A 55,443-nucleotide genomic window follows, 5' to 3' on the forward strand; every position below is an offset into this window, starting at 1 on the left:
CCACCGTGGTGCTTGCCCTACTCACGCTGGCCTTCGCATCGGCACCGTCGAACCGCAGCCTCGGCGTGCAGGCCGCGGCGGGCCTCGTGGTGGCGGCGGTCTTCGTGCTGTTGGTGCTGCCGCCGTTCCTCGGACTGTTCGGCAAGAAGCTGTTCTGGCCGTTCATCCCACGGGTGGGCGACGAGGCCCTCACCGATAGCGGTGTCTGGCACCGGATCGCCTCCTGGGTCGCCGACCGGCCCGGCTGGGTCGCCACCGGTGCCCTCGGCGTACTGGTCGCGTTGTGCTTCGGGCTGGTCGGCACGCCGGTGGGCCTGTCGCAAACCGAACAGTTCCGGGTGCAGGCCGAATCGGTCAGCGGCTACAACACGCTCGCCGAACACTTCCCGAGCGGGTTGACCGATCCCGCCGTCGTCATCGCGCCCACCGCCGACGCTGCCGCGGTCTCGTCCGCCATCACCGCTGTGCCCGGCGTGGTTTCGGCCCGGCCCGCCGGTGAGTCGGATGCCGGACTGAGCCAGTGGTCGGTGGTGCTACAGGCCGAACCGGCGTCCGACGAAGCGTTCGAAACCGTTGACGCGTTGCGCAACTCGGTACACGCCATCTCCCCGGACGCCCTGGTCGGCGGTTCCGACGCCAAGGCACGCGATGCGGCGTCGGCCGCCCAACGCGATCGCATGGTGGTCATCCCGGCGATCCTGGCCGTGGTGCTCGCGGTGCTGTTCATCCTGCTGCGCTCCGCGCTGGCGCCGGTGCTGCTGGTGGCCGTCACCGTCCTGAGCGCGCTGGCCGCGTTGGGTCTCGGCGGGTGGGCCAGCGTGCACCTGTTCGGCTTCCCGGCCCTGGACAACAGCACCCCGCTGTTCGCGTTCCTGTTCCTGGTCGCCCTCGGCGTCGACTACACCATCTTCCTGGTCACCCGGGCTCGTGAGGAGACGCCGGAATTCGGCAACCGCCAGGGCATCGTGCGCGCCGTGTCGGCCACCGGAGCCGTCATCACCAGCGCCGGCATCGTGCTGGCCGCGGTGTTCTGCGTGCTGGGCGTGCTGCCGCTGATCGTGCTGACACAACTCGGGATCATCGTGGGCCTCGGCATCCTGCTGGACACCTTCCTGGTGCGCACCGTGATCATCCCGGCCCTGTTCACGCTGATCGGTCCGCGGATCTGGTCGCCGGGGTTGCACGCCACGCGCTAGCGTGAGGGCCGTGGACTCACGGACCATCGCCACCCGATTGGGCCGGATCCGCGTGCAGACCGGCGGCGTCGGCGCCGCGATCGTGTTCTGGCCCAGCCTGCTGATGACAGGCGATATGTGGGCCGGGCAGGCCGCGGAGTTCGGCACCGGAAACCGGATCGTCCTGGTGGACCCGCCGGGCCACGGCGGCAGCGAAAAGCTGAGTAGCACTTTCTCTTTCGACGACTGCGCCCAGTGCGTGGTGGATGTGCTCGACGGGCTGGGGATCGAGCGGGCGCATTTCGTGGGCAACTCCTGGGGCGGCATGATCGGCGGAACCTTCGCCGCCCGGTATCCGGACCGGATCGGCCGCGCGGTGCTGATGAACTGCACCGCGTCACCGGCGGGGCGGCGGCAGCGCCTCGAGTACGGACTGCTGTTACGCACGGCGGCGCTGCTCGGCGGGATCCGCGGGCCCCTGACACGTGAAGTGCTGAAGGCCTTCCTGGGGCCGACGACGTTTCGCGACCGACCCGAGGTGGTGTCCTTCGTCCGCGCCGCGCTCCGGCGGGTCGACATCCGGTCCAGCGCCTGGGCCGTCACCAGCGTCGTGCCGCGTCGACCGGATCAGCGGGCACTGCTCGGCGCCGTGCGCACCCCGGTGCTCGTGGTGGCGGGCGCCGAGGATGCGACCTTCCCGGTGCCCGAGACGCTGGAGATGGCCGCCGCCATTCCCGGCGCGGCCACCGCGGTGCTCGACGGCGTCGCCCACCTGGCCGCACTCGAGAATCCGCACCTCGTCAACGCGCTGATCAAGGACTTTGTGCTCGACGCGTAGCGTGTGTGCATGACCCACACGCTGCCGCCGGTCCATATGCGGCGCAACGGCTTCGACCCGGTGCCCGAACTCGCGGCCATCCGGGACCATGCGGGGGTGCAATCGGTCGTCGGTGCTCTCGGCAACACCGTGTACCTGGTGACGCGGCACGAGGACGTCAAGGCGGTGCTCGCCGACCACGAGCACTTCTCCAACTCGCGCCCACCGGGTTTCACCCTGCCCGGTGCGCCGGAGATGTCCTCCGAAGAGCTGGCCAAGGCACGCGCGGGCAATCTGCTGGGCCTCGATCCCCCTGAACATCAGCGGTTACGGCGCCTGCTCACTCCGGAGTTCACCATCCGGCGGATGAAGCGGCTGGAGCCGCGCATCGCCGAGATCGTCGAGGCGCATCTGGATGCCATGGCGGCCGGCGGTGCCCCGGCCGATCTGGTCTCCGAATTCGCTTTGCCGGTACCGTCATTGGTGATCTGTGAGCTGCTCGGCGTGCCCTATGACGACCGTGACGACTTCCAGCACCGTTCGGCACGTCAACTCGATCTCTCGCTGCCGATCGCCGAGCGGATGGAGCTGCAACAGCAGAGCCGCAGCTATATGCACAGCCTGGTGCGACAGGCACGCCGGACGCCCGGCGAGGACATCCTCGGCATGCTCATCCGCGAGCACGGCGATTCGCTCAGCGATGACGAACTGGTCGGCATCGCCGGGCTGCTGCTGCTGGCCGGGCATGAGACGACGTCGAACATGCTGGGGCTCGGGACACTTGCCCTGCTGCGCCGGCCCGACCAGCTGGCCCTGGTGCGCGATGACCCGGATGCCATCGGTCCCGCGATCGAGGAACTGCTGCGCTGGCTGTCGGTGGTGCACCACGCCATTCCGCGGTTCACCACCGCCGACGTGGAAGTGTCCGGCGTGGTCATCCCGGCCGGTGCGCTGGTCTTCGCGTCGCTGCCCGCGGGTAACCGCGACCCGGCCTTCATCGACCGGCCCGACGAGCTCGACTTGCGGCGGGGCGCACCCGGGCACCTCGCCTTCGGACACGGTGTGCACCACTGCCTCGGGGCGCCGTTGGCCCGGATGGAGATGCGGATCGCGTTCCCCGCACTGCTGAACCGCTTCCCCACGCTGGCGCTGGCCGAACCGTTCGAAGATGTCGAGTTCCGGGACTTCCACTTCATCTACGGGCTACGGTCACTTCCGGTGAGGTGGTGACGATGAGAGTTGAAGCTGACCAGGACTCCTGCATCACCGCGGGCAACTGTGTGATGGTGGCCGACGCGGTGTTCGATCAGGATGACGACGGCCTGGTGGTGGTGCTCACCGAGCAGGTCCCCGAAAGCGAGATCGAGCGTGTCCGCGAGGCCGTGAAGCTGTGCCCCGCGTCGGCGTTGAGGCTGCTGGACTGAGCTATCCGCGGCGGCCGGACCCCGAGTCGGATCGGGTGCGGCAACGAAGCGCGCGGGTCGGGCTCGCTAACCGTGATACCGGCCCCGAACAGGACCTTCGGGGTTATCCACAGGCGTCCAGAATGTGCTACCCACGTCGGCATGCGCGAGTAGAATCGCACACATGTTCGAAGAACTGGATCGGGTGGATCTCGCCGGAATGAGCGACGACACACTCATCTCGGCGGTGACGGCGGCGACACGCTCCGAGGCCGCCGCGGCGGCCCGGCGGTTGGCACTGGTCGCCGAGGTCACCGCCCGCCAGTGCGATGACGAGGACGACATCTGCGCTCATCAACTCATCGACGGCTGGGCCTACGCGAAGGCTCAGGTCGGTGCGGCCTGCAACCTGAGCCCGTGGGCCGCCTCCAAACAGATGCGGATCGCCCAAGCCCTGCGTGACCGGTTGCCCCGCACCGCGGGCATGTTCGCCAAGGGGTTGGTCTCGGCCGCGGTGGTCGATTCGATCACCTGGCGTACCCGGCTGGTCACCGATGCCGACGCCCTGGCGTTGATCGATGCCGGTATCGCCGGCAGCGCCACCGAGTTCGGGACTCTGTCCGAGAAGGGTCTGATCGAAGCCGTCGATTATTGGGTGCACAAGTTCGATCCGTGCGCGGTGATCCGCTCCCAGACGGCCGCCAGGGACCGGTGCATCGAGTTCGGTGATCGCGATGACGCCGACGGTGTGGTGTCATTCTGGGGACGGATGCGTGTCACCGATGCCCAGATCAGCGACACCCGCCTCGATGAGTTGGCCGACGGTGTGTGTGACAACGATCCCCGTACCAAGCGGGAACGCCGCGCCGATGCGGTCGCGGCGGTCCTCGCCGGGGCGCAACGGCTTACCTGCCTGTGCGGGAACCCTGACTGCGCCGGCTCGGGCAAGGATCCGCGGGCGGGCGGGGTCACCATCTACGTGTTTCCCGAGCAGGCACCCGATACCGGGCACGGCGCGCCACCGGTGCCGGACCCACAGCCCGCAGCACCCTCTCCCGCACCGACCGGCCCTACCCCGGTCTCGCCCGCAACTGACAGCACCTCGAGCCACGAGCAGCCGGCCGCCGAATCGGGCGCCCCCGACCAGCCCACACCCGCCGCACCCGCGGCGCGGTTCGGGTCGGGTGCCGGGATCTCACTGGACGGAGCGATCATCCCCGCCCGCCTGCTCGCCGAACTCGCCGCCGGCGGCGCCACCGTCCGTACCCTGGCGCACGCCGGCAACTTGGGCACAGAACCGCGCTACCGACCCTCCGCCAAGCTCGCCGCGTTCGTCCGGATGCGCTCGATGACCTGCTGCTTCCCCGGCTGCGGGCGACCCGCCCACAAGACCGACCTCGACCACGTGACCCCGTGGCCTGCCGGGGCCACCCATCCCGGCAACCTGCGACCACTGTGCCGCGAACACCACCTGCTCAAAACCATGCGTAGCGGGTGGACACCGTCCGCCCACGCCGACGGCTCCACCACCTGGACCGCACCGACCGGGCATCGGTACACCACCACACCCGGCGCGGCGATCCTGTTCCCGCACTTCAACATTGACACCCCGGTACCGCGGGTTCGCCGCATCAGCCTGATCGGCGACCCCGCGGGCCGTGGCTCCGCCATACCGAGACGGCAACGCACCCGCGCCCAGACCCGGGAACAACGCGTCAACGCCGAACGCACCCGCAACGCCGCCGAACTCTCATTGCAATTGATGCGCGAGCAGATCGCCCGAGAAGACTCGGCCCGCACAGAGAAGGCCGGCATGGCAAAGCCTGGCGGTGCCCAAGGACGAGCCGCAGGCTACTTCGATACCGGACCGACGTTTCCCGGCGTCGATCCATTCACCGACGCCGACCCACCGCCCTTTTAGCGCGGGTCGCTGTCCGGCGAATCATGACGCAGGTCGATGACGCCGGCCCGCACCAGTAGCACGATGCTGACCACGAGAACCCACAGCGGGAACGCCAGCGTGAGCCACATGCTGATATCGGCGGCAAGCAGGAGACCCAGCGCCACAAGGTAAGTCATGATGACCAGCCAGCGCGGCATCAAGCCGGTGCGCAGCCAGATGGTGGCCAACGACATCATGAAGACGGCCGCCATGCGAATGCCATAGGTCGTCGCCAGGGTGTGCAGCATCCCCTGCCCCAACAGCGCCACCTCGTCCATCACGGTGACGTCGGGTATGCCGGCCCGACTGGCTGCGAGACCGGAACCCACTGCCGAGGCGACGAACACCATTGCCAGGAAAAGCAGTCCGCTACCGACGAAGACCGTCGAGAAGAACTTGTCCTCGTACGTGCCGAACCCGTCGCGAACCACTCCGATGAACCAAAGGAACGTGATGCCGGCGAACGGCATCAGGATCGCCGACACCCGCAACTGCGCGCTGGCGCCTTCAATCCACTGCGAGCCGGGTTCGGCACCCTCGGGTAGGGCGGTGCGGATCAGCACTAGCGACGTGCCGAACAGGACCGCGAACAACACTCCGGCCAGGGCGGCGGCGCGCGGGGTCGTCAGCCTGCGGAGGTGCCGGTTGGGATCCATGACTACGGCTGGCCTGGCAGCAGTCTGATCATGAGTCCGTTGCTCTCGGCCAGCACGTTGCCGTCGGCGTCGCGCAGTTCGGCATTCACAAAGGCTTTGCGGCCCTCGGCTTCTCGTAACCAGCCGCGGACCGTGAGCGGAGTGTCGATCGGCGTCACCCGGCGATAGTCGACGTGCAGGAATGCGGTGCGGCTGATCGGCCGCCCGGTCGCGTGGATGATCATGCCGAACACCGAATCGAACAGCAGCGGCAGCACGCCACCGTGCACGGCCTGGTTGCCGCCCACGTGGAAGCGGCTGAACTGCACGGTCAGCTCCACGCCGTCGGCCTCGAATGTGGAGACGTGCCACGGCGGCATCAACAGGCTGCCCGCACCGGGCAACGAAGGCACCCGGTTCGCCGGGCCGACACCCTCGGCGGCCTGATGCGGTTCAAGCAGTGCCACCAGTTCCTCGACGCGGTCCGCGGCGGCAGACCAGGTGTCGCTGTCCGGGTTCACCGACACCGCCAGATCCTGAGCTCGGCGCATGGCGGTCAGGAAACGCGCGAAACCCGGCCCCGGATCGGCCGCCTCGAAGACCGGAAACCCGCCGTGCCGGTCGTACTGCGGGTCGACGCGGCGCGGATCCAGTCCGAAATCGGTCACGCCAGGATGTCCCGGCGCACGATGGTCTGCTCCCGCCCCGGCCCCACGCCGATGCACGAAACATGGGCTCCGGCAAGCTCTTCGAGGCGCAATACGTAATCGCGGGCCTTGGCCGGCAGGTCATCGAACTCGCGCGCGCCGGAGATGTCCTCCCACCAGCCAGGCAGCTCTTCGTAGATGGGTTCGGCACGCGCGATATCGGACTGCGTCATCGGCATCTCGTCGGTGCGCTTGCCGTCGACGGTGTAGCCCACACACACCGGGACGGTTTCCAGGCTGGAGAGCACGTCGAGCTTGGTCAGGAAGTAGTCGGTGATGCCGTTGACGCGGGTGGCGTAGCGGGCGATGACAGCGTCGAACCAGCCGCAGCGGCGCGGCCGGCCGGTGGTCACACCGACCTCACCACCGGTCTTGGCCAGGTACGCGCCGTGCTCGTCGAACAGCTCCGTCGGGAACGGGCCCGACCCCACCCGGGTGGTGTAGGCCTTCAGGATGCCCAGCACCGTGGTGATGCGGGTCGGCCCGATGCCGGAACCCACGGCCGCGCCACCCGCGGTCGGGTTCGACGAGGTCACGAACGGATAGGTGCCGTGATCGACGTCGAGCAGCGTGCCCTGCGAACCCTCCAGCAGCACCGTCTCGCCGTTCTCCAGTGCTTCGTTGAGCAGCAGCCGGGCATCGGCGATGCGGTGCTTGAAACCGTCGGCCTGCTCCAGCAGCGTGCTCACCACCTCGTCGGCGTCGAGTGCCTTGCGGTTGTAGATCTTGACCAGGATCTGGTTCTTGAGCTCGAGTGCCGCCTCGATCTTCTGGGCGAGCAGGGCGGGATCGAGAACATCGGCGGCCCGGATGCCCAGCCGCGCGACCTTGTCCTGGTAACAGGGCCCGATCCCGCGACCGGTGGTGCCGATCTTCTTGTTGCCCATATAGCGCTCGGTCACCTTGTCGATGGCGACGTGATACGGCATGAGCAGGTGGGCGTCGGCGGAGATCAGCAGCCTCGACGTATCCACGCCCCGGTCCTCGAGCCCGGAAAGCTCGGTGAGCAACACGCCGGGGTCGACCACGACACCGTTGCCGATGACGTTGGTGACACCCGGGGTGAGGATGCCCGAGGGGATGAGGTGCAACGCGAAATTCTCCCCGGTCGGCAGCACCACGGTGTGACCCGCGTTGTTACCGCCCTGGTAGCGAACTACCCATTGCACACGTCCACCGAGTAGATCGGTGGCCTTACCTTTGCCCTCGTCGCCCCACTGGGCACCGATGAGCACGATTGCCGGCATGGCATTTCTCCCGCTTAAAGTGATGCAGCCGGTGACCCACCCTATCCGAGCGGAGCCATAGGAGAGGCCTTGACCACCACAAACGGCCGGCCCGATTGCGCAGTGTTGCTGTTCGGCGGGCACCGCGCGCCCCGCGGTTTAGCCCATCTACCTGCGCTGACGGTACAGGAAGCCACTCAGGTCGACGCGGTGACAAACTGTCGGCGCATCGTCGTGGTCGGCGCCGACAAGGATCTGGCCACGGTGCTCACCCGGCTGATGAAGACCGAAAAACTGGCCGTCGAGGTGGCATTCGTGCCCCGCAGGCGCACCGCCGCCACCCGCGCCCACGGACTGCCGGCGGGTCGGCGGGCGGTCCGCGCCGCCCTCACCCACGACGCCACCCGGGTACCGCTGATCCGCGATGATTCCGGGCGTGTGCTCGTCGGCGCCGGCTTGTGGGTGGGTGAGACCGAACTGGAGAAGGGCACGCCGCCGGCCACGTTGCACGGCGAGGCCGTCGTGGATGACACCGTGCTGTTCGACGGCGAGGCTGTGGCCGTGCGGATCGAGCCGATCGCAGCGATGCCCGGCCTGCGGGCCTCGGTGCTGTCCTCGCGGATGCGGCCGAAACGTTGGGTGGCCGGGCGCGCGGCGCAGCTCGGGACCACCGGCGCGTTCGTGGTCCGCGACGGCGAGCTGGGCCCCCGCGCGGTGAAGCGGTCGACGTTCTACCGACACACGGAAGGCTGGCTGGCCGTCCGGTGACGAGCGCAGCGAGGAGGCCGGCGCATCGAGCACCGTCCGGTGACGAGCGCAGCGAGCCGGTAGCGTCGACACGTGAACATCCGTCCGCTGCGTCAGTCGGTACGTCCCAGCCCGATCTTCCTGGGGATCGTGGCCCTCACGCTCGCGGCGGGCGCGCTGGCCTGGTTTTGCGGGGACGCCATCGAGCCGCTGTCCTATGCCGCGGTGTTTGTCCTGGTGGTCGCGGGGTGGCTCGTCTCGCTGTGCCTGCACGAATTCGGCCACGCGTATACCGCGTGGAAGTTCGGTGACCACGACATCGCGGTGCGCGGCTACCTGGCGCTGAATCCGCTCAAGTACTCCAACCCGATGCTGTCGCTGGGTCTGCCGCTGCTGTTCATCGCTCTCGGCGGTATCGGCCTGCCCGGCGGGGCCGTCTATGTCCGCACGGGCTGGATGACGCCGCGGCAACGCACCCAGGTCAGCCTGGCCGGCCCGCTGGCCAATGTGGTGTTGGCGGTGCTCCTGCTGACGGCGGTGGGCCTGTTCTTCGACCCGGCGCACCTGGTGTTCTGGGGCGGGCTCGCCTTCCTGGGGTTCCTGCAAGTGACGGCGGTCCTGTTGAACCTGCTTCCCATTCCCGGTCTCGACGGATACGGCGCGCTGGAGCCGCACCTCAAACCGGAGACCCAACGAGCGCTGGAACCGGCCAAGGGCTGGGGTTTCCTGATTCTGCTGGTCGTGCTGCTGGTGCCGCAGCTCAACCAGGTGTTCTTCGCGGTGGTGTTCTGGTTCGTGGACCTGTCCGGGATCAACGGTTCGCTGGTGTCGATCGGCGGCGGCCTGACCCGGTTCTGGTCCGCCTGGCTCTGAGGCCTTGCAACATATGCGACTTTACGCATATATTCGGCGGCATGGGAGCTGGACACGACCACAGCCACGGCGGCGGTGACACGCGCGTCGGCCGGATGATCATCGGCGCGGCGATCCTCGGCGCGTTCTTCGTCGTCGAACTCGTCACCGCGCTGATGATCAACTCGATCGCGCTGCTCGCCGACGCCGGACACATGCTCACCGACCTGGTCGCGATGTTCATGGGCCTGACGGCGGTGCTGCTGGCCCGTCGCGGATCCACCTCCGCGGCCCGGACCTACGGTTGGCACCGCGCCGAGGTGTTCACCGCCGTCGCCAATGCCGCCCTGCTGTTGGGTGTCGCCGGGTTCATCCTCTACGAGGCCTTCGAGCGACTCGGGGACGCACCCGAGGTCCCCGGGGTACCGCTCATCGTCGTCGCGTTGGCCGGCCTGATCGCCAACGCCGCCGTGATGCTGCTGCTGCGCTCGGACTCCGAGCACAGCCTGGCCGTCAGGGGCGCCTACATGGAGGTCGTCGCCGACACCGTCGGCAGCATCGGCGTGCTGATCGCGGGCATCGTCACCGTCACCACCGGGTGGCCCTACGCCGACGTGGTCGTCGCCGTCCTGGTCGCACTGTGGGTGCTACCGCGGGCGTTCGCCCTCGCCAGGGCCGCCCTGCGGATCCTCAGCGAGTCCTCGCCCGCCCATATCGACGTCGAAGAGTTGCGCAGTGCGTTGCGCGACGTCCCCGGCGTCACCGAGGTGCACGATCTGCATGTGTGGACGCTGGTGCCCGGCCGGGATATGGCCACGGCGCACCTGACGAGCACCGCCGATGCGACCCGGGTCCTGGTCGCCGCCCAGGCGGTGCTGGCGGCACGCGGCCTCGAACACGCCACGGTGCAGGTCGAGCCGCCCGGCGGCGTCGGCGACTGCGGCGCGAACGCCTGCTAGACCAGGCCGAGCGCGGCCCGGGCGGCCGGGTCGCAGTCGTCCAGCAGGTCCAGGCACCGCGCGTACTCCGGAGTCTCACCGATCTCCTGGGCGGCGCGCGCCAGCGCGGCCACGCAGCGCAGGAAGCCACGGTTGGGTTCATGCGCGTAGGGCACCGGGCCGAAACCCTTCCAGCCGTTACGGCGCAGCTGATCGAGCCCGCGGTGATACCCGGTGCGGGCATACGCATAGGCGGCCACCGGCTGATCCTCGGCCAGCGCCTCCTCGGCAAGCGTCGCCCAGGCCACCGAGGCACTCGGGTGCGCGGCGGCGACGATCGCGGCCTTCTCGCCGGCGTCCAGTTCGCCCTCAGCTTCCGTATCGCCCGGCAGCAGCACCGGATCCGGCCCCAACAGGTCGCCCATTCGCGTCATAGGCCTATTGTGCCGTGCGGGCGTACGCCGGCTGTGATTAGGCTTGCGCTGAAGCATCACGAGGGAGGACTGCAGTAGGGATGTCGAACCCAACCGAACCCGAAGGCGGGAAGCAGGACCCCAACCCGGATGCGCCGGAGGCCGACGACTCCGCGAAGCGCCGGTTCACCGCGCCGTCGGGTTTCGACGGATCCACCCAGATCATCGAGTCGGTACCCGAACCCCCCACCGAGATCTTCGCCGCCGGTGCCCCCACGGAGATGATCGATAGCACCAAAATGGCTGCCCCACAGGTCATTCCACCGCGTGATGACGCGCCGAAGCCGCCAGGGGCCCGGCGCAGCTGGGGCTGGGTGATCGCCGTCGTGTTGGTGATCGCGGCGCTGGTGGCGCTCGCCGTGCTGGGCACGGTGCTGTTGACCCGCGGCGGCGCCAACGCGACATCGCAAGAGGACCAGGTCCGCTCCACCATCGAGAGCTTCGATGCTGCCATCCAGAAGGGGGACTTGGCCACGCTGCGCGGCATCACCTGCGGCGCCACCCGGGAGAGCTACGTCAACTACGACGACCGCTCCTGGACCGAGACCCACAAGCGGGTCGCGGCCGCCAAGCAGTACCCGGTGGTGGCCAGTATCGACGAGGTGGTGGTGGTCGACGACCACGCCGAGGCGAATGTCACCACCTTCATGGCCAACGCGCCGCAGACGCGTTCCACGCGGAGCTTCGATCTGCAGTTCCGTGACGACCAGTGGAAGATCTGCCAGAACGGCTGAGCGGCACAGCCTCCCGGCTAGGCGTCTGCTCGGTGGGTGACGTGGGTTTGGGCCAGCAGCCGCAACGCGTTGTCCGATGACGATCCCGGCTCGGCGGTGTACACGATCAGCACCTGATCCTCGTCACCGCACGGGTTGAGCGCCTGGTACTGCACGGTGAGCTCACCGACCAGGGGGTGGTGATAGCTCTTGGTCCCCGTTGTCCGGCGTTGCACGTCGTGGCGGGCCCACCAGCTGCGGAACTCCTCGGAGTGGATCGACAACTCGCCGATCAATGCGGACAGTTTGGGGTCATCGGGGTAGCGGCCGGCGTCGTGGCGCAGCATCGCGACGGTGTCGACGGCCACCTGATGCCAATCTGCGTAGAGCTCACGCGCGTGCGGATCGAAGAAGACGAAGCGCGCCTGGTTGCGCTGCGGAGCGGGCAGCTGACGGAACTCGGTGATCAGCGCACCGGCCAACCGGTTGTGCGCGAGCACGTCCAGGCGCCGGCCCAGGACGAACGCCGGGGACACCACGAGATCGAGACGGTCCAGCAGATCCAGGGTCGCGGGATGGACCCGCTGGGGACGCGGACGCGCGCGGCGGGTGACCGGCTGCGGGCGGCCGAGCTCGTGCAGGTGTTCGCGTTCGGCGTCATCGAGTTGCAGGGCGGTGGCGAGCGCCTCCAGCACATCGACCGACGCGCTGCGGCTGCGGCCCTGTTCGAGCCGGGTGTAGTAGTCCACGCTCACGCCGGCCAGCTGGGCGAGCTCCTCGCGTCGTAGTCCCGGCACGCGACGACGCGCAGGCCCCGCGTCCACACCCGCGGCATCGGGGGCAAGTCGCGCCCGGCGGGTGCTGAGGAAATCAGCAAGCTCGGATCGGTTCCTGTCCACCGCACCAGTGTGGCGTGGCGGACGACCTGCGACACCGCCGAGGGTGGCCCAATTCGTCCCAGGATCAAACGGGCCCGTCCAACCGCGTCTGCGGGCACCTGTCGGGGGTTTCATCGAGTGCATCACCCGACGACGAAAGGACGATGACATGACGACACTGCTCACCGCCACGCCGCTGGCCGGACGCACCGCGGTCGTGACCGGCGCCTCCAGCGGGATCGGCGCGGCCACCGCCGAACGGCTGGCGGCGCTGGGCGCCAAGGTCGCTGTGGTCGCACGGCGCAAGGACAGGCTCGACGAGCTGGTGGCACGCATCGCCGCGGGCGGCGGCACCGCACGTGCCGTGCCCCTCGATGTCACCGATCGCGAGGCCGTCCGGACCGCCGCCGGGCAGGTCTGCGCGCAATTCGGGCCCGCCGACCTGGTGTTCGCCAACGCGGGCGTCCAGTTGATCTCGGCGATCGACGAGCTGCAGGTCGAGGATTGGCAGCGCCAGATCGACCTCAACATCACCGGCGTGATGAACACGATCGGCGCCTTCGTGCCCCACCTGATCGACAACGCCGGTGCGGGGCGCCCGGCCGACCTGATCACCACCTCGTCCATCGCGGCGACGCGCGTGCTGGAGAAATTCTCCGTGTACTCGGCGACGAAGGCCTACATCAGTCAGCTGACCAGGCTGCTGCGGGTTGAACTCGGCCGGAAGATGGTGCGCGTGTGCACCATCGAGCCCGGCATGGTGGACACCGAACTGCCCGACCACGTGACCGACCCGGACGCCAGCCGGTTGATGGCGGATCTGATCAACGATATCGACGTGCTGCAGCCCGCCGATATCGCCGAGACGGTCGCGTTCGTCGCATCGATACCGCGCCACGTGAATCTGACCGAGCTCACGATCCTGCCGACACAGCAGGCGATCTGAGATGCCGCTGAACCGCCGTCGGCGCCATGGCGCTTGTCGACGCCGGTGACGTAGGGAAACACCCTATTTATCTGATGCGGACTCCAGTGCCATCGTGATGTTTCGGACTTGCCAGTCGCGACCACAGGAGACGTCATGCCCAGACCATCGCAGCCTCATGACCACCGACGCTTGAAAACTCTGGCGTCCAACGGCTTTGCGGTAGCGACCCTCGCTGCAGCATTGCCCCTCGCGTCGCCGGCGGCCCATGCGGTGCCGCAGTTTCCGCTGGCACCTGCATGCAGCAGCTACTCCTACAACAGCCCTGCGATCGAGTTCGCGCAGGACAACAACGTGACGGTGGTGGTCGACAAGTCCGGCGACTTCTTCTCCGGCAACGCCGGATACAGGCAGAACGGAAGTGGGGTGTGGACCAACGGAACCGCCAACGGACGAATCAGTGGCCGCAACATCACCATCGACTTCACCTGGAGCAACGGCTTGACCACCCGCTGGGACGGTTTCATCGACGATGACCTCACCGCCCGAGGCACCGCCAAGAACAGCGAAGGTGCTTTCAATAAGTGGTATTCGAAAGCCAAGTTCGTTTGCGTGCCCGCCGCGGAACCGCCTGTGCAGTCGCCAGAGCCTGAGAAAGCACCTGCACCACCGGACGAACTGACGGCCACGGTGAACGCCGATACACGCCTCTACGACAAATCCAACGACGACGGTGATGCCGTGGTCATCGGCGAGTTGACCGAGGGACAGGTAGTGAAGGTGCAGAGCGCGTGCTCACCCAACGCCTGGTGTTTCCTGGTCGAGCCCAAGGGCGCGGCCTGGGGAAGAGATCTCACGAACAACTGAATGTGAAAACTGCCGGACCGTTCCCGAACAGCTTTGGCAACCTTTCCGAGGAGACAGCCATGAACCACGTTCGGCCATCCCACTTCTCCACCCCTGCAGTTGTTTTCACGGGTGCACTTGCGCTGTCCGGCGTGATTACCGCACCCGTCGCCCAAGCCAGCCCGCTCGACGGTATTCGAGCTGCCGTCAACGCAGCACGCAGCGGCTCACCCTGCGGCCCCCTGAACTACAACTTCGACCTCGAGGGCGAGGCGCAGCACAGGGTCGGTAACAGGCTGCCTGGGGTGCCTCCGGCAGGCCAATACAAGGGCAGGGTGTACCAAGGTCACGCATCAGCCGATCCCACATCGAGGGCGACGGAGATCCTGGTCAACGAGATGCGCCCCCAGATCACCAACTGCAGCTACCAGGACTTCGGTGTGGGCATGGCCCGAGACGACGGAGAAGAGATGAGTTTCGTGAGCATCGCGCTGGGCGAGCCACCCGCCGCGGCCCCGGTGCCGGTCCCGGAACCCGCGGGGAGGCCCATCAAGTGCACCGGCGGCCCGACCATCCCGGCCGGCCAGACCTGCCCACCCAAACCGCCGCCGGCGGAGATGGCGCCGACGAACGCCGTCACGCTGGATATCCGGCGCGAGGGTTTGCGCGCCAAAGTGACTGTGGGAAACACGTCGAATCTGCGGGCTCAGTGCACCTACAACGCCAAAGAAGTCAACGGCCTGGGCATTCCGGTCAGCCGCAACTTCGAGGTCAACCCGAAGGGCACCACCCCGCTGGAGTTCGCGGCTCCGCTTCCCGGGCAGACCTACACCGTGGTGGTGGCGTGTGGCGCCGACTTCAACGGCAAGAACGTCGAGATCGGCCGCGTGCAACAGGACTTCTCAAGCTTCTGACGGCAGAGTGACAGCACCATGTTGCTGCGGCCGCCCGCCGGGAACTCCATCTGCCCGTCACCGCGACGCGTCATGCCGGACTCGTGGGCGCGAGGCGGATGTCGGTCGCCGCGGTGAGCCGGTCGGCGGGCAAACCGGCATGCCGACATACCTTCGAGACCAAGTCGGCTGAAGCAGCACAAAAGACCCCGAAGACCATCTCGTCGGTGGGGACCACGATCATGGACATCAACTGGATCGTCGGACCCAGCGCCGATGCTGCCGCGGCACTCGATTGCAGGGCAGCCGACGTGCGTTCGAGCGATCCGCGCACGAGGGCGGGCTGATACCACTCGACCAGATAGCATGGTTCTGCCGGATCCACAGCTCGGAGGCTATCGGGTCGCGCAGCGGCGTTAAATCGGGCGAATCCCTATGACAGCGCGACCCGAGCCGAGTCGCACCGGCTGTGACATGATCCTGGGGTGGCTGCGGGGGTGGTGAGCCGCGATGCCGAATGCGCGGCAGTCGCTAGGTTTCTCGATGCCGCGACCCGTGAACCCAGCAGCCTGCTGATCGAGGGCGAAGCGGGAATCGGGAAGACCACCATCTGGCTGGCCGGCGTGGAGCAGGCCCGCGAGCGCGACTTTCACGTGTTAGCCACCCGGCCTGCGCAGACGGAATCGGTGCTGTCCTACGTTGCGCTGGCAGACCTACTGAGCCGCGTCGACGCGACGGTGCTAAACAGCCTGCCCCACCCGCAACGACTCGCGTTGGACCGGGTCCTGCTTCGCGGGGATGCCGGTGACGCCCCGACCGATCCGCGGGCGGTGGCCGCGGCGTTCCTGTCGGTCATCGAGACGCTTGCGGAGGTCGGGCCGGTGTTGATCGGCATCGACGATCTGCAATGGCTCGACCCCTCCAGCGCGGCCGCCGTCGCGTTCGCCGCGCGCCGGCTTTCGGGTGCGGTCGGGGTGATCACGGCGATGCGCAGCGACGCGAGCCCCGCCCTCGATCTCTTTCGGGATCGGCTGCCCAGACCGGAATCCAGCAGGCGCCTGGTGGTCGGCCCACTGAGCCTGGGCGCCTTGCGGACCATCGTTGCGCGCCGGCTCGGCCTGTCGTTGCCGCGACCGACAATGGTACGCATTCACGACATCTCCCGCGGCAACCCGTTCTATGCCCTACAACTGGCATATTCGTCTGTCGATGGCGAAATATCGATGCAGACAACACTTTCCGATCTGGTTCGGGCCAGGGTCAGCGAATTGGGGACGGCGGCGCGGGAAGCGCTGCTCGCCGCTGCCTGTGCGGGTTCGCCGACAATCGACCTCATCGCGCGGGCGCTGAACGTCACCCACTCGCGCGCAGCGGAGATCCTCGACGAGGCCGAAGGCCATAAGCTCATCCACTACGAGGGACATCGGGTGCGGTTTTCGCATCCCCTACTGGCCGCCGGTATCCATGCCGACGCCCCTGCGCCCCGGCGCCGACGGATGCACGCCACGCTCGCCGGGATCGCCACCGAGCCAGAGTTGCGAGCACGACACCTGGCGCTGTCGGCTACCGTCGCAGACGAACAGACGCTGCACTCCCTGGACGCCGCCGCGCTGTCGGCGGCCAACCGAGGCGCGCCCGGCGCCGCCGCAGAGCTTCTCGATTTGGCCATCGGCCTCGGTGGCGACACTCCCGAGCGTCATATCCGGGCAGCCGGACATCACTTGCACGCCGCGAACTTCAACGAAGCAGCGACGCGGCTCATCCAGATCATCGACACGCTGCCACCGGGTCGGTTGGGCGCGGAAGCACTGACCCTGCTGGCCAAGGTCCGCACCGCCGAAGAGAACCTCGCCGAGGCGATCGCGGTTCTCACGCGCTTGCTTGCCGAGTCCGCTGACGACCCCGGCCGACGCGCGCACGCCCTCATCCTGCTGTCTCACGCGCAACTCAATGCGGCCCAGTTCGACGAGTCTGCCCGCAGCATCGACGAAGCCGTCACGCTCGCCACCGAATTGGATCGATCCGACCTACTGAGTGCTGCCCTGGCCCTGCGCGCGATGCAGAACTTCGCCTCCGGGCGTGGTTTCGACGACGAGACGATGGCCCACGCACTCGCGCTTGAGGACGGTGCGTCCGACATTCCTCTGGTGCTGCGGGCACCCGTCAACAATGCGCTCCTCCTGGCGTGGACGGGCCAGCTTCAACGCGGACACGACGCGATGATGGCGGTCCGGCGGCAGTCGCTGGACCGAGGCGAGGAGCACGAGCTGGCCATCCTCGACTTTCATTGCTTCCTGATGGCTCTCTGGCGCGGTGACCTGGCAGATGCCGGCTTGCTGGCCGAGGACGCACTCGAACGGGCGAACGCCCTGGGCGACCCGGAGCCCGTGTGCATCGGTCTGACGACGCGGGCGGCCCTCGCCGCCTACGCCGGCCACGAACAGCGGGCCCGTGACGACGTCGCGGAGGCGTTGGTGCAGTTGCAACTCCTCGGCACACCCCCGATGACTCGGTACCCGCTCGCGATGCTGGCCTTTCTGGAGGTGTCCCTGGGCAACCACGCCGCCGCGCTGAGCGCGCTGGAACCGGCGTTGGCGCTGATCGACTCGACACCCATGGCTCTGGAAATCATGATCGGTCTGTTCGTTCCGGACGCCGCCGAGGCGATGGTCGCCGTGGGGCGTCTCGACGACGCCGAACGGCTGATCGAGCGGTTCCTCGACGACGGCCGACGGTTGGACCGGGCATGGATTCTGGCCTGCGGCGGACGCTGCCGCGCGATGCTGCTCGCTGCGCGCGGCGACGTCGACGCCGCGGCCAACGCTGCCCAGCTGGCGATGGTCGAACACCAGCGGGTGCCCATGCCGTTCGAACGTGCCCGAACGCAACTTCTGGTCGGCCAACTCGAACGCCGGCAACGGCACAACCAGGCCGCCTCCGCCGCGCTCAACGAGGCGCTGCAGACCTTCGAGCAACTCGGCACCCCGCTGTGGGCCGAACGCACCCGCACCGAGTTGGGCCGTGCCAACGTCGGCCCACACCGCGACGCCACCCTGACCCCCTCCGAGCAACGGGTCGCCGAACTCGCAGCATCCGGCATGACCAACCGCGACGTCGCCGCCGCCCTGTTCATCAGCCCGAAGACGGTGGAGGCCAACCTCTCTCGGATCTATCGCAAGCTCGGTATCAACTCGCGTGCCGCACTCGGCCGACGGATGGCCGAGGAACTGGGAGACTCCTAACCGGCGAAATCGGGACATAGATGAGTCGTGGCTGCGCTGACGAACAGCGTGCCCTGCTGAAACTGGTAGCGCGATTCCACCCGGCCCATCTCGTCGAGCACCGGCACCCCACCACGCAGGTCTGCGCACGCGGCGAAGCCCGCGGCGATGACTTCGTCGGCGTCCATGCCCGGCAGCCAGGCGTCGTTGACACCGAGTTCATCCAGGAATGTTGCCGGGTCAGCCGCAGCGCTCGGGGCGCAAACCAGCATGCTGGCACCGCACGTGATCGCGGCGGCTACCAGCATGTGAAATCTGGGCATCATGATTCTCGTTCCTCCAGGCGCGGGATTGCGGTGCCATCGATGCGGCCGACGCTATCCGCCCGGACGGGGAGTTAAATCGGGTGTTTCCCTATCGCCTCTTCACCGCAGGCATGCCCAGGAGTAGGGAATCACCCTATTTAGTCGTCGGTGGCCGGCAGCTTACTGTCGACCCGCTGAGTAAGTAACCAGCGACCGAGGGAGTAGCCGTGACCACGACTCGCACCACTGTATCCATCGCTTTCGCAACGCTTTTCGCGGCAACGTGGGCGGCGGCGCCGGTGGCGTACGCCAGCCCGCTGGACGGAATTCGCGCCGCCGTCAACGCCATGCGCAGCGAGTCGCCGTGCGGAGCGCTGAATTACAACATCGACCTCGAGGGCAACGCGCAAGCGATGGTGGGCAACACCTCACCGGGTGTGCCGCCGGGCGGCCGCTACAACGGAATGACAGCGACAACGGAAGAGTACGGCGATCCCACCGCAGACGCGATCGCCGGCCTCATCAACAAGATCCGCCCATTGATCAGCAATTGCAGCTACAAGGACTACGGCGTAGGGATGTCCCGGTGGAACGACGAGAGCCGGGTCTCCGTATCCCTCGGCGAGCCGCCCGCCGCGGCCCCGGTGCCGGTCCCGGAACCCGCGGGGAGGCCCATCAAGTGCACCGGCGGCCCGACCATCCCGGCCGGCCAGACCTGCCCACCCAAACCGCCGCCGGCGGAGATGGCGCCGACGAACGCCGTCACGCTGGATATCCGGCGCGAAGGTTTGCGCGCCAAGGTGACTGTGGGAAACACGTCGAATCTGCGGGCGCAGTGCACCTACAACGCCAAAGAAGTGCTCGGGCTGGGAATTCCGGTCAGCCGCAACTTCGAGGTCAACCCGAAGGGCACCACCCCGTTGGAGTTCGCGGCTCCGCTTCCCGGGCAGACTTACACCGTTGTGGTGGCGTGTAGCGCCGACTTCAACGGAAAGAACGTCGAAATCGGCCGCGTGCAACAGGACTTCTCGAGCTTCTAGTCACCGCGGGATCAGCGGACCGATCTTGCGTGCGAGGTCGACGGCGGCTGCGTCGGCTTCCTCGTCCGACATCGCCATGACGGCGACCTGCACCATGTTGCTGCGGCCACCCGCCGGAAATTCCACCTGCCCGCGCACCAGAAAGCGCATGCCGTCGGGACCCGGCGTACCGACGTCGGGGAACCCGGGCTCCGGCGGTGCAAGAGTGTTGTGCGCCGCCGAACCCGGGTTGCCGACCTCCACCGCGATGGATTCGTAGGTGTCGGGGTTCTCCCAGATGCATCCCGGCATGGTGGGGTCGGTGGAGGTGGACCGTCCCGCGACTGCCGTGCCCAGCAGCGCCGAGATGTCTTGCGCCGACAGCAGCGCGCACGCGTCGATCGCGGCAGAGTCAGCGGCCACCGACGCGGTTGGCGATGCGCCACCGGCCTCGGCATTCCCATCGCCGACGCTGGATTGTGAGCTACAACCCGTCACGGCAAGAAACGATGCGAACACGACGATGGCACGCGACACAATCGCAGAGTCGGTCATCGGTCACACGCTAACGGCGCCCGACGCACGAGAAATCGGGTGTTTCCCTATCACCGCGCGTTGCCCGGGCGCAAAGGGGCTGACCACCGTGCACACCGATCGATTCGGCGCCGCGGCGGTCAGCCCGTTGCTGCCGGGCGGCTGGCGCCCGGCCGAGCAGAACTAGCTGTACTGACCTGAGAGGTTAGGTACGCGGGCGGCGGGTGGTTGGCCCCCGAGTGCGGTGTGGCCGCGGTGGTAATTGTAGGTGTGCAGCCAGCGTGGGTATTCAGCGCAACGTTCCGCGTCGCTGGTGTAGAGCCGCGCATAGGCCCATTCGTCGGCCAGGGTGCGGTGGAAGCGCTCGACCTTGCCATTGGTTTGGGGCCGATACGGACGGGTGCGGCGATGCTCAACTCTGCCGAGCGCTTCGCGAAAGGTGTGAGACCGGTAGCAGGACCCATTGTCGGTCAGCACTTTTCGGACGGTTATGCCGCAGTGTTCGAACCAGGCGTTGGCGCGGGTCCAAAATTCTGCTGCGGTCTCCTTGCGTTCATCGGCGAGCATCTCGCTGTAGACCAACCGGGAGTAGCCATCGATCGCGGTGTGCAGGAAGTGGTGCCCCCGCAAGGGATCACCCCACTTACTTCGCCGTCCTGAACTCTTATCCGCTTTGGAGTTGCGGTTACCAACGGTGCGTCCCAGCATCCGCCAGCCGCCGCCGGCAGGGATCTTGCCGACTTTCTTGACATCGACATGGACCAGATCCCCGACGGCGGCCGACTCAATGCGGCGGATGACCCGACCGGTCGGGCGGTCCAGCCAGCGCAACCGGGCTATCCCGTAACGCATCAGCACGCGGTGCACTGTGGAGGGATGAATGCCCAGCAGATAACCGATCCGGGCTGGTCCCCACCGGCGGATGACGCGGACCTTGATGATTCGGCGCTCAGTGCGTGTCGGGGTTTGGTGGGGGCTTCGATGCGGTCGCGAGCTGCGATCAGCCATACCGGTCGGGCCCAGCTCGCGGTAACGGGTGGCCCACCGCTGGGCGGTCGTGACTGCGACTTGAAAGCGTTCGGCTGCCCGACGCAACGGCCAGCCGTCCTCAACTACGCAACGAGCGAGGCGCAGACGACCGGTTTCTGACAATGGGGCATTACGGTGGGACACGAAGACCTCCGAGGGTGGGGAGCGTTCCTAGACAGCTCGCACTCCACTCGGAGGTCTTCTTCATGTCACCACGCCACGCCGTACCTAACGTCCGTGGTCAGTACAACTAGCCCGCGGACACCGAGCGGCCAGCGCTGTGCAGGTCGTTGCACGCCTCGATGACCCGCTCGGTCATCCCGGCCTCGGCCTTCTTCAGGTAGCTGCGCGGGTCGTAGACCTTCTTGTTGCCGACCTCGCCGTCGATCTTGAGCACACCGTCGTAGTTGGTGAACATGTGACCGACGATGGGCCGGCTGAATGCGTACTGGGTGTCGGTGTCGACGTTCATCTTCACCACGCCGAAGCGCAGCGAATCCTCGATCTCGGACTTCAGCGAGCCCGATCCGCCGTGGAAGACGAAGTCGAACGGCTGGCTGCCTTCGGGCAGCCCCAGCTTGGCGACGGCCACCTTCTGACCCTGCTCCAGCACATCGGGACGCAGCTTGACGTTGCCCGGCTTGTACACGCCGTGCACATTGCCGAACGTCGCGGCCAGCAGGTACTTGCCGTTCTCCCCGACGCCGAGCGCATCGATGGTCTTCTCGAAGTCCTCGGGGGTGGTGTAGAGCTTGTCGTTGATCTCGGCCTCGACGCCGTCCTCTTCACCGCCGACCACGCCGATCTCGATCTCCAGGATGATCTTGGCCTCGGCCGAGAGCTTCAGCAGTTCCTGAGCGATCTGCAGATTCTCGTCGATCGGCACCGCGGACCCGTCCCACATGTGCGACTGGAACAGCGGGTTCTGACCGTTCTTGACGCGCTCGGCCGAGATCGCCAGCAGCGGCCGCACGAAACTGTCCAGCTTGTCCTTGGGGCAGTGGTCGGTGTGCAGAGCGACGGTGACGTCGTACTTGGCGGCGACGACATGGGCGAACTCGGCCAGCGCGGTGGCGCCGACGACCATGTCCTTGATGCCGAGCCCGGAGCCGAACTCTGCACCGCCGGTGGAGAACTGGATGATCCCGTCGCTGCCCGCGTCGGCGAATCCCTTGATCGCGGCATTGATGGTCTCCGAGGAGGTGCAGTTGATCGCCGGGAAGGCGAACGAGTGCTCCTTGGCGCGGCCCAGCATCTCGGCGTATACCTCGGGCGTGGCGATGGGCATTGACTTCCTCCTGGGTCGCGTGCGCTTTCTCCGGCAGTATCTCAATAAAGCGATGGCGGCGGCAGGGCGGATACCGAGTCGACGGATTACGGTGGTGGAAATGCGCGCCCGATCGGTCCTGCCACTGCTCGCCGTGGCGGTCCCGATCCTGATGGCCGGGTGCGCCCCCGAAGCCGCCCCCGGCCCGGTGTCCGTTCCGGTGCCCGCCCCGCTCGCGCCGCCCGCGCCGGTGCCGGCCCGCTCGGTCGCCCCGGGCATGGCCCAGGTCATCGTGAACGGGGACACCGGCCCCACCGGCCCGGTGAGCTGCTCCACCGATGACGGGCTGACGACCATCAGCATCGGGGCCAGCTCGCTCGGGGTCAGCGTGATCGTGACCGATGACGATATGCCGTCGGTGCGATCGGTCTCGATCGGCGACGTCGGCGGCGTGGCGCTCGGGTTCGCCGCCGGTACGGCGGCCGAGCCGCCGACGGCCTATCGCAACGGCGCCACCGTCATCGTCTCCGGGTCCGGTAGCGGTACCGATTCGGCGGACCCGGCGCGCATCGTGGACTCCAGCTACCAGATCGCCGTGGCCTGTCCCTGAGCCGCAGCCGGTATCTTGGGGCCTCATGACGGTGAACGACGTGGCGCTCGCGCCAGCTACCCATCTGGCCCTGATGCCGGATTTCATGGATCCGATCAACCTGCTGAGTTACTTCGGAACCTGGGCCCTGATCGGCCTGCTGGTGGTGGTGTTCGTCGAGTCGGGCGTGCTGTTCCCGATCCTGCCGGGTGATTCGCTGCTGTTCGTGGCGGGCATGCTGGCCGCGGGCACCGCGGCAGCCTCCAAGGAGGGCAATGTCGCCAACGCGGATTTCCAGCTGTGGCAGCTGCTGGTGTTCATCCCCATCGCCGCGGTGCTGGGTGCGCAGTTGGGCTATTGGATCGGCCGCAATGTCGGCACCGCCATGTTCAAACCCGATGCCCGCTTCCTCAAGCAGAAGTACCTCGACGAGGCGCATGTCTTCTTCGAGCAGCGCGGGCCGTTCGCCATCGTCATCGCCCGTTTCGTGCCGATCGTGCGCACACTGGCACCGATCACCGCCGGCGCGGCCAAGATGAATTACGCCGTGTTCACGCTGTTCAACGCGGTCGGCGCCGTCGTCTGGGGGGTGGGGCTGACGCTGCTGGGCTACTGGCTGGGCCGCTTCGAGATCATCCAGAAGCTGCTGGAACCGATCGTCATCGGCATCGTCGTCATCTCGGTGCTGCCGATCGCCATCGAGTGGTACAAGCGCCGTAAGGCCGCCAAGGACGCCGGCGAGGGTCCGCTCGCCGAGCAGGCCTAAACCACCACACCGTTCTTCAACGCGTCGAACAACCGTCCCAGCCGTGCCCGGTGGTCGTCGATGACGGGTTCCGGTGCGCCTTCGTCGATGACGCGGCGGGCGGTCTCGGTCATCACCGCGGTGTAGCCGGCGATGACGAGCGCCGCGAACAGTGCCGGGTCACCCCCGAATCGTTCGTCGGCGTCCAGTTCATCCGCCAGCGCCTGCTGCAGCTCCGCCCCGATCTCGCGGGCGCGCGCGATCAGCGCCGATGATCCCGCGACGGTCCGGAAGAACGGGATCGATCCCTGCTTGAGCGCGGACAGCGCGTGGCGGTCGTCGACGAGCCGGAAGGCCGCCTCCCGCAGCGAGGTGAGCGCGTCGACGCCGGGATCGCGGTCACGCACGGCGGCGCGCAGGATGTCGACGGCGTCCTCTTCGCGGTCGAAGAGCAGGTCCTCCTTGCGCGGGAAGTGTTTGAACACGGTGACGCTGGAGACCCCCGCCTGGCGGGCCACGTCGGCGACGGTGACGGCGTCGAACCCGCGGTCGAGGAACAACACGGTCGCGACATCGGAGATCTTGCGGCGCGTGATCGGGCCGCCACGCTCGGAGGTTCTCGGCATTTCACCCCACTTTGTTGACTGACTTAGTTTAGTCACTTAATTTAGACGCATGATTGCTACCCCGAGCATTGTGCCGCCTCGTTCGCTGCGGCAGGCCTGGCCCGCGTTGGTGGGTCTGTCCGCGGTCGTCCTCTTCGAAATGCTGGACAACTCGGTGCTCAACATCGCGCTGCCCACCATCGGTCGCGACCTGCACGCCTCGACGACCGAGCTGCAATGGGTCATCGGTGCATACGCCGTCGCCCTCGGCGCGCTGATGCTGGCGTTCGGCGCGGTGGCCGACCGGTTCGGTCGCCGCCGGCTCATGCTCGTCGGACTCGTCGTGCTCGCCGCAGCGAGCCTCGCCACCGCACTCGTCAGCACCGTCGATCAGCTCATCGCCGTCCGGGTGCTCACCGGCATCGCCGCCGCGATGACCACCCCGGGCTCGATGGCGCTGGCATTCCGACTCTTCGACGAGGACGCGTTGCGACTGCGGGCGATCACCCTCATCTCCACCGTCGGTCTCGTCGGTCTGGCCATCGGACCGACCGCCGGCGGGCTGGTCATCCAGATCACGCAGTGGCAGGTACTGCTGTTGGTGAACGTCCCCGTCGCGGTGCTGGCGATCATCGGCGTCAGCCGCGGCGTGGCCGCCGACCGAACCGCCGACCTACACCGTGCCCCGCTGGACATCCTGGGTGCCGCGCTGGGTACCGCCTCGATCGCGCTGGCGCTGGTGGCCCCCACCCTGTTCGTCGACCGGGGCCCCGGCTCCTGGTCACCGTGGGCGACCAGCGCCGGGGCCGTCGTCGCCCTCGGCCTGTTCGTGCTTCGCGAGCGCTCGGCACAACATCCGCTGATCGCACCGGACCTCCTTGCGCGCCCGCTGGTTTCGGGCGGTCTGGCGTTCAAGGCGGCGGCCGGGTTGGCGGTCGCCGGTCTCGGCTGCCTGGTGACCCTGCAGCTGCAGCTCGACTGGGGGTGGCCGCCGGCACTCGCCGCGCTCGGCATGCTGCCGCAGGTCGTGGTCCTGATCGCCGGCAGCGCGTTCGTCAATCCACTGGTGCGGCGAGTCGGACCGGAGCGCGCCGCCTGGATCAGCGCATGTGCCGTGGTGGCCGGCCTGGCCTGCTTCGCGCTGCTCGGCCGCCTCGGCTACCTCTGGGTCGCGCTGGCCCTGGCACTGGTGGCCGCCGGCATGCGCGTGGTGGGCGTGGTCGCCGCGCTCAACGTGGTGCGCGGGCTGCCGGACAACCGGACCACCATCGGCACCGCGCTCACCGACACCGCCTCGCAGGTGGCGGCGGGGATCGGCGTCACCGTCGCCGGCACCATCCTGGCGGCACTGTTCACCGGTTCACTGGCTGCCGCGAACTGGACGCAACCACAGACCCAGCAGTTCCACGCGGCCGTCACGGTCGCCGGGTTGGCGTTGACCGTGCTGGCCGGTGCGCTCGTGGCGTTCGGCATCCGGCAGAGCCGGCGAGGCTAACGCCCTTCGAGAGCCCGGATCAGGCTGGCCGCATCCCAGGGCCCCTTGTGGCGCTTGCCGTTCACGAACAGCGTTGGGGTGGCATTGAGATCCATCGCCTCGGCGTCCTCGGCATCGTCGGTCACCCGGTGCAGCACCTTCGACGAATGCACCCGCACGTCCTGGTCGAACTGCTCGATATCGCACCCGGCCGCCACCGCGTACCGGTAGATGTCGGACCATTCCAGGTCATCCTGATGAGCGAACAGTTCGTGCGCCATCTCCCAGAACCTGCCCTGCAGCGCCGCGGCCTCGCTGGCGCGCGCCGCATCGAAGGCGCGCGGATGTGCGCGCTCCAGCGGGAAATGCCGCCACACATAGAGTAATTCATCACCGAAGTGGGCCCGGACCTCGTCGATTGCACCGGTCGCGCGGCTGCAGAACGGGCACTCGAAATCGCCGTACTCCACCAGCGTCAGCGGCGCGTCACGGGCGCCACGGGCGTGGTCACGGTCGGGATCGATCGGACGCAGCAGCTTCAAACCGACCGGCTCGGGCGGACTGAGCCAGTCGGTGATCCGGAAGATGGCCCAGCCCAACGCGAACGCGATGATCGAGGCCGCCAGCACACCGATGCGCGCCTGGTCCTGGCGGCTGGGATCGGTGATCGCGATGTCGACGATGAACAGTGAGATGGTGAAGCCGATGCCGGACAGCGCCGCGCCGCCGGCGATGCGTCGCAGCGTGAGCCCGGGGGCGAGCTCCCCGAACCCGATACGCCGGATCGCCCAGGTGGCCCCGGTGATGCCGACGAACTTGCCGATCACCAGACCGGCGACGATGCCCCACGTCAATGGGGATCGCAGCGCCGTGGACAAACTCTGCGCATCGAGTCGCACACCGGCATTGACCAAGGCGAACAGCGGGAGCACCACGAACGAGACGGTGGGCCCGACGGTCGTCTGCAACCGTTCGTTGATCGAGATCGATTCGCGCAGCGAACGACTCGCCGCGCGGGCGTACTCGGAGTTCGGCGACTGCCGGAACGCCCGAATCTGGTCGACGGCCCGCTCGACCGGGCGCCGCTCCGGCGTGAACACCGGGATCGACAGCGCGATCACCACACCGGCCAGCGTCGGATGCACCCCGGCCAGGTACAGCGCGATCCACAGCGCCACCCCGAGGACGGCGTACGCGGGTCCGCGCACCCCCAGGGGCAGGAACCGCACCAGCGCGAGCGCGCCGATGAGCGCCACCGCAACCAGCAGCGGCCCGACCTGCACGCTCTCGGAGTAGAACAGCGCGATGGCGCACAGCGCGCCGACATCGTCCACGACCGCCAGGGTGAGCAGGAAGATCCGCACGCGGGCAGGGAATTTGGGCTTGATGATGGCCAGCGCGCCGACCAGGAAGGCGGTGTCGGTGGATATCACCACCCCCCACGCCTGGGCGTTCTCACCGGTCGGGTTGAACGCCAGAAACACCACGGCCGGGATGACCAGACCTGCCGCCGCGGCGATCACCGGCACCGCCGCGCGCGAGCGATCGGTCAGCTCACCGATGGTGAATTCGCGGGTCACCTCGAGCCCGACGATGAAGAAGAAGAACGTCATCAGGGCGTCGTTGACGAAGTGCTTGACCGACATCTCGACGTGGTGGGCGCCGACGCTGAGCCCCAGGTGTGTGTCCAGCAACGTCGAATAGCTGTCCGCCCAGGGCGAATTCGCCCATGCGATGGCGATGACGGTGAATAACAGCAGCAGGGCCGCCGCGGTGTTGTCCGTCGTCCTGGTGGCCTTGCTGCCACGGCTGAATCGCGACGGAAGCAGGGGGAAACCCCGCTGAGTCGTCGCCTCAGTCACTGATCGGCGTCTCCGTCACTCTGGCCGGTGTCCAGGGTGTGGGCGGCCTCCATCAGCATCCAGCCGGACAGTTGCACCGACAGGTCACGCTCGGGCACCTCGGAGGCGCTGACCGCCCCCTCCACGAATTGGGCATCCCCGGTCACCGATTGCGGCACCACCGCGTTGCGGTCCCAGAACGCGCCGAACAGCGGCAACCCGTCCACGGTCTGTCGGTAATCCCACGCCGACGTGGCCGAGGTGAGCACCAGGTCCCGGGCGGTGGCGCGGGCCTGCTCATCCTCGGGTGTAGTGCCGGGCAGATCGGTGGCGACGAAGGCCAGGTAGCGGGCCAGGATCGCGTTGAACAGCCCGCCGTCCCCGCCGCCGGCGCCGCGGATCACACCGTCGGTGCACATGTGATCGCGCACCGCGGCCACCAACCGGTGCACGCGCAGGGCATGTTCGGCATCGTCGGTGCGATTGGCCAGTTCGACCTCGAGCCCGAGCACGACACCCTGGCAGTAGGTGTACTGCGCACGCACCAACGACCCGGCCTTGATCCCGTCGAACACCAGATGGGTCTCGGGGTCGATCAGCGTGTCCTCGATCCAGTCGCCCATCTGCTGGGCCCGGCGCAGCCGATCATGGCGGGCCAGGAAGATCGCGGCGGGACCGTTGGCCGGGGCGTTGAAGAACTGGTCCTGTTTGCGCCAGGGGATTCCGCCGCCGTCCTCTGGCACCCAGGAGTTCAGGAACTGATCGGCCAGCTTGTCCAGCGCCCTGGGCCGTCCGACACCGGTGAGCCGCCCCGATCGCTCCAGGGCCAGCGCCAGCCAGGCCATATCGTCGTAGTAGTCATTCGTCCAGCGACCGTTGTTGCGGATGCGGTGACCGCGGATCTGCCGCTTGATGCGGATCAGGCGTTGCGGCTGCGGGTCGCGCAGCTGGGCGTCGACCAGGCAGTCCAGCAGATGGGCCTGCCACCAGTAGTGCCAGGTGCCGAACAGGGTCTGCTTGCGGGCCGCCGGCCAGGCCACCACGCCGAGCTGGGTGCCCGGCAGCCCCCATAACCGTCTGAGGTGGCGTTTGGCGATGGCCGCCTCGGAACTGGCCGCACGATTAGCCCACACCTCAACCATGTCTAGATCCTGCCCTACCAGGCCCGGGATATGTCGGCATGCGTGCGGATCCATGCGTGCATCGCGATACCCGCCGCGACACCGGCGTTGATGCTGCGGGTCGAGCCGAACTGGGCGATGGACACCGTCAGCTCGGCGCTCGCCGAGGCCTCCGGCGTGATGCCGGGTCCCTCCTGCCCGAACACCAACACGCACTCGCGCGGCAGCGTGACCTGTTCCAGTGGTTGCGAGCCCGCCACATTGTCGACGGCGACGACGTGCAGGCCCTGGGCCGCGGCGAACTCCAGAAGCGCCGCGGTGCTGTCGTGATGCCGCAGCCGTTGATACCGATCGGTCACCATGGCACCGCGACGGTTCCACCGGCGACGGCCCACGATGTGCACGGTGTCCACCGCGAAGGCATTCGCGGTGCGCACCACGGTACCGATATTCGCGTCGCTGCCGAAGTTCTCGATCGCGATGTGCAGGGGATGGCGGCGGGTGTCGATATCGGCGATGATCGCTTCACGAGTCCAATACCGGTAGGCGTCAACGACATTGCGTCTGTCCCCATCGCGCAGCAGCTCCGGGTCATAGCGCGGGTCGGCCGGCGGGGGTCCCTCCCAGGGGCCCACGCCGGGGGTTTCGCCCCACTCGGTGGGGCCTACCGCTATTGCGTCGTCCACAGTGCCGCGTGGGTACCGACCAGGGACACCGACGGGTACAGCAGCGCAGCGGTGATCTCGCCCTGGGTGCACATCGAGGCCCGGATGGACACCGCGTCGCGCGCCGCGTCGGGCAGCACCAGCAGCGAGGAACCGTACACCGAACACGCATGCGAGAGGCCGCTTCCGGGCAGCGTCGGTGCGGTCAGCACCATCAGCGGACCGCCGCGTGCCACCGAGTCGTCACGGTAGCGCTCGGCCAGTCCGTCGATGGCCAGACCCAGCAACATGTACCCGTTGCCGGTGAACGCCTCCGGGTCCCCCAGCGCGGTCGGCGCCAGCTGCGAGCCGTCGGCCGTGAAGGCATCCACACTGGTCGAGCGCATCGCCAAGCCGGTCTCGGCGGGGTTGGTGGGTGCCAGCCCGACCGGGAAGGCCGCCGCATAGGCCACGGTCGTCTTGGGTATCCGGTCCTGTGGCGAGTACACATACACCCCGCGTACCTGGCTCTGATCTCTGATCGGACCCAGACATGCTGTGCCACTGAGACGCTGGGGATCCCGCGCGGTGATGGGCTGCAGACTCAGGTCGGACGCCGACGCACAGCCGCCGACGGCATCGGCTTCGATCGGATGGGCGAGCGCACCGTAGAGCCCGAACCGCAGGCTTTCGGCCGGAGCGTGGGCGTCTGTCTCTCCCCCGTCCTGGTCTGCCGCAGCGACGGCCGCGTCGACGTCGATGAGCACCTGGTCGCCCTCGAAGCGCAGGTTGGCCACCGAGATGTTCCAGCCCAGCAGCGACAGCGATTCGCCGATCTTCGCCTGCTGGGTACCGTACGGGCCGGCGGTGCCGTCGCCGCCGGAACAGCCGACCAGCAGCGCCGCGACCGCCAGCACGGACACCACCTTGCGCGCTAACCGCATTCAGGTCCGTTCACGACCGCGACCCACTCGTCTGGTCAAGCCGCGCACCAGCTTTCGCGGGACCAGCCGACTGCCGGCGGTCAGCACCTTGTACTGCAGGCCCGGCACGATGACGACATCACCTTTGGCGACACCGGCCAGGGTGTCTCGCACCACATCGGGGACCTCGAGCCAGAACCAGGACGGCGTGCCGGACATCTCGATACCGGCGCGCTCGTGGAACTCGGTGTGCACGAAGCCGGGACACAGCGCGTGCACACCGACCCCGGTGCCGTCCAGCCCGTTGGCCAACCCCTCGGAGAACGCGATGACCCAGGATTTGGAGGCCGAGTAGGTGGACCCGCGCCCGGGCAGCAGACCGGCGACGCTGGCCACATTGATGACGGTGCCCGTCCCCGCGGCGAGCATCGCCGGCAGCGCCGCATGAGTCAGCGCCATCACGGCGGTGACGTTGACATCGAGTTGGGATTGCAGCACGCCATAGTCGGCGGTCCAGAACTCGCCCGAGGTACCGAAGCCGGCGTTGTTGATCAGGGTGTGCACACCGGCGGACAACCGGTCGGCGACCCGCTGCCGGTCGGCGGCGACGGCCAGATCCGCGGGCAGCACCTCGACGTCGATGCCCGCCTCGTCACGCAGTTCGGCGGCGAGTCGCTCCAAGCGTGCGGTGTCACGGGCCACCAGCACCAGGTCGTATCCGTCCTGGGCGTAGCGTCGGGCGAATCCCTCGCCGAGCCCGGCCGTCGGACCGGTGATCAGCGCTGTCCGATCTTCCCGAGTCGCTCCGCCCCTGCCCTCCGGTACCCGCACCGGCTACCGCTGGTAGTGCGGTGATTGCCGGGTGCTGTTGTGCACCGGCGGACGCTGCTGGACGTAGCGGCCCACATCGGCGCGACCGGGCGGCAGGTCACCGCGGCCGGCCGGGAGTTCGGCGGGCCGGGGTAGCTCGGTGGACCGGGGCGCCGACGGACGGCTGGGCGAACCACTGCGACGGGCCAGTGCGGGCTGACCGGTGCGCGCGCCGGCACCGGCGAGGCCCGGCTGCGGCAACGGCGGCAGCACGCGCAGCAGGTCGTTGAACTGACGCACGGTGCGCAACCCCTCGTCCCACTGGGCGCGGCCGCTGGTGATCGGCATGGCCACCAACGTCCAGTTCTGCTCGTTCCACATGATCTCCGCGCAGTCCGGCGCGGTGTGGGCGAAGGTGACCATCCGGCGGTCGCACGCGCGACGGGCGGCGTCCAGGTTCGTGGAGTAGACCATCCGCGGACCGATGGCACCGAGCAGCCAGATATCGCTCTCGCGGGGCTCCTTGATGTCCTTGAGGCGCAGGTCCACGACGACATTGGTGCCGACCTTGCGGTGCAGCGCGATCACGGTGGCGACATCGTCGAGATCGAAGATGAAGACGGCCTCGCCCCGGATCTGACCCAGCACCACGTTGCGCGCCGTGACGTGCTCCCCGACGGTCGACATCACACCGCGTTTCCAGCGGCTCAGAATGTCGGCAGATTCGTGCTCGTAGTCGAAACCGTGCGACTTCGCCCACGACTTACGCCGCCGGCCCAACCCGCGCCGGCGGTCGATATCCACGTACAGCAAGACGGCCGCACCCACGAAGCAGAGTGCGGACAGTGTGAACCAGAGAGGAACCATTGCCCTCAGCCTACTTGCTGGAGCCCGGTTCGCGAGAACTCGAGATGATCACAACCGGGTTACCAGACGTCGAGTGGCCACTTATCACCCGGAAACGATGCGAAACCGTGCGATAAGTGGCCAGTCGAGGGATTGATCAGCCCAGGATCAGACTCTCCCCGTCGGGGCTGAGGTTGACCGGGACCGTGTCTCCGTCGTGCACCTCGCCGGCCAGCAACAGCTTGGCCAGCTGGTCACCGATTGCCTGCTGCACCAGCCGGCGCAGCGGCCGCGCCCCGTAGACGGGGTCGAATCCGCGCTGGGCCAGCCACTGCTTGGCGGGCAGCGAGACCTCCAGGATGAGGCGACGCTGTGCGAGCCGCTTCTGCAGTTGGGCCAGCTGGATGTCGACGATCGAGACCAGCTCGCCGGGCTCCAGGCCGTGGAAGATGATCACGTCGTCGAGCCGGTTGATGAACTCCGGCTTGAACGCCGCGCGCACCGCGGCCATCACCTGCTCCTCGCTGCCGCCCGACCCCAGATTGGAGGTCAGGATCAGGATGGTGTTGCGGAAGTCCACCGTGCGGCCCTGGCCGTCGGTGAGCCTGCCCTCATCGAGAACCTGCAGCAGCACATCGAACACGTCCGGGTGGGCCTTCTCGACCTCGTCGAAGAGCACCACGGTGTACGGCCGGCGGCGTACCGCCTCGGTGAGCTGACCGCCCTGGTCGTACCCGATGTAGCCGGGAGGGGCACCGACCAGTCGCGCGACGGAGTGCTTCTCGCCGTACTCGCTCATGTCGATGCGGACCATCGCGCGCTCGTCGTCGAACAGGAACTCCGCGAGCGCCTTGGCCAGCTCGGTCTTACCGACGCCGGTCGGGCCCAGGAACATGAACGACCCGGTGGGGCGGTTGGGGTCGGCGACGCCGGCACGTGACCGGCGCACCGCATCGGAGACCGCCTGCACGGCGGCCTTCTGCCCGATGACGCGCTTGCCCAGCTCGGACTCCATGCGCAGCAGCTTGGCGGTCTCGCCTTCGAGCATGCGCCCGGCGGGGATTCCGGTCCAGGCCTCCACCACCTCGGCGATATCGTCGGGGCCGACCTCCTCCTTGAGCATCACGTTCTCGCGCGCCTCCGCGACCGGCAGCGCGGCGTCGAGCTTCTTCTCCACCTCCGGGATGCGGCCATAGCGCAGCTCGGAGGCCTTGGCCAGGTCACCGTCGCGTTCGGCCCGATCGGCCGCACCGCGCAGAGATTCCAGCTGCTCCTTGAGTTCGCGGACCACGTCGATGGCGCCCTTTTCGTTCTGCCACCGGGTGGTCAGCTCGGCCAGGTGCTCCTTCTTGTCGGCGAGTTCGGCACGCAGTTTCTCCAGCCGGTCCTTGGACGCCTCGTCCTCCTCCTTGGCCAGCGCCATTTCCTCGATCTCGAGGCGACGGACGAGCCGCTCGACCTCGTCGATCTCGACGGGTCGGGAGTCGATCTCCATCCGCAGCCGGGATCCCGCCTCGTCGACCAGGTCGATGGCCTTGTCCGGCAGGAAGCGGCTGGTGATGTAGCGATCCGACAGCGTGGCGGCCGCGACCAGCGCGGAGTCGGTGATCCGCACACCGTGGTGCACCTCGTAGCGATCCTTGAGACCGCGCAGGATGCCGACGGTGTCCTCCACCGACGGCTCGCCGACCAGCACCTGCTGGAAACGACGCTCCAGGGCGGCGTCCTTCTCGATGTACTTGCGGTACTCGTCGAGCGTGGTCGCACCGACCAGGCGCAGTTCACCACGGGCCAGCATCGGTTTGATCATGTTGCCCGCGTCCATCGCCGACTCACCGGTGGCGCCGGCACCGACAATGGTGTGCAGCTCGTCGATGAAGGTGATGACCTGCCCGGCCGAGTTCTTGATGTCGTCGAGCACGGCCTTGAGCCGCTCCTCGAACTCACCGCGGTACTTGGCGCCGGCCACCATCGAACCGAGATCCAGGGAGACGACGGTCTTGTCGCGCAGGCTCTCCGGCACGTCGCCGGCGATGATGCGCTGGGCCAGGCCCTCGACGATCGCCGTCTTGCCCACACCGGGCTCACCGATGAGCACCGGGTTGTTCTTCGTCCGGCGCGAGAGCACCTGCACGACGCGGCGAATCTCGTTGTCGCGTCCGATGACCGGGTCAAGCTTGCCCTCCCGGGCGGCGGCGGTCAGGTCGGTGGAGTACTTCTCCAGCGCCTGATACGTGCCTTCGGGATCGGGGCTGGTGACCCGCGCGCTGCCGCGGACCTTGGTGAAGGCCTCCCGCAGCGTGTCCGGCGATGCGCCGGCGCCGGTCAGCAATTTGGCCGTGTCCGAGTCACCGCTGGCCAGGCCGACCATCAGGTGCTCGGTGGAGACGTATTCGTCGTCCATCTCGGTGGCCAGGTGCTGGGCCGTGGTGATCGCGGTGAGCGCTTCCGGGCTGAGCTGGGGTTGCGAAGTGGACCCGGACACACTGGACAGCCGGCCGATGAGGCGCTCGGCCTCGGACCGGATCCTCGCGGGCTCGACTCCGACCGCCTCCAGCAGGGGCGCGGCGATGCCGTCGTTCTGAGTCAGCAACGCCATCAACAGATGAGCGGGAGTGATCTGCGGGTTGCCTGCGGACGTCGCCGCCTGCAGGGCCGAGGTCAGTGCCGCCTGGGTCTTCGTGGTCGGATTGAACGAGTCCACGACAACCTGCCTTTCTAGGTTTTTGGAGCTGGGTAAAAATGCTTGTCCTGACGTTCAACGTAGTAAATGTTGAGTCTGTTCCGCTCAAGTTTAGCCATTTTTCCCGGACTCGCCTCGCGCACCCCCGCCACGAGGCCGGACGAGGCTAACGTCTGGGTATGTCCGAGTCCGGTTTCGGCGACTTCGAGTTCGAACGGAAGTTCTTCGTCCGTGCCATGCCCGCCGTCGCGGCGTCCGATCCCAGCCCGGTGCTCATCGTGCAGGCCTATCTGTTCGCCGCCGACGGGTACGCGGTCCGTATCCGCCTGCAGGGGCCCGCCCCCGACCGGCTCAACGGCACCGCCGCCGAGCTGGTCGGGGCCTTGGGTGACGACGCCATCGGCACGATGACCGCCAAGGGCCCGGCAGCGGGGGGCACCCGCTACGAGGCCGAACGCGATCTCGACCCCACCGTCGCCGGCCAGATCGTGGCCCGGGCCGAACACGTCGTCACCAAGGTGCGGTATTCGGCCTGGCTCGGCGAGGACGGCTGGATCATCGACCGGTTCCTGGGCGGCAACGCCCCGCTGGTGCTGGCCGAGGTCGAGCGCGGCGGCCCCGTCGTGGATCTGGTGATACCCGGGTTCTGTGCCACCGAGGTGTCCGAGGACGACCGCTTCCGCAATGAGTACCTGGCCCACCAGCCGTTCGGCGGCTGGGCCGACACCTATCTCGACGAGCTGAGGCTGCTCGGCCCGAAGTTCGTCGAGAGTCTCGGACGGAATACCTTCGGCTGATCGGCGACACTTCAACAGTGACGAGCCCGCGTATGCGTTTCAACCCACCGCCGAACTGGCCACCGGTACCCCCGGGATGGACGCCGCCCGCGGGCTGGCATCCCGACCCCTCCTGGCCGCCGCCGCCGACGGGCTGGCCGCTGTGGGTGCCCGACCGCAATCCCGGCCGACGCACGGCGGTGATCCTCGGTGCGGTCGTCGCGGTGTTGCTCATCGCCGGCGCCGCGGTCGTCACCGTCGCCGTGACCCGCGACGGACAATCCGCAGGCACGGACGGCACCCCGCCGCCGACGACCGCGTCGGCGCTGTCCGACGAGGATCAGATCGAGAAGGTCGTCGCGCAGTTCGAACAGGCTTGGAACGGACAGGAATACGACAACCTGCGCAACCTGATGTGCGCCGAGATGCGCAGCGACGAACAATTCTCCCGAGCCAACTTCGCCGAGATGCGCGATGAAATGGGCACGCTGAGTCTGACCGTCACCTCGATCGAAGTCACCGGCGAGACCGCCGACACCGTCATCGAGAACGACGGCACCGACCCCGACAACATCGCCTTTGCCTACGAGAACGGCCAGTGGAAGTGGTGTGAGCTGTGATGACTGAACTCTGGGGCCCGGTGCTGACCGAGCTCGCGCCGTTGGCGCTCGTGATCGCACTCTCGCCGCTGTCCATCATCCCCGCGGTGCTCGCACTGCACACCGACCGCCCCCGGCCGACCGGGCTGGCCTTCCTGGCCGGCTGGCTGGTGGGGCTGGCCGCGCTGGTGTCGCTGTTCGTCGTCGCCTCCGACCTGGTCGGCTCACTGGACAAGCCGCCGAGTTGGGCATCCGGGCTGCGGATCGTGGTCGGCGCGGCGCTGATCGTGTTCGGTGGCTACCGGTTTGCGACCCGCCACAAATCCGAGCATTCACCGGCGTGGATGCGCAAGCTCAGCGGCCTCACCCCCAGGCGTGCCCTGCTGACCGCCGCGGTGCTGGCGGTGGTGAACCCGAAGGTGTTGTTCATCTGCATCGCAGCCGGTTTGGCGATCGGCACGGCCGGTATCGGGCAGACGCAGGCCTGGCTGGCGGTGCTCTATTTCGTGCTGATCGCCGGCAGCACGGTGATCCTGCCCATCCTGGCCTACGCCGTCAGCGGAGAACGACTGGCGGGGCCGTTGACGCGACTCAAGGAGTGGATGGAGCGCCAGCACGCCACCCTGGTGGCGGCAATCCTGATCGTGATCGGTCTGATGGTGCTGTACAAGGGAATTCACGGACTCGCGTAGTCCCAGAACTGCAGCCACCTGACCGAACCGAACAGCAGCAGCGTCCCCGCGTACAGCAGCAGGATCACCGCCGCACCGGCCAAGCTGCTCCGCCAGCCCGCGCCGTCGACCGGGTCCAGCCAGCGCCGGAAAGGCCCTGAGGCCCAGGGCATCAGCCACCACTGCATCGCCGCCACGCTGATCACCTGACTGAGCCAGAGCGACAGCCAGGGCTCGGCACCGAGTTGATCCAGTACCGGACCCAGGAAACGCGACAGCAGCATCACCGTCGGGTACAACACCAGCAGCACCAGCATGACCGATTTCCAGTTGGGCGTCATGAGCATGCGGCCACCGTCGGTGCGGACGGTGGTGCCGAAGGCGGTGGTGCCGGTTGCCGGGGCAAACTCCGCGGTCAGGCTCGAGCGCAAGCCGAGCAGAGCATCCGCGCGCCGACCCGATGACATCCACGCCGTCAGGTGCCGGTCGGTGCGAAAGCGCAGCACCGAGAGGGCCTCTTCCTCATCGAGGAAAAGAACGGTGCCCTCATAGCCACTGAAGTCGCTTGCGGCGGTGGCGAGTTCGCGCTGCGACTGCAGGAATTCGGTGCTTCTGCCGGCAACGAGCTGGTGCCGCAGGGCGGCGACACCTGCCGGCGGCGGCTCGTCGGTCGCGAGCAGTATCGCCGGGGCCGCCGGCAGCCATCCCCCGTGCCCCAGCGGGTCGGCACGGTCCAGCCATGCGTCCAATTCCGTTGTGCCGCTGAAGGTCACCGCGACGGCGGGCTCCAAAGGCCCGTCGGCCACCGACACCCGGGTCCTGATACAACCAGCAGCGGTGGCGGTCACGGCGCTCGCCCACTCCGAGAAGTCGCCGTTGCCGCCCGGATGGAACACCAGCACCGCGGTGACCTCGGACGCACTCACTCGGGCAGACCCAACTCGGCGGAGGACGCCGTCAGGTAACGGGTGACGGTCGGCCCGACCAGGTTCACGATGTCCTCCGCCGGGAGGTCGGCCAACGGTGACACTTTCATCACGTAGCGCAGCAACGCGGTGCCGAGCAGGTTGGTGGCGGCCAGCATCGCCCGCAACCTCGCCTGCGCATCGCCGCCGATCACCCCGGACACCGCGGTCAGCACATAGCTCTGCATGAACGAACGCAGCGCCTCGTTCGCATCGGGGTTGGACGTCGCCGACTGCAGCATGGCGACCATGCTGTCGGCGGTCTCGGGCGATTCCCAGATCTGCAGATACCTGCGGACCAGTCGACTGCCGATATCCCCCTCGGCGGCGGTCATCGCCGCGACAAGTTGCGCCGGATCGATCAACAGTCGCAGCGATTCCCGGAACAGGTCGGCCTTGGACCCGAACAGGTACAGCACCATCGACGGGTCGACCTGGGCGTCCCTGGCGATGGCACGCAGCGTCGCCTTGTCGTAACCGTGCGCCGCGAAGTGCTGTTTGGCCGCCGCAAGGACGGCCTCTCGGGACACCGGCTCCCCCTGCCGCCTACCTCGCTTGGCGGTTCTCTGCGCTGGTGAAGCCATGTTTCGACAGTAGCATTTCAATGCCCGTTGAAATAAAGACCAAGCGGCGTTAGGCTCTGCCCAGATTATTTCAACGCCGGATGAAAAGAGCTCCCGATGATCGCTCCCTCACCCACCGTGGCCAACCACCACGCGGCCGCCGACCACCAGCGCCCCGTCCTGGCCCGCACCGCGGGCGTCGTCCTCGCCCTCACCGTCGCGCTGGCGGTCCTGACCCTTGCCTTCGCGCTCCCGGCGGTGAAATCCAAGCCCCACGCGGTGCCGATCGGGATCGCCGGGCCGACGACGGTCACCGAAGCACTCCAACGGGCCGCCCCCGGCGCGTTCGCCGTCACCTACTACCCCGGCGTCGCCGCGCTGCGCCAAGCGGTCCTGGACCGGCAGGTGTACGGCGGCCTCGCCGTCGACACCGGCGGACCGACGCTGCTCATCGCCACCGGCGGCAGTCCGGCGGTGGCGCAGCTGCTCACCCAGGTCGGGGCGAGCTTCGCTCAGCACAGCGCAACACCCCTCACCACCGAGGATCTCGCGCCGCCGAAGGCCGGGGATCCGCGGGGAGCCGGCCTGGCGGCGTCGGCGCTGCCCATCACGCTGGCCAGCATCCTGCCCGCCATCGCGCTGGTGTTCGTCGTGGGGCAGCGGGTGTGGATCCGCGCCGCCGCGGCCGTCCTGTTCGCCGGCCTGATGGGTGTGACGGCCGCGGCGCTGCTGCGGTACCCGCTGGGCTCGATCGACCAGAACTTCTGGGGCGTCGCCGCAGGTTTGGCCCTCGGTATCGCGGCGGCACTGCTGTTCATCCTCGGATTGGGCTCCCTGTTCGGCCGCACCGGGCTGGCGATCGGCGCGGGCCTGGCGGTGCTGATCGGCAATCCGCTCTCGGGGCTGACCAGCGCACCGGAGATGCTGCCGGCCGGCTGGGGGACCCTGGGTCAACTGCTCCCCCAGGGCGCCACCGCAACGCTGCTGCGATCCACGGCCCACTTCGGCGGGGCCGGGGCCGAGTCGGCGATCCTGGTGCTGAGCTGCTGGGCCGCCGTTGGCACGGTGCTGATGGCGACCGCTGCGCTGCGGCGCACCTAAACTCCTATCCCGTGGGACTCGACGACCGCGAAGCGCTGCAGACCCTGCGCGCCGCGGTCGCCGGTGACGGCGTGATCGGACGGATCTACACCCGGTGGTTCGCCATCGACATGTCCGCGCGCGATCTGTTCCCTCCCGACCTGACCCGCCAACGTGCCTCCTTCGGCGAGGCGCTGAGCTGGCTGTTGGCCGAGATGATCGCCCAGCGCGCCGAGGAGCCCGTCGCGTTCATGGCCCAGCTCGGCCGCGACCACCGCAAGTACGGTGTCACCGCGCAGCACTACGACAGCCTGGGCCAGGCGTTGCTGACCACCCTGCACAGCGAACTCAGCGACGTATGGGATGGCCGGATCGCCGAAGCCACATCGGATTTCATCGAACTGGTGATCGGCGTGATGCGCGGCGCGGCCGACGCCGAACAGGGCCCGCCCTTCGTCGACGGGACGGTGTGCGAGCACATCCGGGCCACCCGCGACGTGTCGGTCGTGCGGCTGCAGCTGGACCGACCGCTGGCCTATCACCCCGGGCAGTACGTGACGGTGCAGGTACCGCAGTGGCCGCGTCGATGGCGCTATCTGAGCCCCTCGATCCCCGCCGACGGCACCGGTGCCGTGGAGTTTCACGTCCGGTCGGTCAGCGGCGGGATGGTCAGCACCGCGATCGTCGGCGAAACCGCCCCGGGTGACCGCTGGCGGCTGTCCAATCCGCACGGCGGACTGCACATCGACCGCCACGGCGCGGACGTGCTGCTGGTGGCGGGCAGTACCGGGCTGGCGCCGCTGCGCGCGCTGATCTCCGATCTGAGCCGGTACGCCGAGAATCCGCGGGTGCATCTGTTCTTCGGTGGCCGCTATCCCTGCGATCTCTACGATCTGCGCACACTCTGGGAGATCGCATCGACCAACCCATGGCTGTCGGTGACGCCGGTGTCGGAGTACTCCACCGATCCCCCGTGGGCCGGCGATTATCCCGATCACCAGCCACCACGCGGCCTGCACGTGCGCCAGACCGGCATCCTGCCCGAGGTGGTGACCAGGTACGGCAGCTGGAGCGACCGCCAGATCCTGATCTGCGGCAGCCCGGACATGGTCACCGCGACGAAGGCCGCACTGATCGCGAAAGGCGCACCGCCCGAGCGGATCCAGCACGACCCGCTGGCGTGACAGAATCCGTTCATGGCCGAACTCGATCGCATCACCCTGCGGGACCCGTCCTCGGCGCTGACGGCCACCTTCGTGCCCGGGGCGGGCATGATCGGGACCTCACTGGCCGACGACGGCGTGGAATTCCTCGGCCAGCGCCGTGGCCTGCAGGCCTATCTCACCGACGGAAAGACGATGGGCATCCCGATCCTCTACCCGTGGGCCAACCGGCTCAGCGGCACCGAGTACCGGGTCGATACCACCACCGTCGAGCTGGCGGGTGCACCCGGGGTGCGCACCGACCCGCATGGTGCGCCCATGCACGGCGTGCTGGCCGCCTACCCTGGCTGGCAGGTGACCGAGGAATCCGCCCACAGCCTCACCGCGACAGTCGATTTCGACACACCGGAGCTGCTGGCGGCGTTCCCGTTCCCGCATGTGCTGACCCAGCGGATCACGCTGTCGGACCGGACACTGTCCATCGCCACCACGGTGCAACCCGGAGCCGGCCCAGTGCCACTGTGTTTCGGATACCACCCGTACTTCACGCTGCCGGATGTGCCGCGCGCGCAATGGGAGTTGAGCACGCCCGCGATGCGCCACCTACCGGTCGACGACCGCGGCATCCCCACCGGTGCGCACCAGCCGTGGGCCGCCGACTCGGGTGCGCTGGGTGAGCGGGTACTCGACGACGGCTTCGACCGGGTCGCCGACGGGGCGGTATTCGCGCTCTCGGCGGGCGGCCGCCGCATCGAAATCACCTTCGACGAGGGCTACCCCGCCGCCCAGCTGTTCGCACCGTCCGGTGACGCACTGGTGGCCATCGAACCGATGACCGCGCCGACGGACGCCCTGCGGCGCGGCGGTTACCGGACGGCCACCGGCGAACCGATGACCGCACGGTTCTCGATACGTATCGGCTAGCGGGCGCGCCGCGCGCCGGGTTGCCACAGCACCAGGGCGGTGCTCGGCTTGCGTAGCTGCTCGACCTCGGCGGACAACTCGGCCACCCGGGCCTGCAGCGCTTCGACCTGATTGGTCAGCTCGATGATCCGTTTGATCCCAGCGAGATTGACACCCTCGTCCTGGGACAACCGCTGCACCTCGCGGAGCAGGTCGACGTCGTGTTGGGAGTAACGCCGACCTCCTCCGGAGGTACGTTGCGGGCTGACCAGGCCGAGCCGGTCATAGGTACGCAACGTCTGGGCGTGCATACCGGCCAGCTCGGCGGCGACCGAGATGAGGAACGTCCGGGCGTCGTCCTTGCGGCTCATCGTGGACCCCGGGCGCTCATCACAGGTTCCCTGCCCAGCCGGCCCGCGGGTCGAAACCGCTGGCGCGCTCGGCCTTCGCGTACGCCTCCAGGGCCTCGGCAACCTCGCCGTCGAGGCTCGGCGGCACCGCCACCTTCACCGTCACGAGCAGATCACCGTGGCCGCCCGAACGCTTCGGCACGCCGCGGCCGCGCACCCGCAGGATACGACCGTCCGAGGTACCCTTGGGCACCCGGACCCCGACCTTGCCTTCCAGCGTCGGCACCGAAAGCGTTGTGCCCAGCGCCAACTCGTGGAAGCTCACCGGGACGGTGACGGTCAGGTCATCGCCGTCACGACCGAACACCTTGTCGGCGCGGACGTGGACGGTGACATAGAGGTCCCCCGACGGCGCTCCCCGCAGCCCGGCCTCGCCCTGGCCGGCCAACCTGATCCGCTGGCCGTCCTCGACGCCCGGCGGGATCCGCACGTTGATGGTGCGGGTCCTGGTCGTCACACCGGTGCCGTGGCATTCATCGCAGGGATGCTCGATGATCGAACCGCTGCCCCGGCATTCGGTGCACGGTTCGGAGAACCCGAACGCACCCTGGTTACGGTTGACGACGCCCGCGCCGTTACAGCTCGGGCACACCTTGGGGCTGGTGCCCGGCCGCGCGCCGCTGCCGTGGCAGTTGGTGCACGGCGCCGGGCTGGTCAGCCGCAGCGGCATCGCCACGCCCTTGGTCGCCTCCAGGAACGACAGTTCGGTCTCGGTTTCCAGGTCGTTGCCACGCCGCGGACGGCTGGGTCGCGGCTGCTGAGCACCGCGACCGAACAGGCCACCGAACAGATCACCGATATTGGCGCCACCGGCCTGACCCGCCTGGTCGAACAGGTCGCCCAGGTTGAAATCGGCTCCCTCGCTGGAGAATCCGCCGAAGTTACCGCCACCGGCCGCACGACGACCGAAGCCGCCGTTGGCGAACAGGCGCCGGGTCTCGTCGTACTCCTTGCGCTTGGCGTCGTCGGTGAGCACTTCCTTGGCCTCGGATGCGGCCTTGTACCGCTCCTCGGCGGCGGTGTTGCCGGGGTTACGGTCGGGGTGGTTCTCGGCCAGGATCTTGCGCGCAGCGCGCTTGATCTCGTCCTTGCCGGCGTCAGAGGTGACGCCCAGCTCCTTGTAGAAGTCCTTCTCGACCCACTCACGCTGAGCCATGCGTCACCTCCTTCACCGGGTCAGTCTTCTGATTCTGCGGGTTGTGCACTGTTCACGTCGGCATTCTCGACCGTGTCGACCACACCAACCATGGCGTGGCGGACCACCAGGTCTCCCACCTTGTAGCCGCGGCGCATGACGGTGCCCACCACCGGCGACGATCCGTCGCCCTCGTGCTGGACGGCCTCGTGCAGGGACGGGTCGAAGTCCTCACCCACGGCGCCGAAGCTCGTGAGCCCCAGGCCTTCCAGGGTGGAGGTCAACTTCTCGGCCACCGCCTTCAACGGTCCGGACTCCAGATCACCGTGGCTGCGGGCCCGCTCGAGGTCGTCGAGCACACCCAGCAGCTGGGTGATGACCGCCGCCTTCGCGCGCTCGCCGGTGACCTGCTGATCACGCAGCGCCCGCTTGCGGTAATTGGCGAAATCGGCCTGGACGCGCTGCAGGTCGTTGAGCAACTCCGCGGCCTTGCCCGCCTCCTCCGGGGTCTCACCGGCGAAGTCCCCCGACGCCTCCCCGCTGGGGGGAGACGCCGGGTCACGGATCTCGCCGGTCTCCGGATCGATGCGCCGTTTGTCGGTGATGGTCACCGGCTCTTCGTGCGAATCGCCCTGGCTCACTTGCGCTCCTGGTCATCCTCGACAACCTCGGCGTCGACGACGTTGTCATCGGCTTGCTGGGATCCCGCATCGCCACCGGCGCCCTGCTCGGCCTGGGTGGCCTCGTAGATCGCCTGGCCGAGCGCCTGACTCTCGGTGCCCAGCTTCTCCATCGCGGTCTTGATGGCCGCGATATCGGTGCCGGCCAGAGCGGTCTTGGCTTCGGCGATGGCACCGTCGACCTTGGTCAGGGTGTCCTCGGAGACCTTGGAGCCGCCCTCGGCCTCACGCTGCTCCTTGACGAACTTCTCCGTCTGGTAGACCAGCGACTCGGCCTGGTTGCGGACGTCGGCCTCTTCGCGACGCTGACGGTCCTCGTCGGCGTGCGCCTCGGCGTCCTTGATCATCCGGTCGATCTCCTCCTTGGACAGGCCGGAGCCCTCCTGGATCTTGATCGTGTTCTCCTTGCCGGTGCCCTTGTCCTTGGCGGTGACGTGCACGATGCCGTTGGCGTCGATGTCGAAGGTGACCTCGATCTGCGGCACGCCGCGCGGGGCCGGCGGGATGCCGGTCAGCTCGAAGGAGCCCAGCAGCTTGTTGTGCGAGGCGATCTCGCGCTCACCCTGGAACACCTGGATCTGCACCGAGGGCTGATTGTCATCGGCCGTGGTGAAGGTCTCGCTGCGCTTGGTCGGGATGGTGGTGTTGCGTTCGATGAGCTTGGTCATCACGCCGCCCTTGGTTTCGATACCCAGGGACAGCGGGGTGACGTCAAGCAGCAGAACGTCTTTCACCTCACCCTTGAGCACACCGGCCTGCAGCGCGGCGCCCGCGGCGACAACCTCGTCGGGGTTGACGCCCTTGTTGGGCTCCTTGCCGCCGGTCAGTTCCTTGACCAGGTCGGTGACGGCGGGCATCCGGGTGGAACCACCGACGAGCACCACGTGATCGATCTCGCCGACGGAGATTCCGGCGTCCTTGATCACCTGCTGGAACGGCGCACGGGTGCGGTCCAGCAGATCCTGGGTGATGCGCTGGAACTCGGCGCGGGTCAGCTGCTCATCGAGGAACAACGGGTTCTTGTCCGCGTCGACGGTGATGTAGGGCAGGTTGATCGAGGTGCTCTGCCCGGAGGAGAGCTCGATCTTGGCCTTCTCGGCGGCTTCCCGCAGCCGCTGCATGGCCATCTTGTCCTTGGTCAGGTCGATGCCACTGGTGCTCTTGAACTTGTCGACCAGCCACTCGACGATCCGGTCGTCCCAGTCGTCGCCACCGAGGTGATTGTCACCGGAGGTGGCGCGGACCTCGACGACACCGTCGCCGATCTCCAGCAGGGACACGTCGAAGGTGCCGCCGCCGAGGTCGAAGACCAGGATGGTCTGTTCCTTGCTGCCCTTGTCCAGGCCGTAGGCCAACGCCGCCGCGGTGGGCTCGTTGACGATGCGCAGGACGTTGAGGCCGGCGATCTGGCCGGCTTCCTTGGTGGCCTGGCGCTCGGCGTCGTTGAAGTAGGCGGGCACCGTGATGACGGCGTCGGTGATGTCCTCACCGAGGTAGGCCTCGGCGTCGCGCTTGAGCTTCTGCAGAATGCGCGCGCTGATTTCCTGGGGCGTGTAGTCCTTGCCGTCGATTTCGACGGACCAGTCCTTGCCCATGTGGCGCTTGACCGAACGGATGGTCCGGTCAACGTTGGTCACCGCCTGGTTCTTTGCGGGCTGACCGACCAGCACCTCGCCGTTGCGCGCGAACGCGACGACCGACGGCGTGGTCCGGGAGCCTTCTGAGTTGGCGACGACGACTGGGTCGCCACCCTCCAGCACTGCGACGACGGAGTTGGTGGTCCCGAGGTCGATACCGACCGCACGAGCCATAGTGATTGCCTCCTGATAGCTTTTCTTCGGATCTGAGTGAACCTCGCTCAAGCCTGCACCTGCGGGCCGCTGCCTGTCAAGCAAGAGTTGAGTCTAGTTCACTCAAGTTGTCGAAATGGTCAACGGGCCGCTCCGCGGATTTGTTCCCGGGCCACCCCGCCTTTCCCGGCGAAACTCGCGTACCGGTTGTCGGCAAGCCCCGGATCGCGACGGGTACGCGAGTTTCGCCCGGTAGTCAGAGGACCGTGGCGAGAAACTCCCGCACCACGCGGACGAACACTTCAGGTTGGTCGTAGGTGACGATGTGACCGGCCCCGGGGATCGTCGCCGATCTCGAGCCCGGCGTCCGCGCCCGAGCAGCGGCGAACTCATCCGCACCGACCAACGGGTCGCCGGCACCGCGGACCCACAGGGTGGGCACGGTCAAGGTCGGCAGCTCGGGCGCGAGGTCGAGGCGCATCGCACCGGGTCCGTAGGCGTAGATCTGCCAGTCATCGAGCACCTTCTCCCGGTGCCGGCTCTTCGCCCGGGCCTCCGCGACGGCGTGCTCGACGATGCGCTCGAATCCGGGGGTATCGGCGCCGGCGGTCAAACTGGCGGCCAACGCGGACCGCAGGTAACCCGGCAAACGGGCCAGTGCCCAGCTGCACGACCGGAGCAGACCCGGAACACGCATGACCGCCCAGGTGAGAAATTGGTACCGCCGCTTTGCCCCGATCCCGCCGGGACCGACCGCGACCAACGCGCTCACCCGGTCCGGGTGGTCCAGCGCGAACCGCACGGCCACCCCGGCACCCATCGACAACCCGATCACGCCGACCCGGGAAACACCGATCGCGTCAAGCAGCGCCGGGACGAACCGGCGGTAGAAGTTATCGTCGAGACGCCCTGTCCAGGGTCTGCTCCCGCCGTGTCTGGGCATGTCGATGACGTGGACGCGATACCCACGCGCCAACTGCCCGACGACGTCGTGCCACACCCCTTGGCCCGTGTCGAGCATGGCTCCGTGCAGCAGGAGCAGGGGCGGCCCGGATTCGCCCGCGCGGTACAGGCGCACCGGCCCCCCGCACACCGTCAGATCACGGTGCGGCGCGAAGGGCGCGGGCCCGTGACCAGTTCTGCTCTGATCCCCCACCTTCGGCAGTCTGCCTTACGTCACCGAACTGATCAGGGCGCTGCACATCGGCAGCCGGAGATCCAACTGCCGCTGCTGGAACATGTTGGGCGCGGTGATGACCACCAAACCCCAGTTCTCACAGGGGCTCTCGGTCTCGCGATGCACATCGCTGGCCTGGAGATCCGCGGTCGCGATTTCTCCGGGCGCCAATGTCAGCAGCGGTGCGGCGATCTGCTGGCGACGCTCGACGTGCAGGGTCGGGCCATCCTTGTCGACGATGTCGGCGCCCGGGTAGCCCTGCAGTGTGCAGCTCTTGGACGTGACGTTCTCGAACTCCAGCACCACCCGGTACTCGGAGCCCTGCGACTCCAGCGGGCGGTGGGAGACCACCAGATCGGTGTCCGCACACGGCACAGCGTCCTGCCGCACCTCCGGTGATACGGCGGTCGCGGCGGGAGCAGGGAGAGGAGCGGTCACCGTCGCGGTCACCGTCGCGGCGGTGTGCATGGTCGTCACCGGTGTTGTCGCGTCCGTCGATCCGGCTTGGGGAGCGGGCCCGGATGCGCACCCGGCGAGCAATGCGGCCACCGCGACCGGCAGCGACACGTTCCACATGTTCATGACGCGATCCAACGGCGTCGCCGGCGCTACCGATCCCAATGTGCGCGTACACCGGTCTCGTCTACTGACGTCGCCGCGGTACATGCGCCGGCGGGCAAGGTATACCGGGCGAGATCGGCCCCGCCAGCGCGCCATCCGGAATTGCGGACGCACCGGCGGCACACTTTTCGAATGCTGCATGTGAGGATCCTGGCCCCGAGCGACATGACCGACGACGTCGTGTCCGTCCTCGAGGCAGATCCGTGCGTGAGCGGTCTCGTCGTCGTCAAGGACGCCGCGATACGACCACGCGGGGACTTGCTGCTCGCCGATGCCCCCCGGGAGTCCGTCAACGAGATCGTCGCCGGACTGCGTGCCCTCGGCGTGCATCGTCGGGGCACCATCGAAATCCAGCGCGTCGACACCTGGCTGTCGAGCGAGGGTTTCGACGCCGAACTGAGGGCTCCTGGTAGCAGTGCCGATGCCGTGGTGTGGGCCGAGGTCGCGCAACGCTCGTATGAAGAGTCCGAGCTCAACTGGACCTATCTCTGTTTCATGACGCTGGCGACCGTGATCGCGGCCATCGCCATCGTGCTGGACTCGCAGATCCTGGTCATCGGAGCGATGGTGCTGGGCCCGGAGTTCGGCGCCATCGCCGCCCTCGGTGTCGCCCTGGTGCGGCGCCGTTTTGCGCTACTGGGGCACGCGGTCCGCACCCTGGTCCTGGGTTTCACGGCAGCCATCGCGGCCACCACCGTGTTCGCGCTGATCGGCCGGGCCCTGGGTTGGGTCACCCTTGCCAACGTCGTGGGCCCCCGACCCGCCACCGACTTCATCTACAGCCCGGACAAGTGGTCGTTCATCGTGGCCTTGATCGCGGGGGCCGCCGGCGTCCTGTCGGTCACCTCCACGAAGGCCGGCGGCCTGGCGGGGGTGTTCATCTCGGTGACCACGGTGCCGGCAGCGGGCAACATCGCGTTGGGACTCGCCTTCGGCGCAGGCCATGAGGTCTGGCCCAGCGTCGTTCAGTTGCTGGTGAATCTCCTGGGCATGGCGCTGGCCGGATGGCTCACCCTGGCGTTGCAGCAATTCGTGTGGTCGAGGGTGTCGTTGCGTCGAGCGAAGGCCATGAGCAGACCGCGACGCATGCTCTAGGCGGGCGATGCGGGTCGTATGTGTGCCGCCCGCCGCTGCCATACCAACACTAGGTAACCTGCCGGGAACGACGGCGACCGCGGTCAAGGACGACCGGGGCGCCGCTCACCCGTCGTCGCGCATGGGGGTCGATCAACTGATGTCCGAGCAGATTCCTCAACCCGGTTCCGCGGACGAGTCCGTCACCGAGATCATCGAGGTGCCCGTGGCCGCCGGCACCGAGGGGATACCTGACGAACCCGCGCCCGCCGAGGAGCCGGTCGAGGCCACCGTCACCGACAAGACCCCGGTCAAGCGCAACGGCTTCAATCGCCGCGGCTTCCGCTTCTCCACTCCGCTCGGCGATATCGCCATCGCGATCCGCACCCCCAAGCAGCAACCCGTGGTGCCGAAATGGTTCGACCCACTGGGCATCACCGACCGCGCCGTCGACGCGGCGAAGACCGGACTCAAGCTCGCCTCCTGGGGCGAGGAGCAGGTCGCCACCTACGTGAAGAACCGGCTGGAGTCCATCGAGGCCGCGCCCCGACCGCTACCGCAGCCCGAGCCGTCGCAGCACGATTCGCTGCATACCAAGCTCGGCAGGCTGTTGGATCGTGCCCTGGACCAGAGCACCGCCGGCAGCCAGCAGGAGCTCTATCACCGGCTGCTCGACCAGCTGGTGGCCGACGAAGCCCGCATCGTGGGGGCGCTCTCGGACGGGACGTCCTCACCGCTGGTGAACGTGCACAGCCGGTCCCGCAACCAGGTCGTCCTGCAGAACGCGTGCCTCATCGGTCGCACCGCAAACGTCGCACTTCCCCATATGGTCCCCCAGTACGTCGATCATCTGCTATCCCTTGGACTGGTCGAGACCGGTCCCGAAGACCCGTCACGTAAAGCGGACTACGAGGTGCTGATGGCGGAACCGATGGTGTTGAAGGCGATCAAGAGCGCATCGCGCGGCCCGTTGATCGCGCGGACCGAGAAGTTGTCCCTGCGGCTGTCCGGGCTGGGCAAGGGTCTGTGGGCGGCGGCCGTGCAGCAGGACGGTCCGTGACATCCGAGGCGATCCTCGCCATCGAGTCCTGGCAGGAAATCCAGGCAGACTTCCGGGTCAACTGGTTCATCTACCTGTCCATGCCGTTCATCGCGGCTTTCGTCGGGTGGAGCACGAAGATCGTTGCCGTCGAGATGCTCTACCGGCCAATGGAATTCAAGGGGATTGGCCCCTTCGGCTGGCAGGGCATCGTGCCGCGCCGGGCCGGTAAGGTCGGCTCCAAGACCATCGAGCTACTCACCCAGAATCTGCTGAAACCCGAGGAACTGCTCGACCGGGTGGACGCCAAAGAGGCCGTCGAGGCGCTCCGCGAACCCCTGACCGAAGCGATCGACCGCATCTCGCGCGACGTCGCCGAACAGATCCGTCCGGGACTGTGGGATTCGCTTCCCGAGGCCGGGCGCCGCGCCATCCAGAAACGCATCCACGACGAGACACCGCGGGTGGTCGAGTCCCTGATGAACGAGATGCGCGCCGACCTTCCGCGGTTCGTCGACATCCAATTCCTGGCCGTCACCACCCTGGTTCGCAACAAGGACAAGCTCAACAAGCTGATGCGTGGCATGGGCGATGACGCGATGGCCTTCGTCCGCCGCAGCGGCATCTACTTCGGGCTCGTCATCGGCGTCGTGCAGATGATCGCCTGGGCGTTGTTCAAGAATCCGTGGATCATGCCGGCCTTCGGTTTCGGCGTCGGCTTCATCAGCGATTACATCGCGCTGAACATGTTGTTCCGTCCGATCGAGCCGAAAAAGTACCTGGGTTTCATTCCGTTCCAGGGCCTGCTGCACGCCCAGCGCGACAAGGTCACCCGCGATTACGCTCGGATTCTGGCCGAGGATCTGTTCTCCCCCGAGATTCTGTTCGACGGGGTGCTGCGCGGTCCGGGCGCGGACAAACTGTTCTCCTTGATCGGCAAGGAGGTCGGCGCGGCCATCGACGCCCAGACCGGGATCGCGGCTCCCCTGGTCAAGATGGCGGTGGGCACCCAGCGGTACAACGCGCTGAAGGACAACCTGGTTCAGATGGTGCTGGAGCAGCTGCCGACCACGCTGCTGGAGGCCCAGGATTACGCGATGAACGTGCTCGACCTGGAGAACACCATCATCGACAAGATGGGCCAGCTGAGCAACGAGGAGTACGAGTCGATCCTGCGGCCGGTGTTCAAGGACGACGAGCCGACGATGATCGCGGTCGGTGCCATTCTCGGTGGTGTGGTCGGCGAACTCCAGGTGGTGCTGATCGAGAATTTCGGCAACGAACCGGCCCATCAGGCGCTGCGCATCGCCATGCACCAGTAGCCGGGATCTCAGGCGGCCGAGATCCGGGACCGCACTTCGAAGTCCAGGCCCTTGGCCTCGGCCACGTAGATATCTTGCGACATCTGATTGCCGCGCATGGTGACCTCACCGCGCGGGCTGATGTAGGTCAAGCCCTCGGCGGCGCCCGCGAGCTGGTCGATACCCAGTGATCCTGCCCGTTCGGTCAGCGCGATCAGCAGGGTCAGTGCCTCATAGCAGGATTCGCCGATGCTGTTGAGTGCCGGAGCCGACGCACCGAAGTGCCGGTAGTAGCGTGACGCGAAATCCATGCTGGCGGTGGTGTTGAGGGCTTCGAAATAGCCTGCAGCCGCGAACAACCCGTCATTGCTGTCGCTACCGCTGGCGAGCAGCATGTTTTCCTCGACATGCGGGCTCAGTCGAGGCACGGCCGGGCACAATCCGGCGGCGGCGAACTGGCGATTGAATGCCACCCCGTCACCGCCGACCAGCAACAGCAGCACGCCCGCGGCACCGGTCGCCTCGACCTGGCGTATCGCCGCGCCGAAGTCCTGCGTTCCGAGCGGAACATAGATCTCGTCCAACAGCGGCCGACCCTGCGAACGGGCATGCAATCGGGCGGCCAGTCCGGTCTGGCGGGGCCAGACGTAGTCGTTCCCGATCAGCACCCACTGGTCGATTCCGTACTCGGAGTTCATCCAGTCCATCGCGGGTAACAGTTGCCGCGAGGGCGTCTCACCGGTGAGGAACAGCCCGGGTGTTCGTTCGCCGCCCTCATAGAGCGGTCCGTACACGTAGGGCACCCGGTTGGCGGTGACCCGGGCGATGGCCTGCCGCACCGGGGAGATGTGCCATCCGGTGACCGCGTCGATCGCCCCGCGCTGCAGCAGACGCTGGATCTCCGCCGCGACCACGGACGGCGTCCGGCTCCCGTCGACCAACCGGAGACGAACCTGCTTGCCCATCAGCCCGGAGCCCGCGTTCAGATCGGCGATCGCCAGTTCGGCACAGGCCTCACAGGACGGGCCGTAGATGCCGGCGGATCCACTACGCGGCACCACCAGGGCAATGTCGATCGTGGACCGGTGCCGGGGCGCGCCGACGGGCGGCGATATCGAATCCACCGTTGCCTCCATCCACCCGGACGGGTTGTCGTGCCATCTTCTCGGTGCCCCGTTAACGCGACATTGCGTCGTTGTTCGCGCGATGAAAAAGTTGCGATCCGGCAGCGACCGGTGTCAGCGTCCCGGGATCGGCAGCTCACTGGCGCGGGCCAACGTTCTGATCAGCGCGATGGCGTTGTCCTCACCGAACTCCTCGGTGAGGGTGGCTTTCATCGCCGCCTCTTGGCGGGCCAGCCGGCGCACCTTGGACTTGCCCCTGGCCGACAGATAGATCAGCACGCGCCGGCGGTCGGTGGCGTCCACCCGCCGGAGCACGAAGCCGCCGTCGACCAATTTGTCCACGATTCTCGTCAGCGTGGGTGGAGGAATCGCCATGGCCGTGGACATTTCGCTCATGGTGAAGCCTTCGCCACCGCGGAGTGCTCCGAGGACCCGCCATCCCTCGATGGTGCTGACCTCGCTGTCGAGGAGCCCCTGCGACAGTGACTCGGTCCACCAGCGACCGATCCGGAAGAACACTTCGGAGACACTTTCGACACCGGTCGTGATCGGCACTACCGCTCCTGACGTGATCGCTACCATCGCGAACTGTTGTTATTGTGCAGCTTATCGGGGGCAGGCCGGTCACGCGGGTTGCGTCACCGGCGCCGCGCGTGAGCCGAACGCCTTGCTGATCAAGGTGGCTCCCCATTCGGAGGCCACGCCGAAGCCAGCACCGACCAGCGCGGTGATCGCCGCCACCAGTGCGGGATGACCGCTGCCCACCGTGGTGATCCCGTTCCCGGTCGCGGCGATGGTGCCGACCGTCATCGCAAATCCGAACACGATGGCCGGCGTCGCCGAGATCCACGGCAGTCGCGAGGCCTGCACCATGGCCAGGCTGCCGACGCCGACCGCGATCGACAGCCACAGCGCGCTGCCGGTGGACTGGACCGAGAGCAGCGTCGCCGTGGCGATCGCGATTCCGGTCCAGTTGCAGGCCACCGACTTTGCCAAGCCCGTCAGCCCGGATCCCACGAAGAAGAAGGATGCCCACGCCAGAAACAGCACCCACACGGGAAGCGGCCAGATGGTCGCCGTCATCAGCGTCGAGAGCATCCCGAACACCCCGACGCTCAGCGACAGCGCGGTGAGCTTGGTCATCAACGTTCCCTTCCCTCAGTGCCGGTGGCCATGGTCGTGATCGTGATCGTGGTCATGATCGTTGTGCGACAACCGGTCGGCCTCGACCCGGCTGCGTTCCTCGATGAGATCGGCACTGACGTAACCCTTCTCGGCAACCAGGCGGGTGAATGCCTCCCCGAACTGGCGGTAGTAGACCGAAGGATCGCAGACATCGTCCACACCGGAGGCGTCGATGACGTCGATCAGGTGCTTCTTGAAGTCGTCCCACACGAAACGGCCGGACTGGCACATGTGCACCACCAGCCCGAAAAGCCGTCCCTGCCAGGGAGCGTCGAATATCAGCTCGCCGTTCGACCTGGGCAGGGCGACGGCGCCGCCCAGCTCGTCGAGACCGGTGAGGTCCAGCGCAGGCGCCGTCATCATGCCCCCGCGGGCGCGGCGACCAGAGCGGTGCCGACCATGGAATCCCGGCTGATCAACGGCACCAGTTCGTCGGCGGTGAGGCCTTCGGTACCTGCCGGACGTTGCGGGATGACCAGATAGCGGATCTCCGCACTGCTGTCCCACACGTCGATCTTGACGTCGTCGTCCAGCGTGACGCCGAACTCGGAGAGCACACTGCGCGGCTCCTTGACGACCCGCGCCCGGTACTGCGGGTATTTGAACCACGCCGGCGGAATGCCCAGCAGTGTCCACGGATAGCACGAACACAGGGTGCAGACCACGACGTTGTGCCGCTGCGCGGTGTTCTCGACTGCGACCATATGCTCGGTCTGCAGACCGGTGAAGCCCATGTCGGCGATGGCCGCGGTGGCATCGGAGAGCAGCCACTCCCGGTACTGCGGATCGGTCCAGGCCCGCGCCACCACTTTGGCGCCGTTGACCGGGCCCATGTCGTTCTCGAACGAGGCGACCACCGCGTCGACCGCCTCGTGCTCGGCCAGACCCTTCTCGACCATCAACGACTCCAGCGCGTTGACCCGCGCTTCGACGTCGGCCATGGAAATCCAGTCCATCTCGAAATACTCCTTCGTTAGTCAGGCGCCGACCGGTTCGAGGTAGCCCTCGAACAGATCCGCGTAGAGGTCGAACTCTTCGGTCACGGTGGGGCCCCAGAGCTCGGTGGAACTGAAGCGCACCATGTACAGCTGGTGCGGCTCCTCGACCTGCCGGTGCGCGCTGGCCGCCGGGTCGCGGTAGGCCCCGTACTGCTTGACCACCTCGCCGGTCGCACGATTGAGGTAGCCGGGCAGACGGTTGTGGCTGGACTCGTGCAGGTTCAGCACCCGCACCGCTGCACCGATCTCGTAGACCGGCGGGGTGACCGCGGGGAGGTCGTGCGGGGTGCCGTTCCAGATGAAGTCCATCATGTTCGCCGCGAGCGGCGAGAGCGTCTCGGGTTTGGCCGGATGCGGCGTCATGGCCGGTGCACCCAGCTCTTTCATCCGCTGATCGACCTCCTCGTGCGAGATGATCCCCTTGTCGTTGAGCAGTTTCTCGACCGAGAACAGCCAGTGCGAGTAGTAGGTGGAGTCGGTGTAATCGCTCCACTTCATCAACTCGATTCCGTGCCGCTGTTCGTCGAGGTTGAACACGCCCTGCTGCAGTGCCATCGCCGTGACCGCGTGCATCCGCCCCTCGAACGGGTAGCGCCAGTCCGGGATACCCGGCTCCAGGAACTCGGTGGCGACGGGGCCCAGTCCATCCCGGCCGCCGACATCATGTGGACCATGCATTGCTGATCACACCTCCGTTTCTATACTTCGGATTCGTAATACTTCCAACTGAAACTATGGACACCGTCGACGCGTATCGCAATCCGCGCAGAGCAGCCGTTACACGCACTTAACCTGCCGTCGCTCGCCACGTTAATTGTGCGTTTCAAAGCCTGATCAACGCTCCGCACCAGTTGACTCGAGCTCCCAATACTTCCCACACTGTCGATGAACAGAAATAGTTGCCAATTGGAAGTAATTGGCACCGACGAGAGGGCAACACAGATGTCGACCGCAAAGACCGGAACCACGGCCGCCGCAGTGGCGCTGCCGGACAGCACCACTGCCAGCGCCGCACTGTGGCTGACGACGACCACCGTGCTGGCGCTCATCGCCTACTACTTCCTCGGCTACGACCAGGGTGCGGTGTCGGTGTTCGGATCCGACACCCACGTGCACGAGTTCCTGCACGATGCCCGCCACCTGCTCGGCTTCCCCTGCCACTGATCGGATCTCGTCATGGAAAAGAAGTTCATCGGGCTCGGGTTACTTGCCGGCGCGTTGGCCGGCGGTGCCTCATTCCTCTACGCACGCACGCAGATTGCCCCGCTGATCGCCGAGGCCATCTCCTACGAGGAGGCGCGTTCGCACGCCGCGGCAGCCGCCGGCGCAGAGCACGCCCACGAGCATGAGGTGTTCACCCGTG

60 protein-coding genes (2 of these 60 cut by a window edge) are annotated in these 55,443 nt (G+C 67.6%); 28 read left to right on the forward strand and 32 right to left on the reverse strand.

The features are described 5' to 3' along the window. From A7U43_RS27190 to A7U43_RS27210, 5 genes are all read left to right on the forward strand, one after another. Window positions 1-1,196 carry the 3' portion of an MMPL family transporter gene (locus A7U43_RS27190; protein WP_068001409.1) on the forward strand. 781 nt of this gene lie to the left of the window's left edge, so the window shows 1,196 of its 1,977 coding nt (coding positions 782-1,977); the start codon falls outside the window, past its left edge; it ends in the stop codon at window positions 1,194-1,196. Between the two features lie 103 nt (window positions 1,197-1,299). Then, window positions 1,300-2,013, forward strand: a complete 714-nt coding sequence (locus tag A7U43_RS27195) for an alpha/beta fold hydrolase (protein ID WP_418287704.1) — start codon at window positions 1,300-1,302, stop codon at window positions 2,011-2,013. A 9-nt stretch (window positions 2,014-2,022) separates the two neighbouring features. Then, complete coding sequence (locus tag A7U43_RS27200; RefSeq protein ID WP_068001415.1) at window positions 2,023-3,222, forward strand: cytochrome P450; 1,200 nt, start codon at window positions 2,023-2,025, stop codon at window positions 3,220-3,222. Between the two features lie 2 nt (window positions 3,223-3,224). Then, window positions 3,225-3,416: a ferredoxin gene (locus A7U43_RS27205; protein ID WP_068001418.1), complete on the forward strand. Its 192-nt coding sequence runs from the start codon at window positions 3,225-3,227 to the stop codon at window positions 3,414-3,416. A gap of 163 nt (window positions 3,417-3,579) precedes the next feature. After that, window positions 3,580-5,316, forward strand: a complete 1,737-nt coding sequence (locus A7U43_RS27210) for an HNH endonuclease signature motif containing protein (protein ID WP_068001421.1) — start codon at window positions 3,580-3,582, stop codon at window positions 5,314-5,316. Here A7U43_RS27210 and A7U43_RS27215 read toward each other — a convergent pair. The 3 genes from A7U43_RS27215 to A7U43_RS27225 are packed head-to-tail and all read right to left on the reverse strand — an operon-like array spanning window position 5,313 to window position 7,926. Then, complete coding sequence (locus tag A7U43_RS27215) at window positions 5,313-5,993, reverse strand: hypothetical protein (protein WP_197499930.1); 681 nt, start codon at window positions 5,991-5,993, stop codon at window positions 5,313-5,315. The two genes, A7U43_RS27210 and A7U43_RS27215, sit on opposite strands and share 4 nt — an antisense overlap. Before the next feature lie 2 nt (window positions 5,994-5,995). Next, window positions 5,996-6,640 (reverse strand): PaaI family thioesterase, encoded by a 645-nt coding sequence (locus A7U43_RS27220; RefSeq protein WP_068001425.1) that lies wholly within the window; start codon window positions 6,638-6,640, stop codon window positions 5,996-5,998. After that, window positions 6,637-7,926: an adenylosuccinate synthase gene (locus tag A7U43_RS27225; protein ID WP_068001426.1), complete on the reverse strand. Its 1,290-nt coding sequence runs from the start codon at window positions 7,924-7,926 to the stop codon at window positions 6,637-6,639. The genes A7U43_RS27220 and A7U43_RS27225 overlap by 4 nt, the downstream gene beginning before the upstream one ends. A 69-nt stretch (window positions 7,927-7,995) precedes the next feature. Here A7U43_RS27225 and A7U43_RS27230 point away from each other — a divergent pair, with 69 nt between their 5' ends. The 3 genes from A7U43_RS27230 (at window position 7,996) to A7U43_RS27240 (ending at window position 10,463) form a co-directional block, all read left to right on the forward strand. After that, window positions 7,996-8,673 (forward strand): peptidase M50, encoded by a 678-nt coding sequence (locus A7U43_RS27230; RefSeq protein WP_082902332.1) that lies wholly within the window; start codon window positions 7,996-7,998, stop codon window positions 8,671-8,673. 72 nt (window positions 8,674-8,745) lie between these two features. Next, complete coding sequence (locus A7U43_RS27235; RefSeq protein ID WP_068001431.1) at window positions 8,746-9,525, forward strand: site-2 protease family protein; 780 nt, start codon at window positions 8,746-8,748, stop codon at window positions 9,523-9,525. Window positions 9,526-9,566: 41 nt separating this feature from the next. After that, on the forward strand, window positions 9,567-10,463 hold the full coding sequence (locus tag A7U43_RS27240) for a cation diffusion facilitator family transporter (protein ID WP_068001434.1): 897 nt from the start codon (window positions 9,567-9,569) through the stop codon (window positions 10,461-10,463). Here the strand turns inward: A7U43_RS27240 and A7U43_RS27245 are convergent. Then, window positions 10,460-10,876, reverse strand: coding sequence for a DUF3151 domain-containing protein (locus A7U43_RS27245; protein ID WP_068001436.1), 417 nt, complete (start codon window positions 10,874-10,876; stop codon window positions 10,460-10,462). The genes A7U43_RS27240 and A7U43_RS27245 overlap by 4 nt on opposite strands. A gap of 80 nt (window positions 10,877-10,956) precedes the next feature. Here A7U43_RS27245 and A7U43_RS27250 point away from each other — a divergent pair, with 80 nt between their 5' ends. After that, window positions 10,957-11,649: an Rv0361 family membrane protein gene (locus tag A7U43_RS27250; RefSeq protein WP_068001439.1), complete on the forward strand. Its 693-nt coding sequence runs from the start codon at window positions 10,957-10,959 to the stop codon at window positions 11,647-11,649. 17 nt (window positions 11,650-11,666) lie between these two features. Here the strand turns inward: A7U43_RS27250 and A7U43_RS27255 are convergent, their stop codons facing one another. Further along, complete coding sequence (locus A7U43_RS27255) at window positions 11,667-12,527, reverse strand: helix-turn-helix transcriptional regulator (protein ID WP_068001441.1); 861 nt, start codon at window positions 12,525-12,527, stop codon at window positions 11,667-11,669. A 148-nt stretch (window positions 12,528-12,675) separates the two neighbouring features. Here A7U43_RS27255 and A7U43_RS27260 point away from each other — a divergent pair, with 148 nt between their 5' ends. The 3 genes from A7U43_RS27260 (at window position 12,676) to A7U43_RS27270 (ending at window position 15,191) form a co-directional block, all read left to right on the forward strand. After that, entirely contained in the window at window positions 12,676-13,452 is a 777-nt protein-coding gene (locus A7U43_RS27260; protein WP_068001444.1) for an SDR family oxidoreductase, read from the forward strand. 171 nt (window positions 13,453-13,623) lie between these two features. Beyond that, the gene (locus tag A7U43_RS27265) at window positions 13,624-14,298 is read left to right on the forward strand and encodes a hypothetical protein (RefSeq protein ID WP_156526044.1); all 675 of its coding nucleotides are present in this window, start codon (window positions 13,624-13,626) and stop codon (window positions 14,296-14,298) included. Next, the gene (locus tag A7U43_RS27270) at window positions 14,223-15,191 is read left to right on the forward strand and encodes a hypothetical protein (protein WP_231963482.1); all 969 of its coding nucleotides are present in this window, start codon (window positions 14,223-14,225) and stop codon (window positions 15,189-15,191) included. Before A7U43_RS27265 ends, A7U43_RS27270 begins: the two co-directional genes overlap by 76 nt. 70 nt (window positions 15,192-15,261) lie before the next feature. Here A7U43_RS27270 and A7U43_RS27275 read toward each other — a convergent pair whose 3' ends face one another. Continuing rightward, window positions 15,262-15,555, reverse strand: a complete 294-nt coding sequence (locus tag A7U43_RS27275) for a DUF4242 domain-containing protein (protein ID WP_068001453.1) — start codon at window positions 15,553-15,555, stop codon at window positions 15,262-15,264. A 100-nt stretch (window positions 15,556-15,655) separates the two neighbouring features. Here A7U43_RS27275 and A7U43_RS27280 point away from each other — a divergent pair, with 100 nt between their 5' ends. Continuing rightward, window positions 15,656-18,412 (forward strand): AAA family ATPase, encoded by a 2,757-nt coding sequence (locus A7U43_RS27280; protein ID WP_082902333.1) that lies wholly within the window; start codon window positions 15,656-15,658, stop codon window positions 18,410-18,412. On the opposite strand, the gene A7U43_RS27285 is transcribed toward A7U43_RS27280, so the two are convergent. Further along, the gene (locus A7U43_RS27285) at window positions 18,409-18,717 is read right to left on the reverse strand and encodes a DUF732 domain-containing protein (RefSeq protein ID WP_082902334.1); all 309 of its coding nucleotides are present in this window, start codon (window positions 18,715-18,717) and stop codon (window positions 18,409-18,411) included. The two genes, A7U43_RS27280 and A7U43_RS27285, sit on opposite strands and share 4 nt — an antisense overlap. Window positions 18,718-18,923: 206 nt before the next feature. Here A7U43_RS27285 and A7U43_RS27290 point away from each other — a divergent pair, with 206 nt between their 5' ends. Next, window positions 18,924-19,736: a hypothetical protein gene (locus tag A7U43_RS27290; RefSeq protein WP_068001461.1), complete on the forward strand. Its 813-nt coding sequence runs from the start codon at window positions 18,924-18,926 to the stop codon at window positions 19,734-19,736. Here the strand turns inward: A7U43_RS27290 and A7U43_RS27295 are convergent, their stop codons facing one another. From A7U43_RS27295 to fbaA, 3 genes are all read right to left on the reverse strand, one after another. After that, complete coding sequence (locus tag A7U43_RS27295; RefSeq protein WP_156526045.1) at window positions 19,737-20,270, reverse strand: DUF3558 domain-containing protein; 534 nt, start codon at window positions 20,268-20,270, stop codon at window positions 19,737-19,739. Window positions 20,271-20,432: 162 nt separating this feature from the next. Then, entirely contained in the window at window positions 20,433-21,422 is a 990-nt protein-coding gene (locus tag A7U43_RS27305) for an IS481 family transposase (RefSeq protein WP_068001470.1), read from the reverse strand. A gap of 106 nt (window positions 21,423-21,528) precedes the next feature. Further along, window positions 21,529-22,566, reverse strand: coding sequence for a class II fructose-bisphosphate aldolase (fbaA, locus tag A7U43_RS27310; RefSeq protein ID WP_068001472.1), 1,038 nt, complete (start codon window positions 22,564-22,566; stop codon window positions 21,529-21,531). 100 nt (window positions 22,567-22,666) lie between these two features. Here fbaA and A7U43_RS27315 point away from each other — a divergent pair, with 100 nt between their 5' ends. Continuing rightward, a complete protein-coding gene (locus A7U43_RS27315) occupies window positions 22,667-23,155 on the forward strand; it encodes a lipoprotein LpqH (protein ID WP_068001475.1) in 489 nt (162 codons plus the stop codon). 25 nt (window positions 23,156-23,180) lie between these two features. Continuing rightward, entirely contained in the window at window positions 23,181-23,900 is a 720-nt protein-coding gene (locus A7U43_RS27320; RefSeq protein ID WP_068001478.1) for a DedA family protein, read from the forward strand. Here the strand turns inward: A7U43_RS27320 and A7U43_RS27325 are convergent. Beyond that, window positions 23,897-24,505 (reverse strand): TetR/AcrR family transcriptional regulator, encoded by a 609-nt coding sequence (locus A7U43_RS27325; protein ID WP_068001481.1) that lies wholly within the window; start codon window positions 24,503-24,505, stop codon window positions 23,897-23,899. The two genes, A7U43_RS27320 and A7U43_RS27325, sit on opposite strands and share 4 nt — an antisense overlap. Before the next feature lie 70 nt (window positions 24,506-24,575). Here A7U43_RS27325 and A7U43_RS27330 point away from each other — a divergent pair, with 70 nt between their 5' ends. Further along, window positions 24,576-25,979, forward strand: coding sequence for an MFS transporter (locus tag A7U43_RS27330; RefSeq protein WP_231963483.1), 1,404 nt, complete (start codon window positions 24,576-24,578; stop codon window positions 25,977-25,979). Here the strand turns inward: A7U43_RS27330 and nhaA are convergent. The 7 genes from nhaA to clpB all read right to left on the reverse strand — a co-directional run bounded on the left by nhaA (window position 25,976) and on the right by clpB (window position 34,847). Then, a complete protein-coding gene (gene nhaA / locus A7U43_RS27335) occupies window positions 25,976-27,820 on the reverse strand; it encodes a Na+/H+ antiporter NhaA (protein WP_068001486.1) in 1,845 nt (614 codons plus the stop codon). The two genes, A7U43_RS27330 and nhaA, sit on opposite strands and share 4 nt — an antisense overlap. Then, a complete protein-coding gene (locus A7U43_RS27340) occupies window positions 27,817-28,941 on the reverse strand; it encodes a glycoside hydrolase family 76 protein (RefSeq protein WP_068001488.1) in 1,125 nt (374 codons plus the stop codon). The genes nhaA and A7U43_RS27340 overlap by 4 nt, the downstream gene beginning before the upstream one ends. A gap of 14 nt (window positions 28,942-28,955) precedes the next feature. Further along, window positions 28,956-29,606 (reverse strand): TrmH family RNA methyltransferase, encoded by a 651-nt coding sequence (locus tag A7U43_RS27345; protein WP_068001491.1) that lies wholly within the window; start codon window positions 29,604-29,606, stop codon window positions 28,956-28,958. After that, a complete protein-coding gene (locus A7U43_RS27350) occupies window positions 29,591-30,508 on the reverse strand; it encodes a hypothetical protein (RefSeq protein WP_068001493.1) in 918 nt (305 codons plus the stop codon). The genes A7U43_RS27345 and A7U43_RS27350 overlap by 16 nt, the downstream gene beginning before the upstream one ends. Continuing rightward, on the reverse strand, window positions 30,509-31,318 hold the full coding sequence (locus A7U43_RS27355) for an SDR family NAD(P)-dependent oxidoreductase (protein ID WP_082902335.1): 810 nt from the start codon (window positions 31,316-31,318) through the stop codon (window positions 30,509-30,511). Window positions 31,319-31,321: 3 nt separating this feature from the next. Then, a complete protein-coding gene (gene ttfA / locus A7U43_RS27360) occupies window positions 31,322-32,164 on the reverse strand; it encodes a trehalose monomycolate transport factor TtfA (protein WP_068001496.1) in 843 nt (280 codons plus the stop codon). A gap of 136 nt (window positions 32,165-32,300) precedes the next feature. Then, window positions 32,301-34,847 (reverse strand): ATP-dependent chaperone ClpB, encoded by a 2,547-nt coding sequence (gene clpB / locus A7U43_RS27365; protein ID WP_068001500.1) that lies wholly within the window; start codon window positions 34,845-34,847, stop codon window positions 32,301-32,303. 158 nt (window positions 34,848-35,005) lie between these two features. Here clpB and A7U43_RS27370 point away from each other — a divergent pair, with 158 nt between their 5' ends. Genes A7U43_RS27370 through A7U43_RS27380 form a run of 3 tightly spaced genes read left to right on the forward strand, consistent with a single transcriptional unit; the run spans window position 35,006 to window position 36,893 of the window. Beyond that, window positions 35,006-35,623 carry a CYTH domain-containing protein gene (locus tag A7U43_RS27370; protein WP_068001502.1) on the forward strand — a complete coding sequence of 206 codons (618 nt, stop codon included), beginning with the start codon at window positions 35,006-35,008 and terminating at the stop codon, window positions 35,621-35,623. A gap of 17 nt (window positions 35,624-35,640) precedes the next feature. Continuing rightward, the gene (locus A7U43_RS27375) at window positions 35,641-36,222 is read left to right on the forward strand and encodes an Rv0361 family membrane protein (protein ID WP_156526046.1); all 582 of its coding nucleotides are present in this window, start codon (window positions 35,641-35,643) and stop codon (window positions 36,220-36,222) included. Then, window positions 36,222-36,893 carry a GAP family protein gene (locus A7U43_RS27380; RefSeq protein ID WP_068001507.1) on the forward strand — a complete coding sequence of 224 codons (672 nt, stop codon included), beginning with the start codon at window positions 36,222-36,224 and terminating at the stop codon, window positions 36,891-36,893. Before A7U43_RS27375 ends, A7U43_RS27380 begins: the two co-directional genes overlap by 1 nt. Here A7U43_RS27380 and A7U43_RS27385 read toward each other — a convergent pair. Together A7U43_RS27385 and A7U43_RS27390 are read right to left on the reverse strand one after the other, a co-directional pair. Then, entirely contained in the window at window positions 36,878-37,798 is a 921-nt protein-coding gene (locus A7U43_RS27385) for a putative antibiotic biosynthesis monooxygenase (RefSeq protein ID WP_231963484.1), read from the reverse strand. The genes A7U43_RS27380 and A7U43_RS27385 overlap by 16 nt on opposite strands. Beyond that, window positions 37,795-38,421 carry a TetR/AcrR family transcriptional regulator gene (locus A7U43_RS27390; protein WP_068001509.1) on the reverse strand — a complete coding sequence of 209 codons (627 nt, stop codon included), beginning with the start codon at window positions 38,419-38,421 and terminating at the stop codon, window positions 37,795-37,797. The genes A7U43_RS27385 and A7U43_RS27390 overlap by 4 nt, the downstream gene beginning before the upstream one ends. 96 nt (window positions 38,422-38,517) lie before the next feature. On the opposite strand from A7U43_RS27390, the gene A7U43_RS27395 reads away from it, so the two are divergent. From A7U43_RS27395 to A7U43_RS27405, 3 genes are read left to right on the forward strand one after another with little or no spacing between them, the layout of a single operon-like run. Continuing rightward, entirely contained in the window at window positions 38,518-39,501 is a 984-nt protein-coding gene (locus A7U43_RS27395; RefSeq protein WP_068001512.1) for a hypothetical protein, read from the forward strand. A gap of 11 nt (window positions 39,502-39,512) precedes the next feature. Continuing rightward, entirely contained in the window at window positions 39,513-40,664 is a 1,152-nt protein-coding gene (locus A7U43_RS27400; protein WP_068001514.1) for an FAD-binding oxidoreductase, read from the forward strand. A 12-nt stretch (window positions 40,665-40,676) separates the two neighbouring features. Continuing rightward, on the forward strand, window positions 40,677-41,567 hold the full coding sequence (locus A7U43_RS27405; protein ID WP_068001520.1) for an aldose 1-epimerase: 891 nt from the start codon (window positions 40,677-40,679) through the stop codon (window positions 41,565-41,567). Here the strand turns inward: A7U43_RS27405 and A7U43_RS27410 are convergent. The 6 genes from A7U43_RS27410 to A7U43_RS27435 all read right to left on the reverse strand — a co-directional run bounded on the left by A7U43_RS27410 (window position 41,564) and on the right by A7U43_RS27435 (window position 47,320). After that, window positions 41,564-41,917: a heat shock protein transcriptional repressor HspR gene (locus A7U43_RS27410; RefSeq protein WP_068001523.1), complete on the reverse strand. Its 354-nt coding sequence runs from the start codon at window positions 41,915-41,917 to the stop codon at window positions 41,564-41,566. The two genes, A7U43_RS27405 and A7U43_RS27410, sit on opposite strands and share 4 nt — an antisense overlap. Before the next feature lie 19 nt (window positions 41,918-41,936). Next, window positions 41,937-43,112, reverse strand: coding sequence for a molecular chaperone DnaJ (gene dnaJ, locus A7U43_RS27415; RefSeq protein ID WP_068001524.1), 1,176 nt, complete (start codon window positions 43,110-43,112; stop codon window positions 41,937-41,939). Window positions 43,113-43,132: 20 nt separating this feature from the next. Next, window positions 43,133-43,732, reverse strand: a complete 600-nt coding sequence (grpE, locus tag A7U43_RS27420; RefSeq protein WP_068001527.1) for a nucleotide exchange factor GrpE — start codon at window positions 43,730-43,732, stop codon at window positions 43,133-43,135. Continuing rightward, a complete protein-coding gene (gene dnaK, locus A7U43_RS27425; protein ID WP_068001530.1) occupies window positions 43,729-45,582 on the reverse strand; it encodes a molecular chaperone DnaK in 1,854 nt (617 codons plus the stop codon). The genes grpE and dnaK overlap by 4 nt, the downstream gene beginning before the upstream one ends. A 235-nt stretch (window positions 45,583-45,817) precedes the next feature. Further along, on the reverse strand, window positions 45,818-46,717 hold the full coding sequence (locus A7U43_RS27430; protein ID WP_082902337.1) for an alpha/beta fold hydrolase: 900 nt from the start codon (window positions 46,715-46,717) through the stop codon (window positions 45,818-45,820). Window positions 46,718-46,732: 15 nt separating this feature from the next. Further along, complete coding sequence (locus A7U43_RS27435) at window positions 46,733-47,320, reverse strand: DUF4232 domain-containing protein (protein ID WP_068001534.1); 588 nt, start codon at window positions 47,318-47,320, stop codon at window positions 46,733-46,735. A 171-nt stretch (window positions 47,321-47,491) separates the two neighbouring features. On the opposite strand from A7U43_RS27435, the gene A7U43_RS27440 reads away from it, so the two are divergent. The 3 genes from A7U43_RS27440 (at window position 47,492) to A7U43_RS27450 (ending at window position 50,794) form a co-directional block, all read left to right on the forward strand. Then, window positions 47,492-48,454 (forward strand): DUF389 domain-containing protein, encoded by a 963-nt coding sequence (locus A7U43_RS27440; RefSeq protein ID WP_068001539.1) that lies wholly within the window; start codon window positions 47,492-47,494, stop codon window positions 48,452-48,454. 121 nt (window positions 48,455-48,575) lie between these two features. Further along, the gene (locus tag A7U43_RS27445; RefSeq protein ID WP_335582829.1) at window positions 48,576-49,493 is read left to right on the forward strand and encodes an Abi-alpha family protein; all 918 of its coding nucleotides are present in this window, start codon (window positions 48,576-48,578) and stop codon (window positions 49,491-49,493) included. Then, window positions 49,490-50,794 carry a DUF445 domain-containing protein gene (locus A7U43_RS27450; RefSeq protein WP_068003899.1) on the forward strand — a complete coding sequence of 435 codons (1,305 nt, stop codon included), beginning with the start codon at window positions 49,490-49,492 and terminating at the stop codon, window positions 50,792-50,794. The genes A7U43_RS27445 and A7U43_RS27450 overlap by 4 nt, the downstream gene beginning before the upstream one ends. Window positions 50,795-50,802: 8 nt before the next feature. On the opposite strand, the gene A7U43_RS27455 is transcribed toward A7U43_RS27450, so the two are convergent. From A7U43_RS27455 to nthB, 6 genes are all read right to left on the reverse strand, one after another. Next, window positions 50,803-51,897 carry a substrate-binding domain-containing protein gene (locus A7U43_RS27455; RefSeq protein ID WP_231963485.1) on the reverse strand — a complete coding sequence of 365 codons (1,095 nt, stop codon included), beginning with the start codon at window positions 51,895-51,897 and terminating at the stop codon, window positions 50,803-50,805. A 114-nt stretch (window positions 51,898-52,011) separates the two neighbouring features. Continuing rightward, window positions 52,012-52,452 carry a MarR family winged helix-turn-helix transcriptional regulator gene (locus tag A7U43_RS27460; protein ID WP_231963486.1) on the reverse strand — a complete coding sequence of 147 codons (441 nt, stop codon included), beginning with the start codon at window positions 52,450-52,452 and terminating at the stop codon, window positions 52,012-52,014. 69 nt (window positions 52,453-52,521) lie between these two features. Then, the gene (locus tag A7U43_RS27465) at window positions 52,522-53,040 is read right to left on the reverse strand and encodes a DUF1097 domain-containing protein (RefSeq protein WP_068001548.1); all 519 of its coding nucleotides are present in this window, start codon (window positions 53,038-53,040) and stop codon (window positions 52,522-52,524) included. Between the two features lie 15 nt (window positions 53,041-53,055). After that, window positions 53,056-53,442 carry a nitrile hydratase accessory protein gene (locus A7U43_RS27470; protein ID WP_156526047.1) on the reverse strand — a complete coding sequence of 129 codons (387 nt, stop codon included), beginning with the start codon at window positions 53,440-53,442 and terminating at the stop codon, window positions 53,056-53,058. Beyond that, on the reverse strand, window positions 53,442-54,038 hold the full coding sequence (nthA, locus tag A7U43_RS27475) for a nitrile hydratase subunit alpha (RefSeq protein WP_068001556.1): 597 nt from the start codon (window positions 54,036-54,038) through the stop codon (window positions 53,442-53,444). The genes A7U43_RS27470 and nthA overlap by 1 nt, the downstream gene beginning before the upstream one ends. A 21-nt stretch (window positions 54,039-54,059) precedes the next feature. Next, a complete protein-coding gene (gene nthB / locus A7U43_RS27480; RefSeq protein ID WP_068001559.1) occupies window positions 54,060-54,758 on the reverse strand; it encodes a nitrile hydratase subunit beta in 699 nt (232 codons plus the stop codon). 264 nt (window positions 54,759-55,022) lie between these two features. Between nthB and A7U43_RS27485 the strand changes: the two genes are divergently transcribed. Continuing rightward, complete coding sequence (locus tag A7U43_RS27485; RefSeq protein ID WP_068001561.1) at window positions 55,023-55,244, forward strand: CbtB domain-containing protein; 222 nt, start codon at window positions 55,023-55,025, stop codon at window positions 55,242-55,244. Window positions 55,245-55,256: 12 nt separating this feature from the next. Next, on the forward strand, window positions 55,257-55,443 hold the start of the coding sequence (locus tag A7U43_RS27490; protein WP_068001565.1) for a CbtA family protein. The gene runs 626 nt beyond the window's last position; the window shows 187 of its 813 coding nt (coding positions 1-187); it begins with the start codon at window positions 55,257-55,259; the stop codon falls past the right edge of the window.

Origin of the sequence: Mycobacterium adipatum (genome assembly GCF_001644575.1) — a bacterium.
Lineage (GTDB): Bacteria > Actinomycetota > Actinomycetes > Mycobacteriales > Mycobacteriaceae > Mycobacterium > Mycobacterium adipatum.

What these genes read in the sequence shown, in the direction of transcription:
- A7U43_RS27195 (WP_418287704.1), top strand. Translation starts at nt 1,300, where the DNA reads ATGACAGGCGATATGTGGGCCGGGCAGGCCGCGGAGTTCGGCACCGGA.
- A7U43_RS27200 (WP_068001415.1), top strand. Translation starts at nt 2,023, where the DNA reads ATGACCCACACGCTGCCGCCGGTCCATATGCGGCGCAACGGCTTCGAC.
- A7U43_RS27205 (WP_068001418.1), top strand. Translation starts at nt 3,225, where the DNA reads ATGAGAGTTGAAGCTGACCAGGACTCCTGCATCACCGCGGGCAACTGT.
- A7U43_RS27210 (WP_068001421.1), top strand. Translation starts at nt 3,580, where the DNA reads ATGTTCGAAGAACTGGATCGGGTGGATCTCGCCGGAATGAGCGACGAC.
- A7U43_RS27215 (WP_197499930.1), bottom strand. Translation starts at nt 5,993, where the DNA reads ATGGATCCCAACCGGCACCTCCGCAGGCTGACGACCCCGCGCGCCGCC.
- A7U43_RS27225 (WP_068001426.1), bottom strand. Translation starts at nt 7,926, where the DNA reads ATGCCGGCAATCGTGCTCATCGGTGCCCAGTGGGGCGACGAGGGCAAA.
- A7U43_RS27240 (WP_068001434.1), top strand. Translation starts at nt 9,567, where the DNA reads ATGGGAGCTGGACACGACCACAGCCACGGCGGCGGTGACACGCGCGTC.
- A7U43_RS27245 (WP_068001436.1), bottom strand. Translation starts at nt 10,876, where the DNA reads ATGACGCGAATGGGCGACCTGTTGGGGCCGGATCCGGTGCTGCTGCCG.
- A7U43_RS27250 (WP_068001439.1), top strand. Translation starts at nt 10,957, where the DNA reads ATGTCGAACCCAACCGAACCCGAAGGCGGGAAGCAGGACCCCAACCCG.
- A7U43_RS27260 (WP_068001444.1), top strand. Translation starts at nt 12,676, where the DNA reads ATGACGACACTGCTCACCGCCACGCCGCTGGCCGGACGCACCGCGGTC.
- A7U43_RS27285 (WP_082902334.1), bottom strand. Translation starts at nt 18,717, where the DNA reads ATGATGCCCAGATTTCACATGCTGGTAGCCGCCGCGATCACGTGCGGT.
- A7U43_RS27295 (WP_156526045.1), bottom strand. Translation starts at nt 20,270, where the DNA reads ATGACCGACTCTGCGATTGTGTCGCGTGCCATCGTCGTGTTCGCATCG.
- fbaA (WP_068001472.1), bottom strand. Translation starts at nt 22,566, where the DNA reads ATGCCCATCGCCACGCCCGAGGTATACGCCGAGATGCTGGGCCGCGCC.
- A7U43_RS27315 (WP_068001475.1), top strand. Translation starts at nt 22,667, where the DNA reads ATGCGCGCCCGATCGGTCCTGCCACTGCTCGCCGTGGCGGTCCCGATC.
- A7U43_RS27320 (WP_068001478.1), top strand. Translation starts at nt 23,181, where the DNA reads ATGACGGTGAACGACGTGGCGCTCGCGCCAGCTACCCATCTGGCCCTG.
- A7U43_RS27325 (WP_068001481.1), bottom strand. Translation starts at nt 24,505, where the DNA reads ATGCCGAGAACCTCCGAGCGTGGCGGCCCGATCACGCGCCGCAAGATC.
- A7U43_RS27340 (WP_068001488.1), bottom strand. Translation starts at nt 28,941, where the DNA reads ATGGTTGAGGTGTGGGCTAATCGTGCGGCCAGTTCCGAGGCGGCCATC.
- A7U43_RS27350 (WP_068001493.1), bottom strand. Translation starts at nt 30,508, where the DNA reads ATGCGGTTAGCGCGCAAGGTGGTGTCCGTGCTGGCGGTCGCGGCGCTG.
- ttfA (WP_068001496.1), bottom strand. Translation starts at nt 32,164, where the DNA reads ATGGTTCCTCTCTGGTTCACACTGTCCGCACTCTGCTTCGTGGGTGCG.
- A7U43_RS27370 (WP_068001502.1), top strand. Translation starts at nt 35,006, where the DNA reads ATGTCCGAGTCCGGTTTCGGCGACTTCGAGTTCGAACGGAAGTTCTTC.
- A7U43_RS27380 (WP_068001507.1), top strand. Translation starts at nt 36,222, where the DNA reads ATGACTGAACTCTGGGGCCCGGTGCTGACCGAGCTCGCGCCGTTGGCG.
- A7U43_RS27390 (WP_068001509.1), bottom strand. Translation starts at nt 38,421, where the DNA reads ATGGCTTCACCAGCGCAGAGAACCGCCAAGCGAGGTAGGCGGCAGGGG.
- A7U43_RS27395 (WP_068001512.1), top strand. Translation starts at nt 38,518, where the DNA reads ATGATCGCTCCCTCACCCACCGTGGCCAACCACCACGCGGCCGCCGAC.
- A7U43_RS27405 (WP_068001520.1), top strand. Translation starts at nt 40,677, where the DNA reads ATGGCCGAACTCGATCGCATCACCCTGCGGGACCCGTCCTCGGCGCTG.
- A7U43_RS27410 (WP_068001523.1), bottom strand. Translation starts at nt 41,917, where the DNA reads ATGAGCCGCAAGGACGACGCCCGGACGTTCCTCATCTCGGTCGCCGCC.
- dnaJ (WP_068001524.1), bottom strand. Translation starts at nt 43,112, where the DNA reads ATGGCTCAGCGTGAGTGGGTCGAGAAGGACTTCTACAAGGAGCTGGGC.
- dnaK (WP_068001530.1), bottom strand. Translation starts at nt 45,582, where the DNA reads ATGGCTCGTGCGGTCGGTATCGACCTCGGGACCACCAACTCCGTCGTC.
- A7U43_RS27435 (WP_068001534.1), bottom strand. Translation starts at nt 47,320, where the DNA reads ATGAACATGTGGAACGTGTCGCTGCCGGTCGCGGTGGCCGCATTGCTC.
- A7U43_RS27440 (WP_068001539.1), top strand. Translation starts at nt 47,492, where the DNA reads ATGCTGCATGTGAGGATCCTGGCCCCGAGCGACATGACCGACGACGTC.
- A7U43_RS27445 (WP_335582829.1), top strand. Translation starts at nt 48,576, where the DNA reads ATGGGGGTCGATCAACTGATGTCCGAGCAGATTCCTCAACCCGGTTCC.
- A7U43_RS27465 (WP_068001548.1), bottom strand. Translation starts at nt 53,040, where the DNA reads ATGACCAAGCTCACCGCGCTGTCGCTGAGCGTCGGGGTGTTCGGGATG.
- A7U43_RS27470 (WP_156526047.1), bottom strand. Translation starts at nt 53,442, where the DNA reads ATGACGGCGCCTGCGCTGGACCTCACCGGTCTCGACGAGCTGGGCGGC.
- nthA (WP_068001556.1), bottom strand. Translation starts at nt 54,038, where the DNA reads ATGGACTGGATTTCCATGGCCGACGTCGAAGCGCGGGTCAACGCGCTG.
- nthB (WP_068001559.1), bottom strand. Translation starts at nt 54,758, where the DNA reads ATGCATGGTCCACATGATGTCGGCGGCCGGGATGGACTGGGCCCCGTC.
- A7U43_RS27485 (WP_068001561.1), top strand. Translation starts at nt 55,023, where the DNA reads ATGTCGACCGCAAAGACCGGAACCACGGCCGCCGCAGTGGCGCTGCCG.